Annotated in this window: 58 protein-coding genes, 1 pseudogene and 1 riboswitch (2 of these 60 only partly in view); of the genes and pseudogenes, 15 read left to right on the forward strand and 44 right to left on the reverse strand. The window is 65.3% G+C overall.

Features of this window, described 5'->3' with window-relative positions:
• From ACUXVA_RS23510 to ACUXVA_RS23525, 4 genes are all read right to left on the reverse strand, one after another.
• Positions 1-135 carry the 5' end (the start) of a beta-ketoacyl-ACP synthase III gene (locus tag ACUXVA_RS23510; protein WP_265083378.1) on the reverse strand. The gene continues 843 nt to the left of window position 1, outside the view, so the window shows 135 of its 978 coding nt (coding positions 1-135); it begins with the start codon at positions 133-135; its stop codon lies beyond the left edge, outside the window.
• Positions 132-1,190 carry a phosphate acyltransferase PlsX gene (gene plsX / locus ACUXVA_RS23515; RefSeq protein WP_265083377.1) on the reverse strand — a complete coding sequence of 353 codons (1,059 nt, stop codon included), beginning with the start codon at positions 1,188-1,190 and terminating at the stop codon, positions 132-134. Before plsX ends, ACUXVA_RS23510 begins: the two co-directional genes overlap by 4 nt.
• Positions 1,191-1,435: 245 nt before the next feature.
• Complete coding sequence (locus ACUXVA_RS23520) at positions 1,436-2,029, reverse strand: YceD family protein (RefSeq protein WP_265083376.1); 594 nt, start codon at positions 2,027-2,029, stop codon at positions 1,436-1,438.
• Complete coding sequence (locus tag ACUXVA_RS23525; protein ID WP_445488451.1) at positions 2,026-2,607, reverse strand: ubiquinol-cytochrome C chaperone family protein; 582 nt, start codon at positions 2,605-2,607, stop codon at positions 2,026-2,028. Before ACUXVA_RS23525 ends, ACUXVA_RS23520 begins: the two co-directional genes overlap by 4 nt.
• Positions 2,608-2,714: 107 nt before the next feature.
• Here ACUXVA_RS23525 and ACUXVA_RS23530 point away from each other — a divergent pair, with 107 nt between their 5' ends.
• Both ACUXVA_RS23530 and ACUXVA_RS23535 read left to right on the forward strand, forming a co-directional pair.
• On the forward strand, positions 2,715-3,200 hold the full coding sequence (locus ACUXVA_RS23530; protein WP_445488453.1) for an outer membrane protein assembly factor BamE: 486 nt from the start codon (positions 2,715-2,717) through the stop codon (positions 3,198-3,200).
• 174 nt (positions 3,201-3,374) lie between these two features.
• Positions 3,375-4,379 (forward strand): Bug family tripartite tricarboxylate transporter substrate binding protein, encoded by a 1,005-nt coding sequence (locus ACUXVA_RS23535; RefSeq protein WP_265083373.1) that lies wholly within the window; start codon positions 3,375-3,377, stop codon positions 4,377-4,379.
• A 24-nt stretch (positions 4,380-4,403) separates the two neighbouring features.
• Here ACUXVA_RS23535 and ACUXVA_RS23540 read toward each other — a convergent pair whose 3' ends face one another.
• The 12 genes from ACUXVA_RS23540 to glyA all read right to left on the reverse strand — a co-directional run bounded on the left by ACUXVA_RS23540 (position 4,404) and on the right by glyA (position 14,868).
• Positions 4,404-4,958 (reverse strand): hypothetical protein, encoded by a 555-nt coding sequence (locus ACUXVA_RS23540; RefSeq protein ID WP_265083372.1) that lies wholly within the window; start codon positions 4,956-4,958, stop codon positions 4,404-4,406.
• A gap of 60 nt (positions 4,959-5,018) precedes the next feature.
• A complete protein-coding gene (locus tag ACUXVA_RS23545; protein WP_265083371.1) occupies positions 5,019-5,240 on the reverse strand; it encodes a hypothetical protein in 222 nt (73 codons plus the stop codon).
• A gap of 56 nt (positions 5,241-5,296) precedes the next feature.
• Positions 5,297-5,719, reverse strand: coding sequence for a hypothetical protein (locus tag ACUXVA_RS23550; protein ID WP_445488456.1), 423 nt, complete (start codon positions 5,717-5,719; stop codon positions 5,297-5,299).
• Between the two features lie 112 nt (positions 5,720-5,831).
• Positions 5,832-6,452 carry a carboxymuconolactone decarboxylase family protein gene (locus ACUXVA_RS23555; RefSeq protein WP_265083369.1) on the reverse strand — a complete coding sequence of 207 codons (621 nt, stop codon included), beginning with the start codon at positions 6,450-6,452 and terminating at the stop codon, positions 5,832-5,834.
• 245 nt (positions 6,453-6,697) lie between these two features.
• Positions 6,698-8,818: a sodium-translocating pyrophosphatase gene (locus ACUXVA_RS23560; protein WP_445488459.1), complete on the reverse strand. Its 2,121-nt coding sequence runs from the start codon at positions 8,816-8,818 to the stop codon at positions 6,698-6,700.
• A 242-nt stretch (positions 8,819-9,060) separates the two neighbouring features.
• Positions 9,061-10,041, reverse strand: a complete 981-nt coding sequence (thiL, locus tag ACUXVA_RS23565; protein WP_445488461.1) for a thiamine-phosphate kinase — start codon at positions 10,039-10,041, stop codon at positions 9,061-9,063.
• 160 nt (positions 10,042-10,201) lie between these two features.
• A complete protein-coding gene (gene nusB, locus ACUXVA_RS23570; protein ID WP_265083366.1) occupies positions 10,202-10,702 on the reverse strand; it encodes a transcription antitermination factor NusB in 501 nt (166 codons plus the stop codon).
• A gap of 3 nt (positions 10,703-10,705) precedes the next feature.
• Positions 10,706-11,197, reverse strand: a complete 492-nt coding sequence (gene ribH / locus ACUXVA_RS23575; RefSeq protein ID WP_265083365.1) for a 6,7-dimethyl-8-ribityllumazine synthase — start codon at positions 11,195-11,197, stop codon at positions 10,706-10,708.
• A gap of 81 nt (positions 11,198-11,278) precedes the next feature.
• Positions 11,279-11,887: a riboflavin synthase gene (locus tag ACUXVA_RS23580; protein ID WP_445488464.1), complete on the reverse strand. Its 609-nt coding sequence runs from the start codon at positions 11,885-11,887 to the stop codon at positions 11,279-11,281.
• A complete protein-coding gene (ribD, locus tag ACUXVA_RS23585) occupies positions 11,887-13,041 on the reverse strand; it encodes a bifunctional diaminohydroxyphosphoribosylaminopyrimidine deaminase/5-amino-6-(5-phosphoribosylamino)uracil reductase RibD (protein WP_445488466.1) in 1,155 nt (384 codons plus the stop codon). Before ribD ends, ACUXVA_RS23580 begins: the two co-directional genes overlap by 1 nt.
• Entirely contained in the window at positions 13,038-13,532 is a 495-nt protein-coding gene (nrdR, locus tag ACUXVA_RS23590) for a transcriptional regulator NrdR (RefSeq protein WP_445488468.1), read from the reverse strand. The genes ribD and nrdR overlap by 4 nt, the downstream gene beginning before the upstream one ends.
• 34 nt (positions 13,533-13,566) lie before the next feature.
• Positions 13,567-14,868 (reverse strand): serine hydroxymethyltransferase, encoded by a 1,302-nt coding sequence (glyA, locus tag ACUXVA_RS23595; RefSeq protein ID WP_445488470.1) that lies wholly within the window; start codon positions 14,866-14,868, stop codon positions 13,567-13,569.
• Between the two features lie 180 nt (positions 14,869-15,048).
• Positions 15,049-15,155: riboswitch (SAM-I-IV-variant riboswitch) on the forward strand.
• A 51-nt stretch (positions 15,156-15,206) separates the two neighbouring features.
• On the opposite strand from glyA, the pseudogene ACUXVA_RS23600 reads away from it, so the two are divergent.
• Positions 15,207-16,251, forward strand: a pseudogene (locus ACUXVA_RS23600) (threonine aldolase family protein).
• Positions 16,252-16,289: 38 nt separating this feature from the next.
• Here the strand turns inward: ACUXVA_RS23600 and ACUXVA_RS23605 are convergent.
• A complete protein-coding gene (locus ACUXVA_RS23605) occupies positions 16,290-16,916 on the reverse strand; it encodes a glutathione S-transferase family protein (RefSeq protein WP_265083359.1) in 627 nt (208 codons plus the stop codon).
• Between the two features lie 1,107 nt (positions 16,917-18,023).
• Here ACUXVA_RS23605 and ACUXVA_RS23610 point away from each other — a divergent pair.
• Positions 18,024-18,953 (forward strand): IS110 family transposase, encoded by a 930-nt coding sequence (locus tag ACUXVA_RS23610; RefSeq protein WP_445488473.1) that lies wholly within the window; start codon positions 18,024-18,026, stop codon positions 18,951-18,953.
• 84 nt (positions 18,954-19,037) lie between these two features.
• Here the strand turns inward: ACUXVA_RS23610 and ACUXVA_RS23615 are convergent, their stop codons facing one another.
• From ACUXVA_RS23615 to ACUXVA_RS23635, 5 genes are all read right to left on the reverse strand, one after another.
• Positions 19,038-19,259: a hypothetical protein gene (locus ACUXVA_RS23615; protein ID WP_445488475.1), complete on the reverse strand. Its 222-nt coding sequence runs from the start codon at positions 19,257-19,259 to the stop codon at positions 19,038-19,040.
• A gap of 17 nt (positions 19,260-19,276) precedes the next feature.
• Complete coding sequence (locus ACUXVA_RS23620) at positions 19,277-19,504, reverse strand: hypothetical protein (RefSeq protein WP_265083356.1); 228 nt, start codon at positions 19,502-19,504, stop codon at positions 19,277-19,279.
• 141 nt (positions 19,505-19,645) lie between these two features.
• Complete coding sequence (locus tag ACUXVA_RS23625) at positions 19,646-20,014, reverse strand: hypothetical protein (RefSeq protein WP_265083355.1); 369 nt, start codon at positions 20,012-20,014, stop codon at positions 19,646-19,648.
• 311 nt (positions 20,015-20,325) lie between these two features.
• The gene (gene ldtR / locus ACUXVA_RS23630; protein WP_265083354.1) at positions 20,326-20,841 is read right to left on the reverse strand and encodes a transcriptional regulator LdtR; all 516 of its coding nucleotides are present in this window, start codon (positions 20,839-20,841) and stop codon (positions 20,326-20,328) included.
• 417 nt (positions 20,842-21,258) lie between these two features.
• On the reverse strand, positions 21,259-21,720 hold the full coding sequence (locus tag ACUXVA_RS23635; RefSeq protein WP_265083353.1) for a DUF6163 family protein: 462 nt from the start codon (positions 21,718-21,720) through the stop codon (positions 21,259-21,261).
• 176 nt (positions 21,721-21,896) lie between these two features.
• Between ACUXVA_RS23635 and hemB the strand changes: the two genes are divergently transcribed.
• The 3 genes from hemB (at position 21,897) to ACUXVA_RS23650 (ending at position 24,709) form a co-directional block, all read left to right on the forward strand.
• Entirely contained in the window at positions 21,897-22,952 is a 1,056-nt protein-coding gene (hemB, locus tag ACUXVA_RS23640) for a porphobilinogen synthase (protein ID WP_265083352.1), read from the forward strand.
• A gap of 343 nt (positions 22,953-23,295) precedes the next feature.
• Complete coding sequence (locus ACUXVA_RS23645) at positions 23,296-23,859, forward strand: RDD family protein (RefSeq protein ID WP_445488478.1); 564 nt, start codon at positions 23,296-23,298, stop codon at positions 23,857-23,859.
• A 76-nt stretch (positions 23,860-23,935) separates the two neighbouring features.
• Positions 23,936-24,709 (forward strand): arginyltransferase, encoded by a 774-nt coding sequence (locus ACUXVA_RS23650; RefSeq protein ID WP_445488480.1) that lies wholly within the window; start codon positions 23,936-23,938, stop codon positions 24,707-24,709.
• Between the two features lie 92 nt (positions 24,710-24,801).
• Here the strand turns inward: ACUXVA_RS23650 and ACUXVA_RS23655 are convergent, their stop codons facing one another.
• The gene (locus ACUXVA_RS23655; protein WP_445488482.1) at positions 24,802-26,190 is read right to left on the reverse strand and encodes an Nramp family divalent metal transporter; all 1,389 of its coding nucleotides are present in this window, start codon (positions 26,188-26,190) and stop codon (positions 24,802-24,804) included.
• 198 nt (positions 26,191-26,388) lie between these two features.
• On the opposite strand from ACUXVA_RS23655, the gene ACUXVA_RS23660 reads away from it, so the two are divergent.
• The gene (locus tag ACUXVA_RS23660) at positions 26,389-27,642 is read left to right on the forward strand and encodes an MFS transporter (protein WP_445493347.1); all 1,254 of its coding nucleotides are present in this window, start codon (positions 26,389-26,391) and stop codon (positions 27,640-27,642) included.
• A 111-nt stretch (positions 27,643-27,753) separates the two neighbouring features.
• On the opposite strand, the gene ACUXVA_RS23665 is transcribed toward ACUXVA_RS23660, so the two are convergent.
• Positions 27,754-28,011, reverse strand: coding sequence for a hypothetical protein (locus ACUXVA_RS23665; protein WP_265083347.1), 258 nt, complete (start codon positions 28,009-28,011; stop codon positions 27,754-27,756).
• Positions 28,012-28,096: 85 nt separating this feature from the next.
• Between ACUXVA_RS23665 and ACUXVA_RS23670 the strand changes: the two genes are divergently transcribed.
• On the forward strand, positions 28,097-28,282 hold the full coding sequence (locus ACUXVA_RS23670) for a DUF3072 domain-containing protein (RefSeq protein ID WP_265083346.1): 186 nt from the start codon (positions 28,097-28,099) through the stop codon (positions 28,280-28,282).
• Between the two features lie 78 nt (positions 28,283-28,360).
• On the opposite strand, the gene ACUXVA_RS23675 is transcribed toward ACUXVA_RS23670, so the two are convergent.
• From ACUXVA_RS23675 to ACUXVA_RS23710, 8 genes are all read right to left on the reverse strand, one after another.
• Positions 28,361-29,125, reverse strand: coding sequence for an amino acid ABC transporter ATP-binding protein (locus ACUXVA_RS23675; protein ID WP_445488484.1), 765 nt, complete (start codon positions 29,123-29,125; stop codon positions 28,361-28,363).
• Positions 29,122-29,790 carry an amino acid ABC transporter permease gene (locus ACUXVA_RS23680; protein ID WP_265083344.1) on the reverse strand — a complete coding sequence of 223 codons (669 nt, stop codon included), beginning with the start codon at positions 29,788-29,790 and terminating at the stop codon, positions 29,122-29,124. Before ACUXVA_RS23680 ends, ACUXVA_RS23675 begins: the two co-directional genes overlap by 4 nt.
• Before the next feature lie 15 nt (positions 29,791-29,805).
• Positions 29,806-30,561, reverse strand: a complete 756-nt coding sequence (locus tag ACUXVA_RS23685; protein WP_445488487.1) for a transporter substrate-binding domain-containing protein — start codon at positions 30,559-30,561, stop codon at positions 29,806-29,808.
• 140 nt (positions 30,562-30,701) lie between these two features.
• On the reverse strand, positions 30,702-31,961 hold the full coding sequence (locus tag ACUXVA_RS23690) for an adenylate/guanylate cyclase domain-containing protein (protein ID WP_445488489.1): 1,260 nt from the start codon (positions 31,959-31,961) through the stop codon (positions 30,702-30,704).
• A gap of 9 nt (positions 31,962-31,970) precedes the next feature.
• The gene (gene arsC, locus ACUXVA_RS23695; RefSeq protein WP_445488491.1) at positions 31,971-32,393 is read right to left on the reverse strand and encodes an arsenate reductase (glutaredoxin); all 423 of its coding nucleotides are present in this window, start codon (positions 32,391-32,393) and stop codon (positions 31,971-31,973) included.
• A complete protein-coding gene (arsB, locus tag ACUXVA_RS23700; protein WP_445488493.1) occupies positions 32,390-33,454 on the reverse strand; it encodes an ACR3 family arsenite efflux transporter in 1,065 nt (354 codons plus the stop codon). The genes arsC and arsB overlap by 4 nt, the downstream gene beginning before the upstream one ends.
• 3 nt (positions 33,455-33,457) lie before the next feature.
• Positions 33,458-33,985, reverse strand: a complete 528-nt coding sequence (locus tag ACUXVA_RS23705) for an arsenate reductase ArsC (RefSeq protein WP_265083339.1) — start codon at positions 33,983-33,985, stop codon at positions 33,458-33,460.
• Entirely contained in the window at positions 33,978-34,352 is a 375-nt protein-coding gene (locus tag ACUXVA_RS23710; protein ID WP_265083338.1) for an ArsR/SmtB family transcription factor, read from the reverse strand. The genes ACUXVA_RS23705 and ACUXVA_RS23710 overlap by 8 nt, the downstream gene beginning before the upstream one ends.
• Positions 34,353-34,462: 110 nt before the next feature.
• On the opposite strand from ACUXVA_RS23710, the gene ACUXVA_RS23715 reads away from it, so the two are divergent.
• The 3 genes from ACUXVA_RS23715 to ACUXVA_RS23725 are packed head-to-tail and all read left to right on the forward strand — an operon-like array spanning position 34,463 to position 37,365.
• On the forward strand, positions 34,463-34,786 hold the full coding sequence (locus ACUXVA_RS23715; protein WP_265083337.1) for an ArsR/SmtB family transcription factor: 324 nt from the start codon (positions 34,463-34,465) through the stop codon (positions 34,784-34,786).
• A 49-nt stretch (positions 34,787-34,835) separates the two neighbouring features.
• Positions 34,836-36,188, forward strand: a complete 1,353-nt coding sequence (locus ACUXVA_RS23720) for an NAD(P)-binding domain-containing protein (RefSeq protein ID WP_445488496.1) — start codon at positions 34,836-34,838, stop codon at positions 36,186-36,188.
• 16 nt (positions 36,189-36,204) lie between these two features.
• A complete protein-coding gene (locus ACUXVA_RS23725) occupies positions 36,205-37,365 on the forward strand; it encodes an MFS transporter (protein ID WP_265083336.1) in 1,161 nt (386 codons plus the stop codon).
• A 114-nt stretch (positions 37,366-37,479) separates the two neighbouring features.
• Here ACUXVA_RS23725 and ACUXVA_RS23730 read toward each other — a convergent pair whose 3' ends face one another.
• Positions 37,480-40,647: an efflux RND transporter permease subunit gene (locus ACUXVA_RS23730; RefSeq protein WP_445488499.1), complete on the reverse strand. Its 3,168-nt coding sequence runs from the start codon at positions 40,645-40,647 to the stop codon at positions 37,480-37,482.
• The gene (locus tag ACUXVA_RS23735; RefSeq protein ID WP_265083675.1) at positions 40,644-41,855 is read right to left on the reverse strand and encodes an efflux RND transporter periplasmic adaptor subunit; all 1,212 of its coding nucleotides are present in this window, start codon (positions 41,853-41,855) and stop codon (positions 40,644-40,646) included. The genes ACUXVA_RS23730 and ACUXVA_RS23735 overlap by 4 nt, the downstream gene beginning before the upstream one ends.
• A gap of 281 nt (positions 41,856-42,136) precedes the next feature.
• Here ACUXVA_RS23735 and ACUXVA_RS23740 point away from each other — a divergent pair, with 281 nt between their 5' ends.
• A complete protein-coding gene (locus tag ACUXVA_RS23740) occupies positions 42,137-43,438 on the forward strand; it encodes a hemolysin family protein (RefSeq protein ID WP_445488501.1) in 1,302 nt (433 codons plus the stop codon).
• A gap of 194 nt (positions 43,439-43,632) precedes the next feature.
• On the opposite strand, the gene parC is transcribed toward ACUXVA_RS23740, so the two are convergent.
• A complete protein-coding gene (parC, locus tag ACUXVA_RS23745; RefSeq protein WP_265083334.1) occupies positions 43,633-45,897 on the reverse strand; it encodes a DNA topoisomerase IV subunit A in 2,265 nt (754 codons plus the stop codon).
• Between the two features lie 261 nt (positions 45,898-46,158).
• Here parC and ACUXVA_RS23750 point away from each other — a divergent pair, with 261 nt between their 5' ends.
• Positions 46,159-46,437, forward strand: a complete 279-nt coding sequence (locus ACUXVA_RS23750) for a hypothetical protein (RefSeq protein ID WP_445488503.1) — start codon at positions 46,159-46,161, stop codon at positions 46,435-46,437.
• A 63-nt stretch (positions 46,438-46,500) separates the two neighbouring features.
• On the opposite strand, the gene recO is transcribed toward ACUXVA_RS23750, so the two are convergent.
• Both recO and ACUXVA_RS23760 read right to left on the reverse strand, forming a co-directional pair.
• Positions 46,501-47,256 carry a DNA repair protein RecO gene (recO, locus tag ACUXVA_RS23755; RefSeq protein ID WP_265083332.1) on the reverse strand — a complete coding sequence of 252 codons (756 nt, stop codon included), beginning with the start codon at positions 47,254-47,256 and terminating at the stop codon, positions 46,501-46,503.
• A gap of 65 nt (positions 47,257-47,321) precedes the next feature.
• On the reverse strand, positions 47,322-47,768 hold the full coding sequence (locus tag ACUXVA_RS23760) for a hypothetical protein (protein ID WP_445488505.1): 447 nt from the start codon (positions 47,766-47,768) through the stop codon (positions 47,322-47,324).
• Between the two features lie 373 nt (positions 47,769-48,141).
• Here ACUXVA_RS23760 and ACUXVA_RS23765 point away from each other — a divergent pair, with 373 nt between their 5' ends.
• Positions 48,142-50,082, forward strand: a complete 1,941-nt coding sequence (locus ACUXVA_RS23765; RefSeq protein ID WP_445488507.1) for an AI-2E family transporter — start codon at positions 48,142-48,144, stop codon at positions 50,080-50,082.
• Positions 50,083-50,314: 232 nt separating this feature from the next.
• Here the strand turns inward: ACUXVA_RS23765 and ACUXVA_RS23770 are convergent, their stop codons facing one another.
• The 7 genes from ACUXVA_RS23770 to ACUXVA_RS23800 form a co-directional block, all read right to left on the reverse strand.
• Positions 50,315-50,731 carry a hypothetical protein gene (locus tag ACUXVA_RS23770; RefSeq protein ID WP_265083329.1) on the reverse strand — a complete coding sequence of 139 codons (417 nt, stop codon included), beginning with the start codon at positions 50,729-50,731 and terminating at the stop codon, positions 50,315-50,317.
• Between the two features lie 9 nt (positions 50,732-50,740).
• Positions 50,741-51,694 (reverse strand): GTPase Era, encoded by a 954-nt coding sequence (era, locus tag ACUXVA_RS23775; RefSeq protein ID WP_265083674.1) that lies wholly within the window; start codon positions 51,692-51,694, stop codon positions 50,741-50,743.
• Positions 51,687-52,502, reverse strand: a complete 816-nt coding sequence (gene rnc / locus ACUXVA_RS23780; RefSeq protein ID WP_265083328.1) for a ribonuclease III — start codon at positions 52,500-52,502, stop codon at positions 51,687-51,689. The genes era and rnc overlap by 8 nt, the downstream gene beginning before the upstream one ends.
• On the reverse strand, positions 52,499-53,257 hold the full coding sequence (gene lepB / locus ACUXVA_RS23785) for a signal peptidase I (RefSeq protein WP_445488510.1): 759 nt from the start codon (positions 53,255-53,257) through the stop codon (positions 52,499-52,501). Before lepB ends, rnc begins: the two co-directional genes overlap by 4 nt.
• Positions 53,258-53,808: 551 nt before the next feature.
• Positions 53,809-54,009 (reverse strand): hypothetical protein, encoded by a 201-nt coding sequence (locus tag ACUXVA_RS23790; protein WP_265083326.1) that lies wholly within the window; start codon positions 54,007-54,009, stop codon positions 53,809-53,811.
• A 75-nt stretch (positions 54,010-54,084) separates the two neighbouring features.
• Positions 54,085-54,504 carry a holo-ACP synthase gene (acpS, locus tag ACUXVA_RS23795; protein WP_265083325.1) on the reverse strand — a complete coding sequence of 140 codons (420 nt, stop codon included), beginning with the start codon at positions 54,502-54,504 and terminating at the stop codon, positions 54,085-54,087.
• Positions 54,501-54,660: the 3' portion of a pyridoxine 5'-phosphate synthase gene (locus ACUXVA_RS23800; RefSeq protein ID WP_265083324.1), read on the reverse strand. The gene runs 605 nt beyond the window's last position; the window shows 160 of its 765 coding nt (coding positions 606-765); its start codon lies beyond the right edge, outside the window — the gene reads right to left on this strand; its stop codon occupies positions 54,501-54,503. The genes acpS and ACUXVA_RS23800 overlap by 4 nt, the downstream gene beginning before the upstream one ends.

Genomic DNA, 54,660 nt, shown 5'->3' on the forward strand with positions numbered 1-54,660 from the left:
GCGCTGCCGTATCCCGGTGCGCTGGACGATCCATTCGTCCGAGGTGTCGACTTGGGACGCCAGCTCGGCATTGGTCAGAATCCGCTCCGGCAGATAGGAGCCGCAGCCGAGCACGACCGAACGTAGTGTAGTCACGAGACAGCCTCCTGCGCGGGCGTCGAGGAAAGCGCGCTGCCGTCGCGGTTGAGCATCAGATTGATTTTGGTGAGAAGATCGTAGCGGACCATGTCATAGCCAACGTCGACCGCATAGGCAAAGCCGTCGGCATTGGTGCCGCCGTGGCTCTTCACGACGATGCCCCTGAGACCCAGGAACACGGCGCCGTTGGACTTGTTGGGATCGACCTTGTCGCGCACTGCCTTGAAGGCGTTCTTGGCGAACAGGTAGCCGATCCGGGAGCGCCAGGTCCGCGCCATGGCGTTGCGCAGATATTCGCTGAACTGCCGCGCCGTGCCTTCCGCGGCCTTCAGCGCGATATTGCCGCTAAAACCCTCGGTGACGATGACGTCGGCGGCGCCGCGACCGATACCGTCGCCCTCGACGAAGCCGATGAAGTTGAGCTGCGGCAGATCGGCGGCGCGCAGCAGTTCGGCGGCCTCCCTGATCTCGTCGCCGCCCTTGATTTCCTCGACACCGATATTGAGCAGCCCGACCGTGGGCCGTTCCAGGTCGAACAGCGCGCTGGCCATGGCGCTGCCCATCACCGCCATCGTCTTGAGGTGCTGGGCATCGCCGCCGATAGTCGCGCCGAGATCGAGCACCACCGAGTCGCCGCGCGTCGTCGGCCAGATCGCGGCCAGCGCCGGGCGCTCGATGCCGTCGAGCATGCGCAGGCAGAACCGCGCCATGGCCATCAGCGCACCGGTGTTGCCGGCGGAAATCGCCACGTCGGCGTCGCCCTTCTTGACCGCGTCGATGGCCTGCCACATGGACGACACCCGCCGGCCGCGACGCAGCGCCTGGCTTGGCTTGTCGTGCATGCTGACGGCGACGTCGGTGTGGATGACTTTCGACACCGCCTTCAGGGCGGGATGATTGGCCAGCTCGCGTTCGATCAGCGCGCTGTCGCCGAACAGCAGGAATTCGCTGTCGGGATGACGGGTGAGCGAAATCGCGGCGCCGGGGACGACAACCGATGCGCCGACATCGCCACCCATGGCGTCTAGCGCGATGCGAACCTTTTTCGGCATGAACGTCCCGGAAACCTGTCTCTTTGCGGCCGAGTGACGCGACCGCGGAGGAAACCCGCCGCGTTTGGCGACGAGCGGCGAAGTGCTTTATTCAATCCTGATCGGGCCGCGACAATAGCGTTTCCCGGCTCCGATACAACATCCCGGGCGGGCGGTTTTGCTGCGGCGGGCGCCCCGGCCGCTGGAATCAGCGCCCGTGTGCCCAATAAACCAGAGCGGCCGGCCCTGCCGCTATCCGGTTTAGCTCACGATTTCTCCTTGGGTTTCTTCGTTCCCGGGGCGGTTTGGGCCTCCTTCAGCGCTTTCAGGGCGGCGAACGGGTGATCGCTCGGGTCCGGCGGGATTTCCGGGACCTCGAACACCGCATCCGGCTTGCGCGGATAGGGGTTCAGCCCGAGATACAGCGCATCGGTGGCCAGCCGGCCGATATCGATGAAGCCGTGATCGATCGGTTCCGGCGGGTCCGGGGTCTCCTGGTCGCTCTCGATATCCTCGTCCACCGATTCGGCCAGTTCGCGAATCTGCGAGGGCGGCGCGAACATCAGGTCGATCGCCTCGTCGAAATCGCTCTCGATGGGATCCAGCGTCACCACGCAGCTCTGCCCGACCCTGCCCCAGACCCGGCCGACCACGTGGACCTGGCCGCTGCCCACCGGCGTCAGCACCAGCGACGCCTTGGCCGCCGATACGCCCAGCAGACCGCCCAGTTCGGCAATGGCGGCGCGTTCCGCCGGACTGGCCTCGATGTCGCGCTGCAGGCCGGTTTCCGGGATCTGCGCCACCGCCACCGGCAAGCTCCAGGGATTGGAGACATCCGTCATGCGATCGATTCTGGTCATTTCGTCATCATCTCCGTGGCGACCGGCGGCGGGAAGCGCCATGATCCGTTCGCAACTGTTGTTTCGTCGAGCGCGGCCAGGGCGGCCGTGGCCTCCGCCACATAGCCGGCGAGCCGCCGCGCCTGCGCGAGGTCTGTGCCATTATAGATATTCTTGTCCAGCGCCAGTGCCAGCGCCTCCGGCCCCTCCGCCAGTGCTCTATCATAAGCGGCGGCGCGGCCGTAGAAGGCCCGACCGAATTCCTGCATCTTCTTGGGCACCTTGAGGTCGCTGGTGCCGAGTTCACGCAAATTGTGGTCCATGTCGCTGCAAAACCGGTCGATCAGCCCCTGCGAAAGCAGCCCCTGCGATAGCGATTCCTGCGAGGCGCCGGAGGTCTCGATCTCCTTCAATTGCTGCAGCAACAACCACAGGTGCAGCAGCAACATGTCAAAACGCCCGTTAACCGTGTCCGCGACCCCAAGTTCCCGATAAAACCGGGGTTCTCGCGCCTGCGCCACGATCATGCCATAGATGGCCTCAATGGTCCCCCGCAACGGTGCCGGGGGTTTCCTGAAGTGATTGAACGGCCAGAGCATCTTGGGTTCCTCAGGCGGGCCCCCGAGGCGCGCGCATGTTGCAATCAGAGGTGCTGCCCGGTACGTCAACGCCTCGCGCGATGCAAGAGGATGAGGCCCATTCCGTCATGACAATTTCGAGCCAATCAGGCGTTCCGGCGCGCCCGCACCGCAGTTCGCGCGCCGGCCGGCGCAGCCTGCGCGCCGCGCTTGCCATCGCCGTGAGCGGCCTGGCACTGGCGGCCTGCACCTCCGAACAATTCCAGAAGGGCTACATCCTGCCCATCGGCGCGCTGGAGCAGATTCCCATCGGCGCCAGCCAGGATCAGGTGCTGATCGTGATGGGCACGCCGTCCACCGTGGCGACCCTGAGCGGCGAGGTGTTCTATTACATCTCGCAGCGCGCCGAGCGCCCGGTGGCCTTCATGCCGCAGAAGGTCACCGACCAGCGCGTCATCGCGATCTACTTCGACAAGGATCGCAAGGTGCAGCGGCTCGCCAATTACGGCCTGCAGGACGGCAAGATCTTCGACTTCATCAGCCGCACCACGCCGACCTCCGGCCAGGAAATGAGCTACCTGACCCCGCTGTTCAAGCTGATCAGCTTCCGGTAGTTCGCCGCATCAACGTTTGAAACGCAAACCCCGCGGCATGCCGCGGGGTTTTGCTTGTGCAGGTCCGCAGGGTGGCGCCTGCGTCAAAGCCTACCTTGCAGACGCAGCGGCGCGGCTTTACGATTTCTCCCAAGACCAAAAATCATCACGACAAGAACCTTCAGGGAAGAAACCATGACCAGCCTGATCACGCGCCGCGGCCTGCTGTCGGCAGCCGCCGCTTTGTCCGCCACCTCCGCTTTGCCCAAGACGAGCCGCGCCGCCGGCGAATGGCGCCCGACCGAAACCGTTCGCATCATCGTGCCGGCCGCCGCCGGCGGCTCCACCGACGTGATGGGCCGCATGCTGGCGGCGCATCTGCAGACGGCGTGGGGACAATCCGCGGTGGTGGAGAATCGCTCCGGCGGCGGCGGCACCATCGGCACCGCCGAGGTGGCGCGGCTGAAGGGCGACGGTCACACCATCCTGGTCGGCAATCCCGGCCCCAACGCCATCGCCTATAGCATCTTCAGGAACCTGCCCTACAAGGCCGAACAGCTGCAGCCGGTCAGCAACATGATCCGGATTCCCAACATCGTCTGCGCCCACCCCTCGGTGCCGATCAAGACCATTCCGGAGCTGATCGCCTATATCAAGGCCAACCCCGACAAGCTGAACTACAGTTCGTCGGGCGTCGGCCAGAGCCCGCACCTCACCGGCGCGTGGTGGCTGCAGCTCACCGGCCTGAAGATGCAGCACGTGCCGTTCCGCGGCGCCGGCCCGGCGTTGCAGGCGGCGCTGGCCGGCGACGTCCAGATCCTGTTCGACAATCTCTATCCGTCGCTGCCGCAGGTGCTCGACGGCAAGCTCATCGGCCTCGCGGTCACCACGCCCGAGCGCACCGCCCAGGCCCCGAACATCCCGGCCATGCGCGAGACCGCGCCGGAACTGGCCAGCTTCGATGTCTCGTCGTGGTTCGGCGTATTCTATCCGAAGGGCGCGCCGGCTGCGGCCGTCGATGCGCTGAACGCCGAGATCAAGGTGCTGTTGGCGCGCGCCGACACCCAGAAGACCATCACCGCCATGGGTGCCGTCTCGGACTACGGCACGCCGGCGCAGTTCTCAGGCTTCGTCGAGGCCGAGACGGCGAAGTTCAAAACCATCATCGACAAGGAAGGGTTGAAGATGGAGGTGCAGTGAGCCGCCGCCCGCACCTCGCATACATCATCCGGGCGCGATGCGGCTGCGTGCATAGGCATGAACCGCGTCGCGCTCCGCCACCGTCGCAAACACACGGCCGGGTATGCGCATTGCATACAGCGTGCCGCTCCAGAACAGCAACGCGCCATCTTCAACGCTGACCTCCGCGATCGCGGGCCAGCGCCATTCAGTCAGTGTCTGATGACCGCTGATCCTGACGCCGTCGGCATCGACGCACATCGACGCGGAGGGCCAGTCGCGCGCCGCGCTAGATGCCAATTGCTGCAGGGAGCGCGCATGCGTGAAGCTGAATGCCGACGACATGGCCTGAATTCCAAGCAGAAATGCCAGCGCGCAAAGCATGGCAACCGCCGCGCCATTGCCCTGACGGGTCATGACCGTGCTCATTGCGCCAAGAACGAGTGCGACCGGTACCGCAGCGAGAACTGCAACGAGATAGATCCGCTTTGACGTCGTCTGCCGTTGCTGCCGTCGCCCGATCTGGACGAACAGTTGCCGGTAATCCTCTGGCGTCAAATCGACCGAGTAGGAGAATCCTTCGTCGACAACGGAAGACATGGCGGTCCTTGCAGAATGTGCCGGAGCGGCTTTCGATGGAGGTGAGTGAGGCCGTCGCAGCTATGCCTTGAGCCAGTTCCAGACAACCAGAACGGCGGCGGCAAGGCCGACTGCAATCATCACCCGCGGCTGATACGGATCGGCGCGCGCATTGGTTTTCTGGTCGCCGCCGCAGCTCGGACAGGTCGCCGCGTCCTTCAGCAAGGTTGTTCCGCACCAGAAGCACTTGGCGGTTTCAAACGTCATCGTGACCTCGGCGACGGCGACATGTGTCGGATACACGTCAGTCGTCCTCGACCGAGCCTAGGTTCAAGAGAGCATCGCGTTCAGACGCGCCGCTACCGCTTCGCGCCGTACTTGGCTGCGAAATCACGGCTGGCGCGGGCCACGCAAACCGCGGCCTGGCCCTGATGCATGGAGCCCTGATTCTTCTCGGCGATCTGGCTGCATTTTTCGCGCGCCTTCTGATAGGCGGCCTTGACCGCCGGCGTGGCCCTGGCCTGGAACCGCGGTTCGCATTTGGACAGCACGATGGTCGACAGCGCGTTGTCGCCGGATGAGCCGAGCTGGCAGGTCTCGAAGATCTTGTAGGCGCCTTCACAGCTCCAGGCGGTGTCGAGCGCCTTGGTGACGGCGCCGACGAAGTCAGCGCCCTTTGCATCGCCGCCGACCGTGCACTGTTCGGCAGCGATTGCCGGCGCGCCGCCGGCCGCGATGGCCATCCAAAGCACCGCCGAGGCCGGAAAATGTCGCCTTGTCATCCCCTCGATCCCCTCTGATCCAAAAAACCCCGCGGTTCGACCGCAGGGTTTGGTTTGTCAGATTCATTATAGACCGCAGCATCAAAATCGCCAGCGACGGCGCTTGCCGCAGCTATTCCGGGAAGCGGGTCAGTTTCGGCACATCCGACGGCGCCTGGTAGCGCGCGACGTTCATCTGCATCGCCAGCAGTGTGTAATAGGCATTGATGCCGGTCAGATCGACGACGCCGCGCTTGCCGAACCGCTTGTCGGCGCGGGCAAAGGTGGCATCAGAGACCCGCTTGCTGGTGTGCAGCTCGGTGGAGAAATCATAGACGATCTCTTCATCCTCGCTCATGCCGGTGGGGCGGCGGCCATCGGCGATGGCATCGGCGATCTCCTTGCGGATGCCGGCCTTCAGCGCGATCGGATAATGGAACTGCCATTCGAAGTCCTGGGTCCACTGCCGCGCGGTGATCAGGATCACCAGTTCGCTGAGGGTGTTTCCCAGCGACGACCTGAAGCGCAGATAGTCGCCCATGGAACGCGCCTGGGTCATCACTTCCGGCGAATGCATCAGCGCCTCGAACGGGCCGAACACCGGAGTCTTGCGCGCGGCCAGGAAGTCGGCGGCGGCCTTCTTCTGGTCCTCGGTATATTGCGCCGGAGGGATCGTCGGCAGGCGCTGCTCGGCGGCTGCGACGGCGACATTGGAAAGCAGCGTGAAGGCAGCGATAGCGATAGCACGTTTCATCAGGGGTCCTTGACTGGTGGTTGGGAGCTTGCCGCGGTGGCCTGCGGCCGCACGCCGGCGTTGGGCGGGCCCCACGCAGTAGCGGCTTTGCTTTAGCGATTCCTGCGCAAGATGCGTCCAATTGAATCCGTTGGCGAACGGTGCGGCGCCACGCGGCTGCCAGGGTCCCGACCGCAGCGGCCGTGCGCCCACGAAAACCCCCGCGGCTCACACCGCGGGGGTTTTCGGTCCAGTCGGGAACGGGTCTAGTGCGCCAAGATCGCCAGCAACAGGAGCGCCACGATGTTAGTGATCTTGATCATCGGGTTGACCGCCGGGCCCGCGGTGTCCTTGTAGGGATCGCCGACGGTGTCGCCGGTCACCGCGGCCTTGTGGGCGTCGGAGCCCTTGCCGCCGAAGTGGCCGTCCTCGATGTACTTCTTGGCGTTGTCCCAGGCGCCGCCGCCCGAGGTCATGGAGATCGCCACGAACAGGCCGGTGACGATGACGCCGAGCAGCATGGCGCCGACCGCTGAGAACGCCGCCGACTTGCCGTCGGCGCCGCCGCCGGCGATGAAATAGATCACGAAGTACACCACCACCGGCGACAGCACCGGGAGCAGCGACGGGATGATCATTTCCTTGATCGCCGCCTTGGTCAGCAGGTCGACCGCGCGGCCGTAATCCGGCTTGTCGGAGCCCTGCATGATGCCCGGTTTTTCACGAAACTGCCGGCGCACTTCTTCCACGATCGCGGAAGCCGCACGGCCGACCGCGGTCATGCCCATGGCGCCGAACAGGTAGGGCAGCAGACCGCCGAACAGCAGGCCGACCACCACATAGGGGTTGTTCAGCGAGAAGTCCGGCAGCACGCCCTTGAAGTAGGGATACTTCGCGGCATTGGCGATGAAGAACTTGAGATCCTCATTATACGCCGCGAACAGCACCAGCGCACCGAGACCGGCGGAGCCGATGGCGTAGCCCTTGGTCACCGCCTTGGTGGTGTTGCCGACCGCGTCGAGCGCGTCGGTGGCCTTGCGCACTTCCTTGGGCAGGCCGGCCATTTCGGCAATGCCGCCGGCATTGTCGGTGACAGGACCGAAGGCATCGAGCGCCACGATCATGCCGGCCAGCGCCAGCATGGTGGTGGTGGCGATGGCGATGCCGAACAGGCCGGCCAGGCTGTAGGTCACCAGGATGCCGGCGATGATCACCAGCGCCGGACCGGCGGTGGATTCCATCGAGATGGCGAGGCCCTGGATGACGTTGGTGCCGTGGCCGGTGACCGACGACGCCGCGATCGACTTCACCGGACGATATTGCGTGCCGGTGTAGTATTCGGTGATCACGATGATCAGCGCCGTCACCACCAGTCCGGCGACGCCGCATTCGAACAGCGCGAGACCCGTGTACTTGACGCCAGCCAGCGGGCCGAAGCCCACCAGCCAGTAGATGACAGCCGCGACGCCGAACAGCGACAGCACGCCGGTGGCGATCAGGCCCTTGTACAGTGCGCCCATGATCGACTGCGAAGGACCCAGCTTGACGAAGAAGGTGCCGGCGATCGAGGTCAGGATGCAGATGCCGCCGATGGCGAGCGGCAAGGTCATCATGTTGACCAGCAACGGCGAGGTGGCGAAGAAGATCGCCGCCAGCACCATGGTGGCCACCGCGGTCACCGCATAGGTCTCGAACAGGTCGGCCGCCATGCCGGCGCAGTCGCCGACATTGTCGCCGACGTTGTCGGCGATGGTGGCGGGGTTGCGCGGATCGTCCTCGGGAATGCCGGCTTCGACCTTGCCGACGAGATCGCCGCCGACGTCCGCCCCCTTGGTGAAGATGCCGCCGCCGAGGCGGGCGAAGATCGAGATCAGCGAGGCGCCGAAGCCGAGCGCCACCAGCGCATCGACCACGGTGCGGCTGTTGGCGGCGAGGCCGAGGTAGTGGGTGAGATAGGCGAAGTAGATGGTGACGCCGAGCAGCGCCAGGCCAGCCACCAGCATGCCGGTGATGGCGCCGGCCTTGAAGGCCAGCTCAAGCCCACCGGCCAGCGACACGGTCGCCGCCTGCGCGGTGCGGACGTTGGCGCGCACCGACACGTTCATGCCGATGAAGCCCGCCGCGCCCGACAGCACCGAACCGATCACGAAACCGACCGCGACCAGCGCCCCCAGGAAGTAGTACAGCAGCACGAAGATCACCACGCCGACGATCGCGATCGTCATGTACTGGCGCTTCAGATAGGCCTGCGCGCCTTCGCGCACGGCCGCTGCGATTTCCTGCATCCGCGCGTTCCCGGCGTCCGCCTTCAACACCGATGCCGTCGCCCAGATCGCGTATACGATCGAAAGTGCCCCACAGAGCACGATCACCCACAATGCTGTCATGGAATGCCTCAGTCCTTCCTGCCCCGCGCCCGGTTGAGGACGCATAAAAAGGAGGCCTGCCCAGACGTGAGGACGGCCTCTCGTGACCGAAGCATGGCAAAATCGCCCCGGCCACGCAACGCTGCGAACGGCTAACACATGCCCTTTTTACCAACAGACGGCAGGCTAGCCGGCACGCGGCCGGAGACGTTTGATCCAGGACAATTGATCCGGCACAATGCCCCGGACCGCCGGCCGCGGCCTCAGAAGTGGCTGTAGGACAGCCGTGACAGGACGAGTTCGCGTCCCTGCGCATCGACCATGCGCAGCCCTGCCCCCGCCGAGATCGTCCCGATGGCCGAGACTGGCACGCCGGCACGCTGCGCCTCGTCTGTGAAGGCCATGAGACGACTCGGCGGAATCGTGCAGAGAATTTCGTAGTCGTCGCCGGCGGAGAGCAGCGTTTCCAGTTCCACGGTGCCGCGCTCGAGCAGCAGCCTGGCCGGCGTCGACAGCGGGATCTCCGCCGTGGAGATGCTTGCCGCGACCCCGGAGGCGGCCAGCAGCTTGGTCAGATCGCCGGCGAGGCCATCCGACACGTCCATCGCCGCGCGTGCATGGTCGCGCACGGCCTTGGCCAGCGCGTTGCGCGGCTGCGGAATCCGGTAGCGCGCGATCAGCCCGGCAGCGGCGGCCATGTCATGGGCCAGCGACGCCTTCACCGCGCCGCCCTTCAGCACGTCGAGGCCGAGCGCGGCGTCGCCGATGGTGCCCGTGACCACCACGAGGTCGCCGGGCATCGCGCCGCTGCGGCGGACCATGCGGCCTTCCGGCACACGGCCGAAGGCGGTGATGGAAATCATGATCGGTCCCGGCGTCGACACCGTATCGCCGCCGAGCAGCGGGCAGCCGAACAGCCGGGTATCCTCGCCGAGGCCGCGCGCGAATGCCTCGAGCCAGTCAGGATCCCGCTCGCGCAGCGCCAGCGTCAGTACGAAGCCGGCCGGAATCGCGCCCTTGGCGGCGAGATCAGACAGGTTAACGCGCAGGGCTTTGCGCGCGATGGTGTCGGCGGGATCGTCGGGCAGGAAGTGCACGCCCTCGACGATGGCGTCGGTATTGACCACCACATCCTCGCCGCGCGCCTGCAGCACCGCGGCATCGTCAGCGAGGCCGAAGGCACCCGGATCGGTGGCCAGCGGCTTGAAATAGGTCGCGATCAAAGTGTCTTCGCCGGATGACATTCGCTACCCGCTTCCAGAGCAAAACCAAACTCTAGCGTCATCCTGAGGCGCCGTCGCTCTTGCGACGGCCTCGAAGGATGAGCCGCAAGTGCCGGTGCCCGTGGCCGCATCCTTCGAGGCTCGCCCTTCGGGCGAGCACCTCAGGATGACGACGACTGAGTTACCCTCGCATCGAGTCGTCGGGCCGAAAATGTCTGGCGATCTGGTCGAGCACGGCGTTGACCATGCCGATCTCGTCACCCTCGACAAAGGCGTCCGCCACGTCGACATATTCGGAAACGATGACGCGCGCCGGAATGTCCTTGCGATGCTCCAGCTCGTAGGCCCCTGCCCGCAGCGTCGCGCGCAAGATCGCCTCGATGCGCGCCAGCGGCCAGCCCTTGGACAGCGCGTCGTCGATCAGCGGATCCAGCTTGTTCTGGTCGCGCAGCACGCCGGACACGACATCGCGGAAGAAGGCTTCCTCGGCCGGCAGATACTGGTCGCCCTCGACCTCCTTGCCGAGCCAGTGGCTTTCGAACTCCGCAAAAATGTCATTGATGCCGGCGCCGCCGATATCCATCTGGTACAGCGCCTGCACGGCCGCGAGCCGCGCCGTGCCGCGCTTGTTGGCCTTCTTCTCGGCGGGCTTCTTGATCGCGGCCTTCTTGATCTCTGCCATGTCTCAGCTCTTCGCCAGACGGCGTTTGATGCGCAGCATCGCCAGCGCCGCCCGCGCCGCGTCGCCACCCTTGTTCAGGTCGTCGGCGCGGGCGCGCGCCCAGGCCTGCTCGTCGTTGTTGACCGTGATGATGCCGTTGCCGAGCGGCAGGCGCCTGTTGACCGCGAGGTCCATCAGGCCGCGCGCCGACTCCATCGAGACGATCTCGAAATGGATGGTCTCGCCGCGCACCACGCAGCCCAGCGCGATGGCCGCGTCATAGGGCTCGTCGTGCTTCTCGGCGGCGTCCAGCGCGATGGCGATCGCGGCGGGAATTTCCAGCGCGCCGGGCACCGTGAGGACGGTGTGGCTGACGCCCGCGGCATTCAGCTCCAGCACCGCGCCGGCCAGCAGCGCATCCTGGATATCGTCGTAAAAGCGGGCTTCGACAATCAGCACACGGGCGCCGGAAATGTCGGTTTGGTCCTGCAACTGAGCGCGTCGCGCGTCTGCCATCGTATTCCGTCTCGAATTGATTGATTGCGCAGGGTTTTAGGCGTAGCGGCGGGATAAGCCAAGGGCCGAAGCGTCGGCGCGCTATTTCATTTCCGTCAGCCGCGCCGCGTAGCGCGCCATCTGGTCGACCTCGAGATTGACCTCGTGGCCCTCCTGCCAGTCGCCGATCGTCGTTACGGCGAGCGTATGCGGGATGATCAGCACCGAAAACTGGACGTCATCGACGGTATTCACGGTCAGCGACGCGCCATCCAGCGTCACCGAACCCTTGGTGGCGATGAATCGCGCCAGCTCGCGCGTGGTGCGCAGCGTGAAGCGCGCCATATCGGGCAGATTGTCGCGCGCCACAATGGTAGCGATGCCGTCGACATGGCCGGAGACAATGTGGCCGCCGAGCTCGTCGCCGATCTTCAGCGCACGCTCCAGGTTGAGGCGGGTGCCGGCCTTCCAGTTCTTTGCCGTGGTCAGGCCGAGCGTTTCGGCGCCGGCGTCGACCTCGAACCAGGTGCGGTTGCCGCTCACCCCGGAGCCCGTCACCGTCAGGCAGACGCCGTTGTGCGAGATCGAGGCACCATCCGCGATGCTGCTCCGATCGTAGTGGCTGAGCACGCGCAGCCGGTGCGGCTGGCCCTGCGCCACCGGCGTCAGGGTTTCGATCTCGCCGATGTCGGTGACAATGCCGGTAAACATTATGCGCGCTCAAAGATCGTCAGGGTGTCGTTTTCAATGGTTTCGCTAGCACGGACCTTCAATCCCGGCGACCCCGCGATTGCGGTCAGCGGCAATGCATCCAGCGCCGGGACGCCGCCCGCGCCGATCTCCTGCGCCCCGCGAAACAGCCAGACCTCGTCGACCAGGTCGGCGGCCACGAAGGACGACGCCACCTTCGCCCCGCCCTCGACCAAGAGCCGCGAGATCCCCTTGCCGGCCAGCGCCTTGAGCACCGCCGCGAGATCAAGCCCGGGCGGCGGCGCGGTGGTGGTCGGCACCCGCATCACCTGCGCGCCGGCGGCCTGCAGCAGCATGGCCGCGGGCGCCTCGGAGAGGCTCGAGGTCATCACCCACAGCGGCGTTTGTCGCGCCGAGTGTACCAATTTTGCCTTGCCCGGCAGCCGCAGCGCGCGGTCCAGTACCACCCGGATCGGCGACTGCCTGATCATCCCCGGCAACCGGCAGGTCAGTTCGGGATCGTCGGACAGCACGGTGCCGATGCCCACCAGCACCGCATCGCATTGCGCGCGCAGCAGGTGCACGCGAGAGTGCACCTTCTCGCCGGTCACCGGCACGGGCTTCCGTCCCGCCGCACCAATAAAACCGTCCGGCGACACCGCGAGTTTGAGGATCACATGGGGCCGGCCATCGCGGACGCGACGAAAATGCCCGGCATGGTCGCGCGCGGCTTCCTGGGCGCCGGTGCCGAGATCGACCCGGATGCCGGCGGCGCGCAGCCGCGCATGGCCCTGCCCGGCCACCTCGGGATTGGGGTCCTCCACGGCCGATACCACCCGGGCAATGCCGGCGGCGATCACCGCATCGGCACAGGGCGGCGACTTGCCGACATGCGAACACGGCTCCAGCGTCACATAGAGCGTGGCGCCGCGTGCGGCCTCACCGGCACGCCTGAGCGCCTCGACCTCGGCATGGGGCCGCCCGCCCGGCTGGGTCCAGCCGCGGCCGACAATGGCGCCGTCTTTGGCGATGACCGCGCCGACTGCGGGATTGGGAAAGGTATTGCCGAGCCCGCGTCGCCCGAGCGCCAGCGCCAGCGCCATGAAGCGCCGGTCGACGGCCTTCGCTTCACTGGATTTCTGGGCGTGCTGATCTTCCAGAATGCGGAAGATCACTTGCGCACCACCACCGGCTTGATGTCCTGCTTCAACTCGTCTTCGCCGGACAGTTCGCCGAGCACCGCCTCGAAATCCTTGGCCTCGCGAAAATTGCGGTACACCGAGGCGAAGCGCACATAAGCGACGTCATCGACGTGGCGCAGATGCTCCATCACGATCTCGCCGATGGCCTCCGAGGAAATCTCCGCCTCGCCGCCGCTTTCCAGCTCGCGCACGATGGCCGAGACCATGGTCTCGATCTTCTCCGGCTCCACCGGCCGCTTGCGCAGACTGATCTGCAGCGAGCGTACCAGCTTGTCGCGGTCGAACGGCACGCGGCGGCCGTTGCGCTTGATCACCGTCAGTTCGCGCAGCTGCACCCGCTCGAAGGTGGTGAAGCGGAAGTTGCAGGCCATGCAGACCCGACGCCTGCGAATGACTGCGGAATCTTCCGTGGGACGCGAGTCCTTAACCTGCGTATCGAGGCTGTTGCGGCTGGGACATCGCATTCCACAAGACCTTCAAAGCGACTGACGAAAGACCTTACTGATAAATCGGGAAACGGTCGGTCAGCGCCCTGACGCGTTCCTTGATCGCCGCCTCGACCAGCGGCGCGCTGCCGTCGCCGGACTGCGCCACCGCACTCAGCACTTCAGCGATCATTTCGCCGACCTGCTTGAATTCGGCGATGCCGAAGCCGCGCGTGGTGGCCGCGGGGGTGCCGAGGCGAATGCCCGAGGTGACCCACGGCTTTTCCGGATCGTAAGGCACGCCGTTCTTGTTGCAGGTGATGCCGGCGCGAACCAGCGCCTTCTCCGACACGTTGCCCTTGAGGCCCTTCGGGCGGAGATCGACCAGCATCAGATGGTTGTCGGTGCCGCCCGAGACAATGTCGTAGCCCTGCGCGCGCAGCGTTTCGGCCAGTGCCTTGGCGTTCTCGACGACGTTCTTGGCGTAGACCTTGAAGTCCGGCGCCAGCGCCTCCTTGAACGCCACCGCCTTGGCGGCGATCACGTGCATCAGCGGGCCGCCCTGCAGGCCCGGGAAGATCGCCGAGTTGAGCTTCTTGGCCAGCGCCTCGTCATTGGTGAGGATCAACCCGCCGCGCGGGCCGCGCAGCGACTTGTGGGTGGTGGTGGTGGTGACGTGCGCGTGGGGCACCGGCGAGGCGTGCTGGCCGCCGGCGACCAGGCCCGCGAAATGCGCCATGTCGACCAGCAGGTAGGCGCCGACGCTGTCGGCGATCTCGCGAAAACGCTTGAAGTCCCAGGCGCGCGAATAGGCCGAGCCGCCGGCGATGATCAGCTTCGGCTTGACCTCTTCCGCCTGCCTGGCCACCGCATCCATGTCGATGATCTGGTCTTCCTGGCGCACGGTATAGTGCGCCGGCTTGAACCACTTGCCGGACATGTTGACCGGCGAGCCGTGGGTCAGATGGCCGCCCGCGGCGAGATCGAGGCCCATGAAGGTGTCGCCCGGCTGCAGCAGCGCCAGGAACACCGCCTGGTTCATCTGACTGCCGGAGTTCGGCTGCACGTTCGCAAAAGCCGCGCCAAAGAGCTTCTTGGCGCGCTCGATCGCCAGGTTCTCGGCGACATCCACGAATTCGCAGCCGCCGTAATAGCGCGCGCCCGGATAGCCCTCGGCATATTTGTTGGTCATCACCGAGCCCTGCGCTTCCAGCACGGCGCGGCTGACGATGTTTTCCGAGGCGATCAGCTCGATCTCGTGGCGCTGGCGGCCCAGTTCGCCCTGGATCGCGGCGGCGATCTCCGGATCGGCGGATGTCAGCGACGCAGAGAAGAAGGAGTCGGGCGCGGAAGCGGAATGGGCCGAAGAGGTCATGGGCGAAATATCTCCACCGCCGCAGCCCTCGGTCGGGTGCGGGCAGTCACGTGTGGCGGGTCGAAGCGGCGCCGCCGAGATACCACATCTGGCGGATATGGCCAAGGTTTTGCGCATCCGATCAAGGTTTAGGCCGGTTTTCGGGCCCTTGCCTGCCCCCGGCCAAGCGGATATGCCATTGGCCAACATCAAGAGTTGAGCTGACGCTCAACGCCAACCTGCTCCCGGGCAAGGTGGCGTTCCCCCGCGGGGGAGATGTGGCCGATCCGGCAACCAACGGGATGCAGCCGCGCGTCAATCTCTCCTGGTGGAGACCGATCGACCCCAGCGAGGCCGCCGTGACCACACCCCCTGCCCAGCAATTCGCCAGCGACAACTATGCCGGAATCTGCCCCGAAGCCTGGTCGGCCATGGCCGAGGCCAATCAAGGTTCCGAGCCGGCCTATGGCAATGACGAGCTGGACCGCGAAGGCCTCCGACGCCTTCCGCGCGCTGTTCGAAAGTGATTGCGAGGTGTTCTTCGCCTTCAACGGCACCGCGGCCAATTCCATGGCCTTGGCGGCTTTGTGCCAGTCCTATCACAGCGTGATCTGCTCCGACGCCGCCCATGTGGAGACCGACGAATGCGGCGCGCCGGAATTCTTCTCCAACGGCTCCAAGCTGCTGGTCGCGCCATCGACCGATGGCAAGCTGACGCCGCAGGCGATCCGCGCCATCGCCACCAACCGCAACGACATCCACTTCCCCAAGCCGCGCGTCGTCACCATCACCCAGCCGACCGAGACCGGACAGGTCTACAGCGTGCATGAAATCGCCGCGATTTCGGCCACCTGCCGCGAACTCGGCCTCAGCCTGCACATGGACGGCGCGCGCTTCGCCAACGCCTGCGCCAGCCTCGGCTGCAGCCCGGCCGACACCAGTTGGCGCGCCGGCGTCGACGTGCTGTGTTTCGGCGGCACCAAGAACGGCATGGCCGTCGGCGAAGCCATCATCTTCTTCAACCGCAAGCTCGCGGAAGACTTCGACTATCGTTGCAAGCAGGCCGGCCGGCTGGCGTCGAAGATGCGCTTCCTGTCGGCGCCCTGGGTGCGCATGCTGGAGAGCGGCGCCTGGTTGCGCAACGCCGCCCATGGCAATGCCTGCGCGAAGCTGCTGGCGGACGGCGTTGCCGGCCTCCCCGGCGTCGCATTGATGTTTCCCGCGCAGGCCAATGCGGTGTTCCTGACAATGCCGGCGGCTGCCATGGACGCGCTGCGTGCGCGCGGCTGGCAGTTTTATACCTTCATCGGCGGCGGCGCGCGTTTCATGTTCGCCTGGGACGCGGATCGCACCCGCGTGCAGGCGTTGGTGGATGATATCAGGGCGATCGCCGCGACGCCGTAGTGTTTCGCCTCACCCGCTTGCGGGGCGAGGGAAGAAACCTACTTCGCCAGCCGATACGCCCCGCCCTTGTCGACGCTGCGCAGGAACGCCGGGCGCGCATGCATGCGCCCGATCCAGCCTGCCAGATCCGGATAGGGTCCGAGCCGATCGAAGCTGCCGGCGACCTCGGCGACGAAGCTCATCATGATGTCGGCCCCCGTCAGGCTGTCGCCGACGAAGAACGCCCGCCTCTGCAACGCGCGATCGACATAGCCAAGATGGCGGGCGATTTCGCTGTCGATGCGCGGCTGCAGCGGCGCTGCCGCCTCCTTCAGCCTGCCGACATAGAGTTGCAGCATCAGCGGCAGCATCGCCGAACCCTCGGCATAATGCAGCCATTCCAGGTAGGATTCGTAGTCGGCGCTGCCTTCGGCCGGCCGCATCGCACCCTTGCCGTAGGTACGGATGATGTAGTCGACGATGGCACCGGATTCCGCCAGCACCACGTCGCCGTCGACGATGACCGGCGACTTGCCGAGCGGATGCACCAGTTCCAGCTCCGGCGGCGCCAGCCGCGTCTCGGCATTGCGCTGATAGCGCTTCAGCTCATAGGGCGCGCCAATTTCCTCCAGCAGCCACAGAATGCGCTGCGAGCGGGAGTCGTTGAGGTGGTGCAGTGTGAGCATGCGGTTTCCCCGGTGGTTGATGGGTGACGGTGTAGCACAGATGAACGAGCAGCAACCCGCGCGCGATCGCGCTGCGCATGCCGGATGCACTGTTGCTCTCCGTTTCCCGGGCGCGCTGCAGCACCGGGACCCAGCTTGCTTGATGGCAACAAGCTGTGCCGGATCTGCGGCGCACCACGCCGCGCAAGCGCGGCGCAGTGCACCGCGTCCGGGGAACGGAACGGCAGCGACAGGCGCGCAGAGAAAATAATCCGCGATTCCTCTTGACGGCTTCCATCTAAGATTATAATCCATTGCATCCTGCCCCACCGAGAGGGGCGTATCGCGATCGTCAGGTTCGCGGGGCGGGGTGCGGTGGACGCGGCAGCGTCAGGCGCGGAATTCGGTTCAGGGCTCGCCAGAATGGCCAGTGAGAACCGGAGGAAGCGCAGACGACAGCGCTGGCGCGGACGGCGAAGGCGTGTGGTCCTGGTGCCCCGCGTGAGCACCAAGCCCGGTGGAGAGTCCGCGGCAACCCGTCCGTGGAACACCCTCAACCGGAAGCGACGGCGACGAAAAACCGTGTCGGCCGCCGGGGAGAGCACGCAATAAGCCGTTAACACCACTGCGCGCGGAACGCCGGATCAGTCCGGTGTGACCGTGGCAAGTCTTGTGCGCTTACTACACTTTGCGCACAAGCCCATGGGTGCATCGGGCACCCGGCGTTCCGCGCGCCCTCTCGATTGCGAGAGGGACGGAATGCAGCACAGCCCGGACGCGCAAGCGTCGCGGGACTGCGATCGCACGGCTGTTTGACAATTGAATCCGAAATTCGAAACCGCGCGTCGCACGGATGCGGACTTCGCGTGTCCCTGACGCGCTGCAGCGCAGGCGATGCGCAGCATCGCCGCCACGCTGCTGCGCAGATCCGGGACCCACCTTGCTTGGTCCACAAGCTGGGCCCCTGTGTAGTCGGGATCTGTCATGATGGGTGCGGGCGGGATGCCGTTGGGCCCCTGGTCATGAAGACCGTGATCCGGCTTGGCACCCGCCCGCGCTACATTACCCACACCTGAACAGTTGATCGAGGCCGTTCGCCGCGGACCTCGCAGCACAGGGACAGGCATCATGATCATACATCCTGGCTTCGTTGGAATCGATATCTCCAAGGACTTTCTTGACGTCTTCGACAGCAACATCGGCACGGTGCGCCGCATCGACAACCTCCCCGAGGCGGTCAACGCCTTGATCGCGGGGTGGGCCGGCAGCGATGTATTCGTGCTGTTCGAGGCCACCGGCCACTACGACAAGGCGCTGCGCCGGGCCTTGAGCGCGGCCGGCATCGCTTTCGCGCGGGTCAACCCCGCCCGCGCCCGGGATTTCGCCCGCTCCATCGGCTTGCTCGCCAAGACCGACGCAATCGACGCGCGGATGCTGGCGGCGATGGCCCAATGCCTGCGGCCCGGCGCCGACGGCACCACCGACCCGGCGCGGGAGCAGCTTGCCGACCTGCACAAGCGCCGCGATCAGCTCGTCGCCTGCCGCAAGCAGGAGCGCACCCGCCTTGCCGCAACCGGCGCCGACCTGCTGGACGAGCTGATGCAGCATATCGCCTGGCTCGATCAGGCTATCCAGCGCATCGATCGGCGGAGCGCCACCCTGATTGCCGGGCAGCAGGGCCTGCACGCCGCACAACGCCTGATGCGCTCGGTGCCGGGCATCGGCCCGGTTTGCGCCGCCACGCTGTTGGCACTGATGCCGGAACTCGGCTCCCGCTCGCCAAAGGCCATCGCCGCTTTGGCTGGACTGGCGCCCTTCAATGTCGATAGCGGCAAGTTCCGCGGTGCCCGCAAGATCCACGGCGGCAGGCGCCGGGTCCGCGAAGCCCTCTACATGGCGGCCGTCTCCGTCACTCGAACCAAATCCCGGTTCGCAGCAGCCTATCGTGCCCTGAGAGACGCGGGCAAACCCGCCAAAATCGCCCTGATCGCCGTCGCTCGCAAGCTGCTCGTCACCCTCAATGCGGTGCTTCGTGATCAAGCGCCCTTTCACGCTTGATCACGAAAATTACAGTTGCCGGATCTGCGGAGCACCACGCCGCCAATTGGCGGCGCAGTGCACCGCGTCCGGGGAACGACTGAGTTACAGCCCGGAGAATCCAGCCTTGGCCGGATCGTTGCTGCCGTCGAGTTCGCGCAGATAGGTCAGGCCATAGACGGTCAGGCGATGCGGATCCTTCTCGCCGCCTTCGAACAGCGTGGTGATGTAGTCGGTCACCTTGCCGCGCGCCTCTTCGCTGGCGGCCTGGCTGCGGTTCACCATCAGGTCATAGGTCTTCATGATGCGATCGATGGCGGTATGCATGGAATCCTCTCGCGACATCAGATGACGATCAGGGCAGCTTCAAATCTGGCAATGGCCTTGTTAGCCAGCCGAATCTTGTTGCTGTCGCCGCGCTGGAACAGCTCGACGATGATCTGCAGCAGCACATTGTTGGTCACATGATTGTCGGGCATGGCGCCCGTCTTGCGCAGATAGTTTGCGGCGATGGCATAGGCATCGCCGACCGCCTCGACATTCCTGACCTGCAACCCGCGTTCGACCAACATGGCTTGATCCCCTTGGTTGGAACAACAAGCGCGCAGCCGCAAAAATGTTCCATGGGGGAAACCCGTTTCGGCGCGACGGGGGCCGAAATTGCCACGCTCCAAACATCGGGGCGTTGGCTGGGTGCCGGAAAACGGTGTCGCTCACGCCTTTACGCTTCGCGTCACTTGATCTGGCAGCCACGAGCACAGTGCTGCTGGAATTGCCCCCATCAGCCCGAAGTTCACGTACTCGCCTTTTTGGCCGAAGCCGTAGCGCGCGGACAGGATGGTCAGGATGGCGGCTACCCCCATGGTCGCAACAAGGCGGAGATATAGCGGCCCTGCCGAAAATGCCCAGTCGATTGCCGCCGTCAACCAGGCGGGCACCACTGCAACCGTGTACGCCCACGCCAACATCCAGATCAGCATCCCCACTTCCATGAGGTCGCGGGTCGACATCGCGTCAGGGGCAATAAAAACGAGAAGAGCGAGCGGAGGAAAGAGCACCGTGAAAACAAGAAATCGCCCCATCCAATCGGCTCCCAAATCTCTGGGTCGGTTTTGCCGATGTTTTCGTTCAATCGCGCGCCGCGCCAACCGGATGATGAGTTCTCCTGATCGCGACGCTTCGCCAGCGTCTCGATCGACATACCGTCAAAACAAATCGGCCCTCCCTTGCGGGAAGACCGATCTGACCGGAGGGCAATCCGGTTTTTCCTGGAAGCTGACTTGAAGCGTGCGGCAAGGCGATCAGGGTGACGCGTGACCGGCCTTGTTGGCCGGGACATCTGGCGAGGGTGCATTCCCCGCCGACGCGCCTTGGCGTCACCCTTCTGAAGGTCTCAAAGACGATACAGGATCTGGTCGGTCCAGAAACGCTCGAGGCGGTGCAGCGACTTGTTGAGGGTGGCGAACTCCTCGTTGGAGATGCCGCCGACCTGCTCCACCGTCTTGACGTGCTTCTGATACAGCGCGTCGACAATGTGGCGGATCTCCTGGCCCTGCGCGGTGAGGCGGATGCGCACCGAGCGGCGATCGACGCGCGAGCGCTGATGATCGAGGAAGCCGAGCTCGACGAGCTTCTTCAGATTGTAGGAGACGTTGGAGCCGAGATAGTAGCCGCGGGTGCGCAGCTCGCCGGCGGTCAGTTCCTTGTCGCCGATGTTGTACAGCAACAGCGCCTGGACCGAATTGATATCAGCGCGACCGCGACGGTCGAACTCGTCCTTGATGACGTCGAGCAGGCGGCGATGCAGCCGCTCAACCAGCGTAAGAGCTTCCAGGTAGAGCGGCTGCACCGGTGCTTGACCTGGTGCACGTTCGACGGTTTCCACGGCCGATGCGGCGGCTTTCATCATGACACAACCCCTGTTGTCGTTTTTATCGACTTATTTCGACGAAACTTGTGTCTCGTCTGATAGGCCCAACTTAAGAGGCGCGATTGAAGAACCGCTTAAATAAGACAATAAAGAGATCATGAATTTAAGACAGTGAATCGCACATTAAGCCCGCGAATAAAGGGCTTTTTGAACGTTTCGTTGACGATGCGAAAGCGATGTTCACGCTTCGTCTGGCACACGTGTCGCATAAGGAAACAGCATCGTTCAAATTCGAAACGTTCGCGTAACACAGATGACCGCGGCGTTAGGGTGACTCAAAGGTTACCGCCGGAACGCACGAAAAAAATCCGAAAATTTTATGCAAACGCCACGCGATCGATCCGATGCGTGGCGTTGGAATTTTTGCGGTGGCGAATTTGCTGCGACGGCGCGGCGCTATGGCGGCCGTTCCCGCGCCGCCATCCAGGCCAGCGCCAGATAGGCGGCCAGCAGCACGCCCTCGCCGCCGACCAGGATCAGGTTGCCGCCATAGATGACGGGAAACATCAGCTCGATCACAGCCATGGACACCACGGCGGTGAGCCAGACCACCGCGCCCCACGGCGTGGCGAGCCACAGGCCGACGGCGGCCACCAGTTCGATGACGGCGAAATAGACCGTGGCGGTCTGCCAGGCCATCGCCTGATTCTCGAACGCCTCGTCCTCGGTGCCGACGAAACCGGTGACCTGGGCCCAGTGATAGAGTCCCTTGGCCATGGACAGCACCGCCATCACGCGCAGGAACAGCACCAGCCGCCGGGTCCAGACGCTGTCGTCCGACCTTTCCCGTTCCGACGAGATCGCGGCCACCGACATGGCGTTGTCCCGCGACGACTCACGCGGCGCGATCTCAGACATGCGGGTCGGATCTCATGGTGCGGAACTGGGGTCGGAGTTGATTCATGAGGGCTTTCTTGGGCCTTTGGGCCCGCAAAATCAATCGCCGAGGCCCTCAGGTCCGCGGTGACGAAACAGTGCGGGGGTGCTAGACTTAGAAAGGGTCAAATCTGCTCAGGCTTCGGGAGAGACGGTAAATGGCGATCAAGTTCGGACGGCCCATCGAGATGCGCGATCCCTCCCCGCGCCCTGTCCCCGCCCCGCCTTTGGACCTCGTGACCCGCCCGCGCCGCAACCGCAAGTCGGAATGGGCGCGCCGGCTGGTGCGCGAGAACGTGGTCACCACCGACGACCTGATCTGGCCGCTGTTCGTGGTCGACGGCGACAACAAACGTCTGCCGGTGGCCTCGATGCCCGGCGTCGAACGACTCAGCGTCGATCAGGCGGTGCGCGACGCCGAACGCGCCATGAAGCTGAACATCCCGTGCATCGCGCTGTTTCCCTATACCGACCCGTCGCTGCGCGACGAGGTCGGCTCGGAAGCCTGCAACGCCGACAATCTGGTTTGCCAGTCGGTGCGCGCCATCAAGAAGGAGTTCCCCGATCTCGGCGTGCTCTGCGACGTGGCCCTCGATCCCTTCACCAGCCATGGCCATGACGGGTTGATCCGCGACGGCAAGATCCTCAACGACGAGACTGTGGCCGTGCTGGTGCGCCAGGCGCTGGTGCAGGCCGAGGCCGGCTGCGACATCATCGCCCCGTCCGACATGATGGACGGACGCGTCAGCGCGATCCGCGAAGGCCTCGACGATGCCGGCCTGCTCGACGTGCAGATCATGGCCTATGCCGCGAAATACGCCTCTGCCTTCTACGGCCCGTTCCGCGACGCCATCGGCTCGGCCAAGACGCTGACCGGCGACAAGCGCACCTACCAGATGGATTCGGCCAATTCCGACGAGGCGCTGCGCGAGGTCGAGCTGGATCTCGCCGAGGGCGCCGACATGGTGATGGTCAAGCCGGGCATGCCCTATCTCGACATCATCCGCCGGGTGAAGGACAGCTTCGCTGTGCCGACCTTCGCCTACCAGGTGTCCGGCGAGTACGCGATGATCATGGCTGCCGCCAACAATGGCTGGATCGACGGCGACCGCGCCATCATGGAAAGCCTGCTCGGCTTCAAGCGCGCCGGCGCCGACGGCGTCCTGACCTACTTCGCGCCGACGGCAGCCGAGAAGCTGCGCGAGCAGCGCTGATCGGTAGTCCGCTTGCTTCCTTCCCCTCTCCCCCAGCAAAGCGAAGCTTTGCGCAGCGGGAGAGGGTGCGTAGCGGCCTTCGGCCGCCGTTCTAAGATCGACGCCGATGCATAGCATCGGCTATGGCGAAGCGAAGGCGGGAGAGGGAAAGCCGCGAACTCCGAAAGCCCCCTCTCCCGGCCGCGCTGACGCGCGTCCACCCTCTCCCGCCTGCGCAGCTGCGCTGCTTGTGGGAGAGGGGAAGAAGCCCCCTATCCACTCTGTAACGATTCCGGAGTCTTGCGCTCGCGTTCGGTGATATCCATGTGCTGCAACGGTGACGATGCAGTCGAGGGGATATGTCATGTCTGACAACGGTTCGGGATACAGCGGTTCGACCACCGGCACGACCTGGCGCAGCGGCGGACCGACGCAGCCGCCGGCCTTCGATCCGTGGCGGCAGCCCGAACTGTTTCGCGGCGTGCTGACGCGGCGGGTGTTCGCCTTCCTGATCGACCTCGTGGTGATCTCGATCCCGGTGATTCTCGCGGTGATCTTCATCGCGGTGTTCGGCCTCGTCACCCTCGGCCTCGGCTGGGGACTGTTCTGGCTGGTCTCGCCGGCCACGGTGATCTGGCCGATCCTGTATTACGGCATGTCGCTCGGCGGGCCGCATTCGGCCACCGTCGGCATGCGGATGATGGACCTGCAAATGCGGACCTTTTCCGGCACGCCCAGCTATTTCGTGCTGGGCTGCGCCCATGCCGTGCTGTTCTGGGCTTCGGTGTCGTTCCTGACCCCGCTGGTTCTGATCGTCGGCCTGCTCAACGGCCGCCGCCGGCTGCTGCACGACCTGGTGCTGGGAACCGTGGTGATCAACCGCGCGGCTCAGCCCCGGATGGCGCAACCCGCCGGCCGGAGCTATTGACCGTGCGGACACGGATTGACGATCGGGCGCCGCAGCGCAATGCTGGCGTGAACTGCTTCGGAGACTGACGCAACCCGTGACCCAGCACTCGCGCGACACTCCGCAATTCTACCTGACGGCGCCGTCGCCCTGCCCCTATCTGCCGGGACGGCACGAGCGCAAGGTGTTCACGCATCTGGTCGGCGAAAAGGCCGGCGACCTCAACGACCTCCTCACCCATGGCGGCTTCCGGCGCAGCCAGTCGATCGCCTACCGCCCGGCCTGCGACCAGTGCCGCGCCTGCGTCTCTGTGCGCGTCATCGCCAACGAATTCCGTCCATCGCGCAACTTCAAGAAGGTGATGGCGCGCAACGCCGACATCATCGGCGAGCAGCGCAACGCGGTGCCAACCTCGGAACAGTATTCGGTGTTTCGCGCCTATCTCGACCAGCGCCATCGTCACGGCGGCATGGCCGACATGACCGTGCTGGACTACGCCATGATGGTGGAGGACAGCCATGTCGAGACCCGCATCATCGAGTATCGCCGGCGCGGCCCGGACAGCGGCATCACCGGCCGCGGCGAGGACCTGATCGCGGTGGCGCTGACCGATGTGCTCGGCGACGGGCTATCGATGGTCTATTCGTTCTTCGAGCCTGCCGAAGAGAGCCGTTCGCTCGGCACCTTCATGATCCTCGACCACATCGCCCGCGCCCGCCGTCTCGGCCTGCCCTATGTGTATCTGGGCTACTGGATCGAAGGCTCCAAGAAGATGGACTACAAGGGCCGCTATCTGCCGCAGCAGCGCCTGGCGCCCTCCGGATGGCTACGCATCGACGCCGGCGACAGCGTGAGCGAGCCGCAAGATTGATCCGTAGGGTGGGTTAGGCGCCCTTGCGCCGTAACCCACCATCTGGCGACCGACGATGGGCGGCGGGCTACGCGCTAAGCCACCCTACGGCCCTAGCCCGTCACGAAATCCACCACCAGCTTGATGTTCAGCGCGATGATGATGGCCGCAGTGAGTGCTGCCAGAGCCGTGATCCAGCGCGGCGCGACGAAGGGACCCATCTTGCTTTTGCTCGCGGTGAACAGCACCAGCGGCACCACGGCGAACGGCAGTTGCAGGCTCAGCACCACCTGACTGAGGATCAGCAATTGCCCGGAGGCCTTCTCGCCGTACCACAGCGTGACAATCACCGCCGGCACGATCGCGATCATTCGCGTGATCATGCGGCGCAGCCACGGCGCGACGCGCAGATTGATAAAGCCCTCCATGACGATCTGGCCGGCCAGCGTCGCGGTGATGGTCGAGTTCAACCCGCAGCACAGCAGCGCAATGGCGAACAGCGTCGGCGCCAGCGACGAGCCGAGCAGCGGCGCCAGGAAGGCATGCGCCTGGTCGAGTTCGGCAACGTCGTGCTGGCCGGTCTTGTGGAAGGTCGCCGCGGCGAGGATCAGGATCGAGGCGTTGATGGTCAAAGCCAGGCACAGCGCAATGGTGGAATCGATTGTCGAAAGCTTAATCGCTTCCTTTTTCTCGGGAACGCTGTCGCCATAGCCGCGGGTCTGCACCAGGCCGGAATGCAGATAGAGATTATGCGGCATCACCGTCGCGCCCAGAATCCCGAGCGCCAGATACAGCATCTCGCGGTTGTGGAAAATCTCGGTGGTCGGCGCAAAGCCGCGGATCACTTCGCCCCAGTTCGGATCGGCCATGGCGATCTGCACGGCGAAACAGGCCGCGATGACGCCGAGCAAGGTAACCACGAAGGCCTCGATCCAGCGAAAGCCGAACGCCTGCAGTGCCAGGATCAGGAACACATCGGCGGCGGTGATGATGACGCCAATCTCGAGCGGAATGCCGAACAGAAGGTTGAGTCCGATGGCGGTGCCGATCACCTCGGCAAGGTCGGTTGCGGTGATCGCAATCTCCGCCGACAGCCAGAGCGCCCACGACACCGCGCGCGGATAGGCGTCGCGGCAGGCCTGCGCCAGGTCGCGTCCGGCGCCGACGCCGAGCCGCGAACACAGCGACTGCAGTACGATGGCCATCAGGTTCGACAGCAGCGCCACGGTCAGCAGCGCGTAGCCGAACTTCGAACCGCCGGCCAGCGAGGTCGCCCAGTTGCCGGGATCCATGTAGCCGACCGCGACCAGGTAGCCCGGCCCAAGAAACGCCAGCAGCTTGCGCCAGAACGAGCCGTTCTTGATGGTGCGGATCGAGCCGAACATGCCGAGCAGCGAGGGATCGCCGCGCTCGCTGCGCCAGCCGCCGGGGCTGCCGACCACGGCTTCTGTCAGGGCGACGGACAACGGTTCGGTGGCGGAACTCGGTGATTTTGCATCCATCTTCAAAACATGGCGGAAAATTCCCTTTATTGCAACTCATTTGCAAGTGCATCTGGCATGCGCAAAGAAGCTGGCACGAGCGGCCGCCCCGATTGCCACGCCCGGGGGCGGGAGCGCGGGCCCGCATTCGGAAAGCGGGTGGCCCGCCATCAGGTCCAGGACGATGGTGCCGAGCAACCTTCGAGGACTCATCCATGACTGCCATCGACGCCGAGCAGCCGCCTCGACACCTTCAACCGCCTCGCCTGGTCCAACCTTGCCGCCCAGTCGGCGGAGCAGATCGCGCTTGCCGCGGCGCCGATCGTGGCGGTGCTGCTGCTCGGTGTCGGCGAAGGCCAGACCGGACTGCTGCAGACCGCGTTGACCCTGCCCTTCGTGTTGTTCGCGATTCCGGCCGGGCTGCTGGCCGATCGTTGGTCGCGGCGCGCCTTGATGGCGGGCGCAGAAGCGCTGCGCGCGGTGGCGCTGCTGGGCATCCTCGTGCTGATCTGGATCGGCGGGCTGACGCTTTCATCGCTGGCGTTGCTGTGCTTCATCGCGGTGTGCGGCACCGTGGTCTACAGCGTCGCGGCGCCCTCGCTGGTGCCGTCGCTGGTGCCGCCGGCGCTGCTGCCTGCTGCCAACACGCGGATCGAACTGGCGCGCACCATCGCCTTTGCCAGCGGACCGGCGCTGGGCGGCATGCTGGTGGGATGGCTCGGCGCGGCGGCGGCATTCGGATTTGCGGTCGCCTTGTCGACCATCGCCGTGGTGCTGCTGGCCGGCATTCATGAACCCCCGCGCACGCAGGTCGTGCGACGACATCCTGTGCATGACATCAAGCTCGGGCTGCAATTCGTGTTTCAGCATCCGCTGCTGAAGCCGGTCTTCGTCACGCAGCCGATCTTCGGCGCGGCGGCGTTCATGATCATCGCGGTGTTCGTGCCCTATGCCATCAGGCATCTTCATCTAAGCGCAACGGGCGTGGGCGCGGTGTTGGCGATGTATGGCGGCGGCATGGTGGTCGGCGCCCTGCTGGCAACGCGGGTGATGCGCCGGTTGCCGTTCGGCACGGTGATCGCGCTGGGACCGGTCACCGGCTTCGTCGCCTCGCTGGTGATGGCGCTGACGGTGTGGTGGCCATGGCCGTGGCTGGCCGCGCTGAGCTTCTTCCTGCTCGGCGTAGGGCCGATCCTGTGGGTGATTTCGACCACGACGCTGCGGCAGTCGGTGACGCCGCCGAGCTTGCTCGGCCGGGTCTCGGCCATCAACATCCTGAGCTATGGCGCGCGGCCGATCGGCACAGGGATCGCCGCGGTGGTCGGCGGCCTCTACGGCGCGGAGTTCTGTCTGTACCTGGCGGTGGCGATCTTCGGCTGGCAGGCGGTGGTGATCCTGACCTCGCCCGCGGTGGCGCTGGAACGCCAGCCGGACATGGTCGGCGAGCCCGCCGCGGCGTTGCGGAGTCGTTGAGGCAAACCGGCGGCGAAACCGTGGCGACCGCAGCGCTGTGGCACCTCCTGCCACACCCCGTTGCAAACGCACGCAAATCGCGATCGAACCGGTTTTAACGCCTTCGCCCGATCAGCGCTGCACCGTCTTGCCGCCGATGTAGCGGTTGATCTGTTTCAGCCGGACGTCGGGACACAGCTCGGCGCCGCCCATGGCGTCCCTGATGCGGATCAGGCCGATCAGGTTGCGGCGCATCCCCATCAGCACGAGCGAGGCCTCCGAACAGTCCTCGCCGCGGTCGACCTGGCCGCGGATTCGATCCTCAAGCTCCAGCATGTCAGCCCGCAGAACCCTGATTTTCCGGCGGATTTCGTTCAGCCTGTTGTCCATGGCGAGTCCCCCTTGACGTGAAGGCCAATAAAGAACAAATAGAGAACGTAAATGCAAGTCAGAAATTCAAATTTCGGAGGTTGCGATGTCCTACGATCGACTGCCCGACCGGATCTCAGCGCCCATGACCAGGGGCCAGGCCACCACCCTGCGCACGCTGGCGCTCGAGGCCTATCAGCCGAAACTGTTCGAGGAGCAATTGACCCGGCAGGAAGCGGCGCGGCGGATCGATACGCTGAAGCGCGAGATCGAGCTGGCGAACTCGTTCTGATCACGGCTATCCGTTGAAGCGTGACCTGGGATGGTAAGCTTCATCGGCAGACCGTGGCTCGCCGGGGCGCGCGATGCGCTAGCGCGACAAGACCGCCTGCAGGAAGGCACGGGTGCGCGGCTGGGATGGCGCGGAGAATATCTGTGACGGCGGCCCGGACTCGACGATCGCGCCACCGTCCATCACCACCACCACATCGGCGACTTCCCTGGCAAAGCCCATCTCGTGGGTGACCACCACCATGGTCATGCCTTCCTTCGCCAGCAGCTTCATGACCTGCAGAACTTCACCGACCAGTTCCGGGTCCAGCGCCGAGGTCGGCTCGTCGAACAGCATGACGCGCGGCGCCATCGCCAGCGCCCGGGCAATGGCCACGCGCTGCTTCTGGCCGCCCGACAGGCTGGCGGGCATCGCAGCAGCCTTGTGGGAAAGGCCGACCTTGTCGAGCAGCGCCAGCGCCGCCGCTTCGGCAGCGGCCTTGGGCGTCTTGCGCACCATCCGCATGCCGACCGTGATGTTGTGCAGTACCGACAGATGCGGAAACAGGTTGAAGGACTGGAAGACCATGCCGACTTCAGTGCGCAATTCATTGAGCGAACGCTCGTCCAGAATGGCGCCGTTGTCGACCAGACGGTGGCCGCAGATCTCGACAGTGCCGCCGTCGGCCTGTTCGAGGCCGTTGCAGCACCGCAAAAACGTGCTCTTGCCGGAGCCGCTGGGCCCGATCACCACCACGACCTGTCGCGGCATGATGTCGATGTCGATGCCGTCAAGCACCACATGGCTGCCGAAGGATTTGGTCAGCCCGCGAATCCGGACGATCGGTTGCGACGCATCGCTCATTGCATCATGCCTCCGGCGCGCAGGCGACGCTCGATGCGCTGCAGGACGAAATTGATCGCCTGGGTCAGCACCAGATACAGCATCGCGATGGCGAGATAGACTTCCAGCGAGCGGTACGACACGCTGATGATCTTCTGGCCTTCGTGCATGAGGTCGTCGATGGTCAGCAGCGACACCAGCGCCGAGTTCTTGATCAGCGCGATGAATTCGTTGCCGAGCGGCGGGATCATCCGCACCAGGGCCTGCGGCAGGATGATCGCGCGCATCGCCTGCCCCGACGACATGCCGACCGAACGTGCGGCTTCCATCTGGCCGCGGTCCACCGACTGGATCGCACCGCGGACGATTTCTGACACGTAGGCCGCGGAATACAGCCCAAGCCCCAGCACGCCGCAGGCATAGGCTGGCAGCATGATGTGGAACACCGGCAGGCCGAAGAATAGCAGGAACAACTGCACCAGCAGCGGCGTGCCGCGGAAGAACGTCAGGTAAGCGGTGCAGAAGGCGTAGACGGCGCGGCGTTGCGGGTTAAGCCGGCCGATGCCGAGCAGCAGTCCGAGCAGGCAGCTCAGCACCAGAGCAGCCGCGGTGACTTCCACCGTCACCAGCGTGCCGTAGGCCAGGTCTTTCCAGCCCGCAAAGACCGGCGAGAAGTCGAGCTCCATTTTACGATGCGCCCGTTATGGCGTCGTCGCGGGAAACCATTTTTGCACGATCGCTGCAAAGCTGCCGTCGGCCTTGATCCTGGCCAGCGCGGCATTCATGGCCGTCTTCAGCTCAGGATCGTCCTTGCGCACGGCGATGCCGTAGGCTTCGGTGGTCAGTTGCTGATCGAGCACGCGGAAGCCCGGGCGGGTACGGGCCAGCTGGAAGGCGGCGGGCTTGCCGGTGACGGCACCGTCAGCGCGGCCGATGCCGACCAGATCGAACATCTCCTGGTTCTTCTCGACCTCGACGCGGTTGATCAGCGGGTAGGTGTCGCGGAGATAGCTGACCGACTTGGTACCGACCTGCACCGTCACCTTCTTGCCGTTCAGGTCCTCAATCTTCTTCGCTGGCGAGTCGCTCTTCACCAGCACCGACAGGCCGCCGGCGAAATAGGATTCGGTGAAATCGACGACCTTGCTGCGCTCGTCGGTAATATAGATGGCGGAGATCGCCACATCGAAACGTCGGGCGATCAGTCCGGGGATCAGGCCCTTGAAATCGATGTCGGTCCATTCGACCTGGCGTCCCATGGCCTTGGCCAGCGCATTCATCACGTCGATATCGAAGCCGACACGGGCACCGTTCTCGCTGAACTCCATCGGGGGAAACGTTGCATCGGTTGCAACCTTGAGCGCTGCCGGCGCTTGCGCCGCGACCATGCCGGGCTGCAGGACGATGGCCGCGGCCAGCGCGAGGCATGTGAGGAAGAGCGATCGAACCGGCTTCATCTGAACTCCTGTGGGACTGGTTTTTCGACCATAGGGGATGTGACCGATGGCGAGAAGAACAGATTGTTAGGCAGTACGTGACCTGAAACTGTGCGCAGGATGATCCCTCTCCGGCTTGCGGGAGAGGGGAAGATCAGCGGTCACCCCGCCAGATAGCGCTCGTACTTTCCCGCCGCCGCCGCATCCGTCGCGATGTCGGGGTCCAGCGTGTAGAGATGCTGCGCGCCGCCAATGCCGCGCAGCGCGAAGCGACCGGTGGAGACCAGATGATTGCGGCCGGCGGCGTCGAGGCCCTTCTGGAAGGCTTCCGAGGCCAGCAGCGGGCGGTCCACCGAACTGCACATGGAGGCGATGCGGCTGACCTCGTTCACCGCCGGTCCCACCACGGTGAAGTCGAGCCGCTCGTCGCTGCCGATATTGCCGTAGAACACCTCGCCGACATGCAGGCCGACATAGGCCGTGGTCACCGGCCGGCCCTCGGCCTCGCGCCTGGCGTTGAGCGCGATCATGTTGCTGCGAAAGCGGTGCTCGGCGCGCAGCGCGCGGTGCCGCGCCGCGACGATGTCCTCGCCGGTGAACATGGCGAGCACGCCGTCCCCCATCAGCTTCAGCACGTCGCCGCCGGCCTCGTGGATCGCCTCGATGGAGGCTTCGGCATAATCGTTGAGAAACGGGATGATCTCGTCGGGGCCGATCTTCTCGCTGATCCCTGTGGAGCCGCGCAGATCGGAGAACCACAGCACCGCATTGATCCAATCGCTGACGCCGCGCGTGATGCGACCGCGCAACACCTGCTCGGCGGCGTCGCGGCCGAGATAGACGCGGCCCAGCGTGCGGGAGATGGCGACCTGCGCGGCCATCTTGATGGCCAGGCCGAGCGCCGGCACCAGGTCGCGCAGCGCCGCCAGTTCGAACGGCGCAAAGCCATCGTCGCGGCGCGTCGCCCAGTAGGAGTACAGGCAGTCCATCTGCCCCATGGTGCCGGCCTCGCCGAAGCGGTGCACCATGGCAATGCAATGCCTGTGGCCGGCCTTGGCGAGGTCGCCCATGATGGAAAAGCCGCGCGCCTCGATATCGGCGACGCAGATCTCGATCTCGTCGAGGCCGTGCTCCAGCATGTGGAAGAAGGCCGAGCGGCGCCAGTTGTCGGCCGCCTCGCCGGCGCTGGTGGAGCCGTATTCGAAAAAGTCGGTCTCGTTGGTGGCGGCGTCGTTCCAGCGGAAGCCGCGGCCTTCGAAGATCGGGTGCAGCGTGTCGATGAAGACGAGGCCGCGCGACAGGTCGATGCCGCCGGCGCGCGCGCGCTCGCAAAAGCCGCGGATCAACTCGTTCTCGGGAAGGCCGGTCAGGCCCTGCCCGACCAGCCAGTTCATCAGTTCAAGGCGTTGCGTCGCTTCCATCCGGACAATCTAGCCGGTGCGCTCGTCTCCGCCAACTGCCTGCACGATCTCGCCGTCTTCCTTGACGAAGGTCGCGGCGGGCGCATCGAGCAGTTCCAGCACCAGTTCCGACGGACGGCACAGTTTCGTGCCCTTCGGCGTCTCGACGATCGGCCGGTTGATCAGGATCGGATGCGCCAGCATGGCGTCGAGCAGCGCGTCTCCGCCAAGCGCGGGATCGTCGAGGCCGAGTTCTGCGTAGGGCGTGCCCTTTTCACGCAGCAGCGCACGCGGCGTAATGCCCATCGCCGCGATCAGTTGCGTGAGCCGCACGCGGTCCGGCGGAGTCTTGAGATATTCGATCACCACGGGTTCCTCGCCGCTGGCGCGGATCATCGCCAGCGTGTTGCGCGAGGTGCCGCAGGCCGGGTTGTGATAGATGGTGACGGTCATGCCTGGGCTTCCTTCTCGATGACGGGCGCAGCGGCCTGCCCGGCGCCGGCTTCATACCAGCCGCGCGACGCCTTGACGATCTTCACCACCGACAGCATCACCGGCACCTCGACCAGCACGCCGACCACGGTAGCCAGCGCGGCGCCGGAGTTGAGGCCGAACAGGCTGATGGCGGCGGCCACCGCCAGTTCGAAGAAGTTGCTGGCGCCGATCAGTGCGGCCGGTGCAGCGACGCACCAGGCGACGCCAAAATAGCGGCTGAGCACGTAAGCGAGCCCGGCGTTGAAATAGACCTGGATCAGGATCGGCACCGCGAGGATCACGATCACCATGGGCTGCGCCAGGATCTGCTCGCCCTGGAAGCCGAACAGCAGCACCAAAGTCGCCAGCAGCGCCGCCAGCGACGCCGGCGCCAGCCGCTGCATGGTGCGCTCGAAGGCGCGCGGCCCGGCTTGCAGCAGCGCCCGCCGCCACAGTTGCGCGATCACCACGGGCACCACGATGTACAGCACCACCGACAGCAGCAGCGTCGCCCAGGGCACCGCGATGGAAGCAACGCCAAGCAGCAGCCCCACCAAAGGCGCGAACAGGAACACCATCAGCACGTCGTTCAATGCGACCTGGCTCAGGGTGTAATGCGGCTCGCCCTCGACCAGGTTGGACCATACGAACACCATCGCCGTGCACGGCGCCGCCGCGAGCAGGATCAACCCGGCGATGTAGGACGGCCCCTGCCCGGCCGGGAGCACCGACGCGAAGACGTGGCCGATGAAGAAGGTGCCGAGCAGCGCCATGGAGAACGGCTTCACGGCCCAGTTGATGAACAGCGTGACGCCGACGCCGCGCCAGTGCTTCTTGACCTCGCCGAGCGCGCCGAAATCGATCTTCAGCAGCATCGGGATGATCATCAGCCAGATCAGGATCGCGACGGGCATGTTGACCTTCGCCACCTCGGCGCCCGCCACCACGGCGAACGCGCCGGGCATCAGATGGCCGAGCGCGATGCCGACCACGATGCACAGAGCGACCCACAGGGTCAGGTAGCGTTCAAAGATGTTCATGGCTCAGGCGACCTCGGGACGCGAGTTGGTGGCGCCGTCGCTGCGGCCGATGTCGCGCAGTTTGGTGCCGAGCGACAGCTGGTCGATGGCTGCAAGGGGCAGCGCGGTGAACAGCGCGATGCGGTTCTTCATGTAGCGGAACGCGGCGACGAAGGCGGCTTCCTTCTGCAGATCGGTGCCGGTCGCGGCAGCGGGATCCTCGATGCCCCAATGCGCGGTGATCGGCTGGCCCGGCCAGACCGGGCAGCTCTCGCCGGCAGCGTTGTCACAGACCGTGAATACGAAATCCATCACCGGCGCGTCGGGCTGGGCGAACTCCAGCCAGCTCTTCGAGCGCAGGCCATCGGTCGGATAGCGGAAGCTGTCGAGCACCTTGAGGGCGAAGGGATTGACCTTTCCGCCCGGCCGGCTGCCGGCGGAGAAGGCGCGAAAACGGCCGCGGCCGTCCTTGCGCAGGATCGACTCCGCGAGAATCGAACGGGCGCTGTTGCCGGTGCACAGGAACAGCACGTTGTAGATCCGGTCAGGCATCGGCCTTCTCCTTGGCTCGCTTCTTCTTCGGGGGCGGACAGCACGGCGTCAGGCTGGCAATCAGCGGCGCGCAGATCTCGGCGCGGCCGCCGCAGCAATCCTGCAGCAGGAACAGCGCTACGGCCTGGAACGCCGCGAGATTGGCGCGGTAGATGATGGAGCGGCTCTTCCGCTCGGCGGTGACCAGCCCGGCGCGCGACAGGATCGCCAGATGCGACGACATGGTGTTCTGCGGAACGGCGACGAGCCGCGCCAGTTCGCCGGCGGCGATGCCGTCGGGCTCGTGCTGCACGAGCCGGCGAAACACGTCGAGCCGCGTATCCTGCGCCAGCGCGCCCAAAGCAAGGATGGCCTGTTCTGATTCCATATATCCAGATTTATCGATACAATGACGTTTGTCAAGCGCCTGCCCCTCACTATTTCGATCATTCTGGAAATACGGTTGACGACCGTGCGACTCCGTGAGAGTTTGCCGGCATGAAACTCGATGATGCAGCCGCTCAGCTCGAAGCCTTGGGCAATCCGACGCGATTGAAGATCTATCGCGCGCTGGTGCGCGCCGGGCACCCCGGGCTGGCGGTGGGACGGCTGCAGGAAAAACTGAAGGTCGCCCCGTCCACCCTGTCGCACCACATCAAGGCGCTGGTCGTCGCAGGACTGGTCACCCAAAAGCGGGAGTCCACGACGCTGGTGTGCCACGCCAGCTACGACATCATGCACGGCCTGGTGAATTTCCTGGTCTCGGAATGCTGCGCCGATATTGCTGAACCAAGCCGCAAGGATTCCAAGAGCGCGGCGTGATCTTTCGTGACTTTTATTTCGATATTTCCAGTTTAATGGGAGGACGATCATGAGCGAAGCCACCAAGACAGTCGCCATCATCGGCGCGGGACCGGTCGGCCTCGCCGCCGCAGCGCATGTGCTGGAGCGCGGCATGGTACCCGTCGTGCTCGAGGCCGGCCCGGAGATCGGCCACGCCATCAGACAATGGAGTCATGTCCAGCTGTTCTCGCCGTGGCAGTACAACATCGACGCCGCCGCCGCGCGCCTGCTCGCGCCGACCGGCTGGAATTCGCCGGAGCCCTCGATCTATCCGACCGGCGGCGAACTGCTCGAAGGCTACCTTGAGCCGCTCGCAACCCGAACAGTGCTGAAGGATCATATCCGCACCTCGAGCCGGGTCACCGGTATCAGCCGTGTCGGCTTCGACAAATTGAAGACCGGCGGCCGCGAGGCCGCGCCATTCGAGCTGCGCTATCAGAATGGCCAGGGACCAACCTCGGTGCTGGCCGACGCGGTGATCGATGCGTCCGGCACCTGGCAGTCACCCAATCCGGCAGGCGCCAACGGCCTTACGGCCATCGGCGAAAGCGAAGCCGCCGACCGCATCGCCTACGGGATGCCCGACGTGCTGGGGCAAGACCGCGCACGCTATGCCCGCAAGACGGTGGCGGTGCTGGGCGCCGGACATTCGGCTGTGGGCACGCTGACCGATCTCGCACGGCTGCGGCAGGATGCGCCGGGCACCGAACCGGTGTGGTTGCTGCGCGGCGCGGATCCGGAAAAAGCTTTTGGCGGCGGCGCCAATGACAAGCTTGCCGCCCGCGGCGAACTCGGCTCCGCCTTCGCTGCCCTCGTTGCCGCCAGCGCCATCGCCGTCGAAACCGAATTCCGGGTGACGCAGATCGATCGCGACGGCAGTCGACTGCGCATCGCCGCGGGCGGACGCCATGTGATTGTCGACGAGTTGATCGTGGCCACCGGCTTCCGGCCACAGCTCGATTTCCTCAGCGAATTGCGTATCCGACTCGATCCCGCGATCGAATGCCCGATAGCGCTGGCGCCGCTGATCGATCCCAACGAACACAGCTGCGGCACCGTGCGGCCGCATGGCGCAGCCGAGTTGCAACAGGACGAGCCCGGCCTCTACATCGCCGGCATGAAATCATATGGCCGCGCGCCGACCTTCCTGATGATCACCGGCTACGAACAGGTGCGCTCCATCGCCGCCGCCATCGCCGGCGACCACGCGGCGGCGGCACGGGTCGAACTGGTGCTGCCGGAAACCGGCGTGTGCAGCCGCGGCGCGGCGGCCGGCGCCGAGCCATGCTGTGGCGCGACAGCAGCCTTCGCGGTTAGCGCTTGCTGCGGCCCTTCGACGGCGGCACAACAACCAAAAGAAGCAGGCTGCGGGTGCCCTTGACCATGATCTCTCCACGATGAGCCCGCGCCAACTTCCCCTCATCCTGGCGCTGGGCACCTCCCAGACGCTGGCCTGGGCCTCGAGCTACTATCTCCCGGCCATCCTCGCCGATCCGATCGCCCACGATCTCGGCATTTCCAGCAACTGGATGTTCGCGGCGTTCTCGGCATCGCTGGTGATCTCGGCGCTGCTCGGGCCCCGGGTCGGCCGGCAGATCGACCAGTTCGGCGGCCGGCAGGTGCTGTCGGCCTCCAACATCATTCTCGCGGCGGGGCTGGCGGTGCTGGGCCTGGCCGGATCGATCCCGGTGCTGATCGCGGCGTGGCTGTTGCTCGGCGCCGGCATGGGGCTCGGGCTGTACGACGCCGCCTTCGCCGCGCTCGGCCGCATCTATGGCGACCAGGCGCGGCGCTCGATCACCGGCATCACCCTGCTGGCCGGCTTCGCCAGCACCGTCGGCTGGCCGCTGACCGCGTGGGGGCTCTCGACCATCGGCTGGCGCGAGACCTGCTTTGCATGGGCGGCGGCGCATATCCTGATCGGGCTGCCGCTCAACCTGATCTTCCTGCCTCCGGTCAAGGGTGCGAAGGCCGCAGCCGTGGTTGCGATCAAACCGCACCTGCCGATCGACCGCACCATGGTGCTGCTGGCCTTCACCTTCGCCGCGGCATGGAGCGTCACCGGCGCCATGGCCGCGCATCTGCCGCGCATCATGGAGGCCGCCGGCGCATCGAGCGTGCAGGCGATCACCGCCGGCGCGCTGATCGGACCGGCGCAGGTGCTGGCGCGGATTCTCGAGGCCGGCTTTCTCAGCCGCTTCCATCCGCTGCTGTCGACGCGGCTGGCCTGCATGACGCATCCGGTCGGCGTCGCCATCCTGATGCTGGCCGGCGGCGGCGCGGCCGGGGTGTTCGCGGTGTTTCATGGCGCCGGCAACGGCATCCTGACCATCGCGCGCGGCACGCTGCCGCTGGCGATCTTCGGGCCGGAGAACTACGGCTACCGCCTCGGCCTGCTCGGCGCCCCCGCGCGGATGGCGCAGGCGGCAGCGCCGCTGGCATTCGGCCTGCTGATCGACGTGATCGGCAGCCGCGTGCTGCTGGTGTCGTCGGCGCTCAGCCTGTCGGCGCTGCTGGCGCTGTGTTTGCTGAAGGGGAAGCGGCACGGACACTTGTAGGGTGGGCAAAGTTCTCGGGCGCGAAGCGGACGAGAACGTGCCCACCATGCCCCACGACGGTGGGCACGGCGCAAGAGCGCCTTTGCCCACCCTACGACTACGACAGCGTCAGCGTCAGATATTCGCGCCCTGCTCCTTGTCGCCGATGACAACCGAGCCCGGGAACAGCCGCCGGATCAGAATGTAAAACACCGGCGTGAACACCAGGCCGAACAAGGTGACGCCGATCATGCCGAAGAATACGGCGACGCCGACCGCCTGACGCATCTCCGAGCCGGAGCCCGACGAGATCACCAGCGGCAGCACGCCGAGGATGAAGGCGAAGGACGTCATCAGGATCGGCCGGATGCGCAGCCGGCAGGCCTCGATCACGGCTTCCAGCTGCGGCCTGCCCTCCTGCTCGATGTCGCGGGCGAATTCGACGATCAGGATGGCGTTCTTGGCCGCGAGCCCGACCAGCACGACGAAGCCGATCTGGGTCAGGATGTTGATGTCCTGCCCCATGATGCGGACGCCGATGGTCGCCGCCAACAGGCACATGGGCACGATCAGCAGCACCGCGAAGGGCAGCGACCACGAGCCGTATTGCGCCGCCAGCACCAGGAACACGAACAGCACGCAGATCGGAAACACGTAGAGCCCGGAATTGCCGCCGGTCGCCTGCTGGTACGACAGGTCGGTCCATTCGAAGGTGAAGCCGCTCGGCAGCGTCTCGTCGGCGAGCTTCTTCATGGTCGCCAGCGCCGTCGCCGAGGACACGCCGGGCAGCGTATCGCCCTGGAGTTCGGCCGCCGGATAGAGATTGTAGCGCGCCACGCGATCCGGCCCGGCGGTATCCTTGAAATTCAGCACGCTGCCGAGCAGCACCATGTTGCCATCGGTGTTGCGGGTCTGCAGCCGCGCCAGATCGGACGTCTCCTTGCGGAACGGCAGGTCGGCCTGCGCGGTGACGTGATAGGTGCGGCCGAGGATGTTGAAGTCGTTGACATAGGCCGAGCCGAAATAGGTCTCGATCGCGTCGGTGATATTCTGCACGGGCACGTTGAGCATCTGCGCGCGCTGCCGATCGACCTCGACGAACACCTGCGGGGTGTTGGCGGTAAACGGCGAGAACACCGCGGTAAGCCCCGGCGCCTTGCGCGCGGCGTTGACCAGTTCGTCGGTGGCGGCCGCCAGGAATTCGGCGCCCCTGCCCTGACTGTCCAGGATGCGCATGGCGAAGCCACCGCCGGTGCCTATGCCCGGCACGGCCGGGGGCGGCACCACGATCACCACCGCGCCTTCGATGGCCGCCAGCCTCTTGCGCAATTCGGCCGTGATGCCGGTGGCGGTCAGGCCATGCCTGGCGCGCTCTTCGGCGTCGTCGAACACCGGAAACAGAGCGGCGGCGTTGCTGGCCTGCGTGCGCGTCGCGCCGTTGAATCCGGCGAAGGACGGCACCCGGACCACGCCGGGCACGCCGAGTGCGATGCGCTCGATCTCACGGACGATCTCGGTGGTCCGCGTCAGCGAGGATGCGCCGGGCAATTGCACGACAACGATGACATAGCCGCGATCCTGCGCCGGGATGAAGCCCTGCGGCGTCGAATAGACCAGCCAGCCGGCGGACCCGATCAGCACGGCATAGATCAGCAACATCACCGCCGAATGCCTGATGACCCAGCCGGCCGCCGTGCCGTAGCCGTGCGACAGCCGGTCGAAGCCACGGTTGAATGCACCGGTGAAGGCGCCCCAGCCGCGCGCCACCACGTTCCAGCTGGCCGGTGCGGCCTTCTCGTGATGCGCCTGCAGGATCAGCGAGGCCAAAGCCGGCGACAGTGTCAGCGAACAGAAGCAGGAGATCGCCGTCGCCACCGCAATGGTGATGGCGAACTGCTGGAAGAACTGCCCGGATATGCCGCCGATGAAAGCGGTCGGCACGAACACCGCGCACAGCACCAGAGCGATCGAGACCAGTGCGCCGCCGACCTCCTCCATGGTGCGTAAGGCCGCGTCACGCCGCGATTTGCCTTCAGAGAGATGCCGCTCGACATTCTCCACCACCACGATGGCGTCGTCGACGACGATGCCGACCGCCAGGACGAGGCCGAACAAAGTGAGATTGTTGATGGAGAAGCCCAACGCCGCCATCACGGCGAAGGTGCCCACCAGCGAGACCGGAATGGCGATGATCGGGATGATCGCGGGACGCCAGCCCTGCAGGAAGACGAGTACGACGACCACCACCAGCGCCATCGCCTCGTAGATCGTCTTGATCAGTTCGGAGACCGACTGCGCGATGAACTCGGTCGGGTTGTAGCCGATATTGTAATCGAGCCCCTTCGGGAAATCCCGCTTCAGCCGCGCCATCGTGTCGGACACCGCTTTCGCGGTACCCAGCGCGTTGGAGCCTGGCCGCTGCGACACCGCAAGGCCGATCGCGGGCTTCTTCAGCAGGAAGCTGTTGGTGGTGTAGGCCAGCGCACCCAGCTCGATGCGGGCGACGTCGCGCAGCCGCGTGGTGCGGCCGTCGGCGCCGGCCTTGATGACGATGTTCTCGAATTCCTTGGCGTCCTTGAGCCGGCCGGTAAAGGTCAGGTTCGGCGCGAATGCGCGGTCGGAGATCGGCGGTTCGGCGATCTGGCCGCCGGCAATCTGCAGGTTCTGCGCGCGCACGGCGGCAATCACCTCGCCCGCGGTCAGGCCGAGGGTGGCGATCTTGTCGGGGTCGAACCACAGCCGCATCGAATAATCGCGCGCGCCAAAGATCGTGATGTCGCCGACGCCGTCGAGCCGCAGCGGCTGGTCGCGCACCTGACGCAGCGCATAGTTGGAAATGTAGAGCTGGTCGTAGGTGTCGTCCGGCGACAGCATGAACACGACCATCAAGAGGTCCGGGCTGTTCTTGCGGGTGACGACGCCGACCCGCTGCACCTCTTCCGGCAGCCGCGGCTGCGCGATGGCGACGCGGTTCTGTACCAGCACCTGCGCCTTGTCGAGGTCGGTGCCGAGCTTGAAGGTGACGGTGATGTTGAGCTGGCCGTTCGAGGTGGCCTGGCTGTACATGTACAGCATGTCCTCGACGCCGTTGATCTCCTGTTCGATCGGCGTCGCCACGGTGTCCGACACGGTCTGGGCGGACGCGCCGGGATATTGCGTGGTGATGACCACCGTCGGCGGCGCCACCTGCGGATATTCCGCAACCGGCAATGTCGTGTAGGCCAGCGCGCCGACAATCAGCAGCACGATCGACAGCACCATCGCCAAGATGGGCCGGTTGATGGAGAGGCTGCCGAGATTCATGGCTTGGCGCCAGCGGCTGGCGCAGAGGTCGGCGCTGCTTGAGGCGCCGGCGCAGCCTGCGCCTTCGGCGTCACCTTGGCGCCGATCCGTGCCCGCTGCAGGCCATCGACAATGACCCGGTCGTCGGGCTTCAGCCCCTCGCGGATCACCCGCAGCCCGCTATCCAGCGGCCCGAGCACCACCGGCCGCGCTTCCACGGTATCGTCGGGCTTCACCACCATCACGATCTTGCGCGACTGGTCGGTGGCAACGGCGGCGTCCGGAATCAGCAGCGCCTCGTATTCGCCTGACGCGATCACGCGCACGCGGGCGAACTGGCCGGGCAGGATCGACTGATCCTGATTGTCGACGATGGCGCGGCCCCGCAGCGTGCCGGTGCCGACATCGAGCCGGTTGTCGAGGAAGTCCATCTTGCCCTTGTGCGACGGCTTGGTCTCGCCCACCAGCGTGATCTCGACCGGATTGGGCGTGTCGCGCGAACTCGGCCGCCTGCCTTCGAACCACAGCCGGCTGTTGCGCAGATAGGTCGCCTCGTCCATGTCGAAATAGACATAGATCGGCGTGATCGAAACGATCGAGGTCAGCAAGGTCGCGCCGCTCTCGCTGCCTTGCACGAGGTTGCCGACCGAGACGAGATGGCGGCTGACGCGGCCATCGATCGGCGCCACCACTTTGGTGTATTCGACATTGAGTTGGGCCTGCTTCAGCGATCCTTCTGCCTGCAGCGTCGCGGCTTCCGCCGCGGCGAGCGCCTGGGCACGCTGGTCGACGATGTTTTCGGAGATCGCCTGGGTCTTGATCAGCGTGGTGGCACGCTCGAGTTCGCGCTGCGCCAGCACCACCTTGGCCTTGGCATCGTCGAGCGCGCCCTGCGCCGTTTCAGCCGCCGCCTGATACTGCCGCGGATCGATCTCGTAGAGCAGATCGCCGGTCTTCACGACCGCACCGTCGGTGAAGGCGACCTTGGTGACGAAGCCGGTGACGCGGGCTCGGACCTGCACCTGCTCGATGGCGTCGAAGCGACCGGTGAACTCATCCCAGTCGGTGGTGACTTTTTTGGTGGGGTTTGCGACCGTCACCGCCGGCGGCGGCGGTGCCGCGGCTTCTTCCTTCTTGCCGCAGCCCGCCAGCAGCAAGAGCGCCAGCACGGCAACCGCCCCCGCGTGGCGCGGCCGACACGCGGCAGCGTTGAGGCCGCGGGATAGAATTCGCTGCTTGCTCAAGACAAATCTCCGTGGCCGACCGACGACAGGACGGATGTCGATCATCATACATAAATGCGATCTATCAAGCGAAAACAGTATGCACGCATTCGATGTCGACAACGCAACATGCGCGATCACGAAATGTTGCCTCGACTTGGACCGCCAGGCGCGACCGGCCATCCCGCCGGACCGTTTCGCGGCGGCCGCGTCCCGCGGACGCAAACCTGTCCCCGGGGGCCCAAATTGAGCTATGCTGGGATGTCATCACCGAAGAAGGATAAAGCGTGTTATCTGTCGAACTCGGGATCGTTGCGGTCCTGATCGTGGTCAATGGCCTGCTCTCGATGTCCGAGCTGGCCATCGTCTCGTCCCGCCCGGCCCGGCTCGCCGCCCTGGTGGAAAAAGGCGTCCGCGGCTCACGCCGCGCGCTGGCGCTGGCCTCCGATCCCGGCAAGTTCCTGTCCACCGTACAGATCGGCATCACCCTGATCGGGGTGCTCTCCGGCGCATTCTCCGGCGCCACGCTGGGATTGCGGCTGACGGATTTGCTGCTGGAACTCGGCGTATCCAAGGGCGCGGCCGATGCGCTCGGCGTCGGCATCGTGGTGTCGGTGATCACCTATGCGTCGCTGATCGTCGGCGAGCTGGTGCCGAAACAGATCGCGCTGCGCGATCCGGAAGCGGTGGCGGTGCGCGTCGCGCCGGCCATGGTGCTGCTGGCGAAAGTGTCGCTGCCTCTGGTCTGGCTGCTGGATCGGTCCGGCAAGGCGCTGCTGTGGCTGCTCGGCCAGCGCGGCGACGCCGGCGAAAAGGTCAGCGAGGACGAGATCCGCAGTCTGGTCACCGAGGCCGAGAATGCCGGCGTGCTGGAACCCGGCGAGAAGGAAATGATTGCCGGCGTGATGCGGCTCGGCGATCTCGCGGTCGGCGCGGTGATGACGCCGCGCCACGAAGTGGCGATGATCGACCTCGCCGATCCCGTCGAGGAGATCTACGCCGAACTCGCCGGCAGCAACCATTCGCGCTTCGCGGTGTTCGACGGCAATCGCGATTCCGCTGTTGGCATCATCCAGGCCAAGGACATGCTCGACGTCTATCTGTCCGGTGCGACGCCGGACCTGCGCAAACTGGTGGTCGAGGCGCCGGTGATCCCCGACTCGGTCGACGCCCGAGACGTGGTCGCGATCCTCAGGGACTCGCCGGTGCATATCGGTCTGGTGCACGATGAGTACGGCGTATTCCAGGGGGTGGTCACATCAGCCGATATCCTGGAATCGATCGTCGGCGCGTTTCACACCGAGGACGGCCCGGCCGAACCGGCGTTCCACAAGCGCGACGACGGCTCCTACCTGATAGCGGGATGGATGCCGGCGGTGGAGTTCGCGGCGCTGCTGCATATCGAGCTGCCGCTGCAGCAGCGGCCGTACCAGACCTTCGCGGGATTTCTGCTGCAGGAGTTCGGCCGGATTCCGGAGGAAGGCGACCACATCGTCGCCTATGGCTGGCGCTTCGAAGTGATGGACCTCGACGGCCGCCGCATCGACAAGGTGCTGGCGAGCAAGGTCGAGGAGATGGCGCTGGGGTAGTTCCGCCTTAGCCCAGCGCGTGCCCAGCACTCACTTGTCGTCCCCGCGAAAGCGGGGACCCAGTACACGCGAACGACGGTGCGTAAGCTCCGGCGCCGAAGTTACTGGATCGCCCGGTCCTGGCGCGCAATTGCGCGCAGGCCGGGCGACGACAGGGGAGAGGGCTGAAGCGCCATTGCGCTTCACGACGTCCGCTACGCGATCACCTTGCCGAACTTGTTCGACTTCGGAAAACCCTTCGGCGGCAGGCGGCCGGCGTCGGCGCGGTTGCCGCGCCATTCGGCCAGTTCCTTGATGGTCGCGCTGAATTCGCGGCCGGCGCCGTCGCGCCAGGTCAGGCCTGCCTTGGCGGTGAAGGTGACGATATCGCTCAATCCGCCGTCCTTGTACTTCTGCAGCCGCACTCCGCGACCGCGCGCCATTTCCGGCACCTGGTCGAGCGGGAAGATGAGCATCTTCCGGTTGTCGCCGATGACCGCGACGCTGTCGTTGCCGTCCTCGACCACGGTCAGCGTCTTCGCCTCGTTGGGCATCTCGACATTGAGGATCTGCTTGCCCTTGCGGGTGTTGCCGACGCAGTCGTCCTCGTTGACCACAAAGCCCTGGCCGTCGTGGCTGGCGACCAGGAACTTGCGGCCGCCCTTGTGGACGAACAGCGCGACAATGGCGGCGTCGCCTTCCATGTCGATGAACATGCGGATCGGCTCGCCGTGGCCGCGGCCGCCCGGCAGCTTGGAGACGTCGAGCGCGTAGAAGCGGCCGTTGGTGGCCAGCAGCATCAGCTTCGACGTGGTCTCGGCGAAGAACGCCTGGCCGAGCTTGTCGTCGGTCTTGAACACCAGGCCCGACGTGTCCTCGACATGGCCCTTCAGCGTGCGCACCCAGCCCTTGTCGGAGATGATCACCGTGACCGGCTCGCGCTCCACCAGCGATTCCTCGAGTGCTGCGAGGTCGTGCTCCGGCGCATCCGCGAAGGTGGTGCGGCGCTTGCCGAGCGCCGTCTTCGGCCCGAACATGTCGCGCACCCTGCGCACCTGCTCGCCGACCTTGGCCCACTGCTCGGCCTCGGACTTCAGGATCGCGTTGATGCCCTTGAGCTCGTCGCGAAGCTTCTTGTCCTCGGTGCGGATCTCGAATTCTTCCAGCTTGCGCAGGCTGCGCAGCCGCATGTTGAGGATCGCTTCGGCCTGGATGTCGGTGAGCGAAAACGCCTTCATCAGCACCGGCTTGGGCTCATCCTCGGTGCGGATGATCTTGATCACCTTGTCGATGTTCAGATAGGCGATCAGGTAGCCGCCGAGCACTTCGAGGCGATGCTCGATCTGCGTCTTGCGGTAGTTGGAGCGGCGCAGCAGCACGTCGCGCAGATGGTCGAGCCATTCGCGCAGCACTTCGGCCAGGCCGAGCACCTTGGGGATGCGGCCCTTGACCAGCACGTTGAGGTTCAGCGGGATCTTGCTTTCCAGCTCGGTCAGCCGGAACAGCGATTCCATCACCAGCTCGGGATCGACATTGCGCGACTTCGGCTCGATGACGACGCGGATATCCTCGGCGGATTCGTCTCTGATATCGCCGACCAGCGGCAGCTTCTTGTCGTTGAGCAGTTCGGCGATCTTCTCGATCAGTCGCGACTTCTGCACCAGCCAGGGAATCTCGGTGACCACCACGACCCAGGCGCCGCGGGCGCCCTCCTCCTGGTGCCACTTGGCACGGGTGCGGAACGAGCCGCGCCCAGTCATGTAGGCTTCGGCGATGCTTTCCTTGGAATCGATGATGATGCCGCCGGTCGGGAAGTCCGGACCCTTGACCCAGCGCAGCAGCGCCTTGGACTTGGCGTCGGGCTTCTCGATCAGGTGCAGCGCGGCGTCGCAGAGTTCCGCGGCGTTGTGCGGCGGGATGGCGGTGGCCATGCCGACGGCGATGCCCTGCGAGCCGTTGGCCAAGAGGTTCGGGAAGCCGCCGGGCAGCACGCTCGGCTCTTTCGACTGGCCGTCGTAGTTCGGGCGCAGCTCGACGGCGTCCTCGTCGATGCCCTCCAGCAACAGCCGCGCCACATCGGTCATGCGGGCTTCGGTGTAGCGGTAGGCGGCGGCGCTATCGCCGTCGATATTGCCGAAATTGCCCTGGCCGTCGACCAGCGGGTAGCGCGACGAGAAATCCTGCGCCAGGCGCACCAGCGCGTCATAGATCGACTGGTCGCCATGCGGATGGAACGAACCCATCACGTCGCCAACGATTTTTGCCGATTTCTTGAACGGAGTGCCGGGATCGAGCCGCAGCAGCCGCATGCCGTACAGGATACGCCGATGCACCGGCTTCAACCCGTCGCGGGCGTCCGGCAATGCGCGGTGCATGATCGTGGAAAGCGCATAAGCGAGATAGCGCTCCTCGAGCGCGTCCCGCAGCTGCACTTCGTGAATTTCAGCCGGTTCTACCGGCGGAATCAGTCGTTTTCCCATGGCGGGGGATTAGCCTCTGGCGCCGAATTCGACAAGAAACGAATCGGCATTGTTGTGGCGCGGCAGCCGTGTGGCGTGGCAAGATATTGATAAAGCTGCCACTTTCTTCGGCCTCCCCCTGAATTTGACGGGAAGATGCCGCTGACGGCATCCGTGACATGGGCGTCTCCAACTCGGCGCGACCGATGGCAAGTTGCTTCCCCGGATACCTCATCCTAGATTGACGGCGCCAAGGTGTCCTCGCGCTCCCGGAGCTGAACGATGACCAGCAGTGATGTCCGGCTCGTCGCCGTGCCGCTGATCGCAGCGGGGGTGGTTTCTGCGCTGGCCTGGAGCGCGGCGCTGCTGGCCATTCGCCGGAACATCAAGCGTCAGGATCGCCGTCAGCTTGCCAAGCCCGTGCCGGTGCAGGCGTCCCGGAACGACGTGACCGACGCCGAGATCGCGCAAGCCCTGACCCAGCTCAGCATTGCCATTGCCAGGCACGTCAACCGCGGTGCCTTCAAGAACCAACCGGCGACACGACAATCCGGCTCCTGATCTGGGGTTGATGGAAGCGACCCACCGCGCACGGCACCGAGCCGAACGTCGTGAAGTAAAGCCCTACTCCGCCGCAAGCCGCGCCAAGTGCCTGGTCACCGCATTGATAAACCCCTCCCGCGCGTCCGAGTGGCCCTGCCCGCGCGGCTCCAGCACGTTGCGCAGCAGGAAGCGGCCGGTGAGGTCGAAGCCGTCCTGCAGGTCGCGGTCGGACCACGAGTTCTGCCGATCGGCGTCGCCGCCGTCGCGCAGGAACGGCGGCAGCCGCATCAGCCGGTCGCGCCACGGCTCGCCGGCCGACCGCGACACTGCGCCGCCGGACTTTGGCGAGACATAGATCAGGTCGGTGGTGGCGCCTGTGGCGGCGCAATTGTCGAGGTCGAGGCCGAAGCCGAGTTCTGCCAGCATAGCCAGCTCGAACCGCACCACATGCAGTGCGGCCTCGCTGACATCGTCGAAATCGTTCAGCGTGCGGTCCAGCATCTCGTAGAGGTCTTCATGCGGGTCGCGCTCCGGCAGCAGCCGCGCCAGCGCCGCCAGATGGGTCACGCCATAGGTGGCATGGCTGGAGGCCAGCACGGTGGCGGCGCGCATCTGCAGGCCCTCGATCTGGTAATAGCCGAGATGTTCATCGAGACGCGCGCGCCAGGTCGCATTGACGGTATTGCCGGGCTGCAGCACCGGCCGCATCCGCGTGCCCGCCCCGCCCCTGACAAGGCCGAGATGCCGGCCGTGGCCGCGGGTCAGCAGTTCGACAATGGCACTGCTCTCGCCATGCCGCCGCACCCCCAGGATGATGCCTTCGTCGGTCCATTCCATGAACTGGACGTTATATGATTTTCACCATGACTTCTGCATCCGGGGGTGAAACCGAAAGCCATTTTTCAAGCGCGGATATCGACCGAAGCCGTAGTTCCCTGAAGTCGCAGCAAGGCGTCCAGAGTCTGGCCAAGGGCTTCGACATTGCGACGGTCCCCCCTCGATTGCGCACCCGTTATGCCTGCCCGCAAGGTCGCGAAAGCATCAATCGGCTGATTGTCCATGCGGTTGGCTTCGTCGGCTGATGCGCTGCCGCTGCCGGCCCATCGCGACGCCGGTGGTGACATCATGCCAAGCAGTGGGCCGGACTCGTCGAGGGTCATCTTGCCGCTGCGGATCAGATCGTTGACCGTGCTGCGCATCTGAGCCGGCGACATGCTGGAGAAATCGTAAGTGGAAATGCCGGCCCCGGCATCGGCGACCGCGGCACTGGATGCGCTCTCTGCCTTCTGAGACCGGTTCGCGCCCGGCGCCGCGTAGGACGAGGTGACCGACGTACCTGTAATCTGCATTCAAATTCCCTGACTTGAAAACTTCATCGAGGGCATCTCAGCAATTGTCGTACCAGACGTCGTGACTGAAAATGCGGGCGTTTTCCACGAGCCCGTGCTTGTGACCATGGGGAAAATTCTTCGCAGGCGGCAAAAATTACCACCGAGCATCAGCAACGATGGCGCTGGAATCGCCGTGCCTGCGCACCGCAAGAATGATGCTGCGTCGTCCACCCCATGGCGGCCATCTACCGGAATTTGGCATACTGGATGGTCGCGTCGGTGCAGCCGTAGTGAGCGGAGCAGCAACGTCGGAGCGGAACGTTTGCCCGGCGCAGCGGTTGCAGTTAAGGCTCGCAGCCAGGTCCATTGCCGGACCCGACCGGACATTCCATTGACAGACATAGCACCGATCCGTCTCCCCAAGCCGCCGGGAACGGCACTGATCAACATGGCAGTAGCGGCCCTGATCGTGACCGGCCTGTATTTCGGCCGCGAGATCCTGGTGCCCGTGGCGCTGGCGGTGCTGTTCAGCTTCGTGCTGGCGCCGTTCGTAATCCGGCTGCAGTCATGGCGGGTGCCGCGAACGGTTTCCGTGCTGGTCACCGTGTTCATCGGCTTTTCCGTGATGTTCAGCCTGGGCGGCCTGATGGTGTCGCAGGCCAACCGGCTCGCCCAGGAATTGCCGGGCTACCAGCAGACGCTGCGCGACAAGATCCAGGGGCTGCGCGGCTTCGCCACCGGCGGCTCCGGCACGCTGGAGCGGGCCTCGCGCGTGCTGCGTGAGCTCGACAGCGAACTGCAGAACCCGGCCGCAGGGCGAAGCGCCATCGACGGGTTGCGCCGGCAGCCGCTGGACAAGCCGATCCCGGTGGAAATCCGCCAGCCCGATCCGGGCACCCTGACCACGCTGGTGGCAATCATCCAGCCGCTGATCCAGCCGCTCACCACCACCGGCATCGTGGTCATCTTCGTGATCTTCATCCTTCTGCAGCGCCAGGACCTGCGCAACCGTTTCATCCGCCTCGCCGGCTCCCATGACATGCAGCGTACCACCGCTGCGCTCGACGACGCCGGCCAGCGGCTGTCACGGCTGTTCCTCAACCAGATGATCGTCAACGCCAGCTTCGGCCTCTTGATCGGCATCGGGCTCACCTTCATCGGTGTGCCGAGCGCGCCGCTGTGGGGGCTGGTCGCCGCCATCCTGCGCTTCGTGCCCTATGTCGGCTCGGCGATCTCGGCGGTGTTTCCGCTGATCCTTGCCGCCGCCGTCGGCTCCGGCTGGGGCATGCTGCTGATGACCGTGGCGTTGTTCGCGTCGCTGCAGGTGATCGCCAGCCAGGTGGTGGAGCCCCTCGTCTATGGCCGCAGCTCCGGCCTGTCGCCGGTGGCCATCGTGCTGTCGGCGTCGTTCTGGACCTGGCTGTGGGGGCCGATCGGGCTGGTGCTGGCGACGCCGCTCACCGTCTGCCTGGTGGTGGTCGGCCGCCATGTCGACCGGCTGCAGTTCTTCGACGTGCTGCTCGGCAACCAGCCGGCGCTGACGCCACCGCAACTGGTCTATCAACGCATGCTGGCCGGCGACCCCATCGAGGCGTCGCAGCAGGCGCAGACCTATCTCGAGGACGCGCCCCTGGAGACCTACTACGACAGCATCCTGCTGAAAGGGCTGCGTCTCGCCGAGGCCGACGTGCGCCTCGGCCGCCTGCACGCCGACCGGCTCGAGCGCATTCTCGCCACGGTCAGCGAAGTCGTCGACGACCTCGAGACCCACGAAGACCGTGTCCCCGAAGAGATTGAAGTCGTCGATGCGCGCTCCGAGCTGGCGCGGCTCGACGGCATCGTTCCCGTCGAGGATCCCGCGCCCTTGCTCGCGCAGTGGCAGGCGCCCGGCGCGGTGCTGTGCATCCCTGGCGCCGGCAAGCTCGACGAGGCGGCGGCGCTGGTGCTGGCGCAACTGCTGAAACGCCGCGGCATCGGCGCCACCGCCGAGACCGCCGACGCGCTGTCGATCTCGCGGTTCTTCTCCCTCGATGTCTCGCAGACCCAGGCATTCTGCATCTGCTACGTCGGGCAGCCCTCGGATGCCATGGTGCATTATGCGGTGCGTCGCCTGGTGAAGAAGAGCAAGGGCAGCCGCATCGTGGTCGCCATGCTCGGCGGCACCCGCGACGCCCCGCTGTCGTCGACGCGCGACGTCACCCCCGCCGCCGGCAACTTCAGCCATGTGGTTGATACGGTGTCGGAACTGGCAGCCGGACGATCGTCCTCCGCCGCCCTGACGGCGCTGGCCGCCGGCGTCGACGCGGCGCTGGAGCGTGCCGGGAAAGTGTAGTCCGCCTTGTGCAGATTCGTAGGGTGGGCAAAGGCGCGCTTGCGCCGTGCCCACCGTTCAAATCCATCGCCGCCGATGGTGGGCACGCATCGGCCGCGCTACGCGCGGCCCGATCGCTTTGCCCACCCTACACTCTACACGCCAAGCGCGGGGGCGGATTTACGACCCGCGATCCGCCGCTTCAACGATCACGCCGTAAAGCGGGTTACGCTTCGCTAACCCGCCCTACTCCTCACGCGTTGAACCAGTTGGCGGCGTCGCCAGTGAATGCAAAGTACAGTCCGCCGGCGGTCAGTGCGCAGGACACGATCTCGATGGCGCTGTCGAGCTGCAGCCCGCTGATGCCGAGGATCTGCAGCAGCGACAGTACCGAGAACACCAGTGATGCCACCAGCACCCAGCGCGGCCAGCTCTTGCGGCCGTGAGCGGCGTGATGCACCAGAAACACGAACAGCAGCAGCAGACAGGCCGCAACGATGTTCGCCGCCATGATCGTGGTCTCGGTCATGTCAGCATCGGGCGTGCGGTCCTGAAACGCGATCGACAGCGCATCCAGCGTCAGCGATGCGTACAGCAGGACTTCGAAGTAGAAGACGTTCTTCGGAACGTTCTTCGAATTGTTGTTGGAACCGTTGTTGGCAACCGACATGGGCGCTGGCTAGTCCTTGGGGAATTCGAGGCCCATTTCGCGGTAGCGATTGGGATCGTCGCCCCAGTTCTCGCGCACCTTGACGAACAGGAACAGATGCACGGGCACGCCGGTGATCTCGGCGATCTCCTTGCGGGCATCGGCGCCGATCGACTTGATGGTGGCGCCGCCCTTGCCGAGCACGATCTTGCGCTGGCTTTCGCGCTCGACGAAAATGGTCTGCTCGATGCGGATCGACTTGTCCTTGCGCTCGGTCCAGGTGTCGGTCTCCACCGTGGACTGATACGGCAGCTCCTGGTGCAACTGGCGGAAGATCTTTTCGCGGGTGATTTCGGCCGCGAGATGCCGCATCGGCGCATCCGACATCTGGTCTTCGGGATAGTGATAGGGACCGGGCGGCACCGCAGCCGCCAGCGTGCGGCGGAGATCGTCGACGCCGTCGCCGGTCATCGCCGAGATCATGAACGTCTCTTCGAACTTCATCCGCTCGTTGGCGGCGGCCGCCAGCTTCAGCAGCTTTTCCTTGGAGACGATGTCGACCTTGTTGATCACCAGATACTTCGGGTGATTGACCTTCTCGAGCTGGCTGAAGATCGCCTCAGCCTCCTCGTCGATGCCCTCTCGGGCGTCGAGCAGGATGCAGACCAGGTCAGCGTCATGAGCCCCGCTCCAGGCGGTCTTGACCATGGCGCGGTCGAGCCGGCGCTTCGGCAGGAAGATGCCGGGGGTATCGACCAGGATGATCTGCGCGTGGTTCTCGATCACGATGCCGCGGATCAGCGCGCGCGTGGTCTGCACTTTGCGCGAGACTATGGTGACCTTGGATCCGACAAGCGCGTTGACCAGCGTGGATTTTCCGACATTCGGCGCGCCGATCAGGGCGACGAAGCCGCAGCGCGTCTCCGCATCGGGAACGTCGGGCGTCGGGGCGGGATCGATATCGTCGTTCACAGGGTCATCCATCATTGTTGTCGCTGCTGACGCCTTCGCGCGCCAGCATGGCGGACGCGGCGAGCTTCTCGGCCGCGCGCTTGCTGCCGCCGACGCCTTCCGCGGGCGCCAGGCCCGGCAGGTCGACGGCGACACGGAATTGCGGATCGTGATGCGGGCCGGAGCGCTCGACCTCGCGATAGACCGGCGTCGGCAGTCCCTTGCCCTGGGCCCACTCCTGCAGCACGGTCTTGGAATCGCGCAACGGGCGCGCCGGCTTGCGCATGCGCTCCAGCCAGTTGCGCTGCACGAAACTGTCCGCGGCGGGGTAACCGCCATCGAGGAAGATGGCGCCGATCACCGCCTCGCAGATATCGCCGAGCACCGACTTGCGAAGCCGCGCGCCGGCGCCCGCCCCGACCGCGCCGAGCTTGATGCCGTCGAGCAGGTCAAGCGTGCGCGCCACGTCGGCGCAGGCTTCCTTGCGCACCAGTTCGGCTAGCCGCTTCGACAGTTCGCCCTCGTCCGCTTGCGGAAAGGCGCGGTACAGCATGTCGGACACCACCAGACCGAGCACGTGGTCGCCGAGGAATTCGAGGCGCTGGTAGCTGTCCGCGCGGCTACGCTGCGACTTCAGCGCCGACACATGGGTGAAGGCGGTGGCCAGCAGCAGCGGGTCCTTGAATGTGTAGCCGATCCGCGTCTCGATCTGCGCCGCGGCAGCCTTCATGGCGGCATTCTTGCGCTTCTTGCGCACGGCAGCCGTCTCCGTGCCGGCGTCAGGCAAGGTCAGGTCGTCGGCACTCGAGGGGGACGCGAGGTTGGCGGAGTCGTCTTTCATCGCACAATGGAAAAGATGCGACCCCAGCGAACGGCGGTCGGCCAGCGCCAGATCTGCCAGGCATGTTCGCCCTCGGCGATCGAGAAGAAAATCATCTGCGCGCGCCCGACGATGTTCTCGAACGGCACGTAGCCCACCGCGGACAGCACGCGGCTGTCGGTGGAGTTGTCGCGGTTGTCGCCCATCATGAAGAAGTTGCCGGGCGGCACGGTGTAGACGTTGGTGTTGTCGTAGAAGCCGTTGTCGACGCAATCGAGCGACTCGTAGGTGACACCGTTAGGCAGCGTCTCCTTCCAGCGCTTGACCCGCGCGGTGGCGTCGGAGCCGCAGGGATCCTCACCGACGAAATCCGACAGGCGCTCGCGCTGCACCGGCTTCTCATTGATGTAGAGCAGCCCTTCCTTCATCTGGATGCGGTCGCCCGGCAGCCCGATCACGCGCTTGATGTAATCGGTGCTGTCATCCTTCGGCAGCCGGAACACCACGACGTCGCCGCGCGCCGGCTCCGAGCCGAAGATGCGGCCGGAGAAGATCGGCGGCGACAGCGGGATCGAATAGTGGCTGTAGCCATAGGAATATTTCGACACGAACAGGTAGTCGCCCACCAGCAGGGTGGCCTTCATCGAGCCCGACGGGATGTTGAACGGCTGGAACAGGAAGGTCCGGATCACCAGCGCGATCAACAGCGCATTGATGACGACGCGGATGGTTTCGCCGACGCCGCTTTCAGTCTTGGTTCCGGATGTCACGCTCATCGCTTTCCCGATTCCCGCATTGCCGCGCGGATTGTGGTGATCTCACGCAAACATGGCGCCGCGATGAGATGAGGCATTGATTCTGATGTTTAGAGCGAATTGCGGCGCAAACCCAGAGGGTCAGGCCACGTTCGGTCCTGCTGAAGGCAGATGCCGGCTTTTAACGGGTTGTTTGCCGTGCCGCAATCAACGGAACCGTTATTGGGGCAGGAAAGATCAGCGAATTGGTTGGAAAGATGGAGGAAATTTAAGTCGGCGCACCATTTGCGGCGCCTCGGCATCATCCCCTGCTACCCGACATCTGCCAGTTACGCTGCCGGCCGCTCGGCCATTTCCTTCAGGGCATCGGCGATGAACTTCTCGTTCGCCACCCGTGCGGCTTCCTGGATATGGGGGGAAGCGCTTCAGACTGCGAACGGCGGTAAGCCGCGCGGTTGAAGTGCAATCCGATGGCCACATAAACCAGAACAAAGGCCGCCCCGATGACGGGAGCGAACAGGCCATAAAGTTGATAACCGTTCATTCCTGGATCCCTCCAAGGATGGCCAACGCTAAAAATGTAAGCACCCACTAACGAGGATGCAAACCAACGACCCTGCCAGGATCGATGAAACGTCCGTAACCACCGGCAAAATCCCGTAGAAAAACGCCAGAACGGGACCGATTACACCGGCCGAAAGCATCGCAACCGCAATCGCATTGGCAAATCCTGCCATCAGCTTAAGCCGCTCATTGAAGACGACTTTTTTCATCGGCTCGGCTGCGATGCTTTGAACGGCCAGCGCAGTTTGGCACGTTAAAGTTGCAACCTCAACTCGCAGGCCAGCTCAGCCTTTGCTCGCCTGCTCCGCCGAGATGATCACAAACGCCTGCGCCAGCGGCCAGTCGTCGGTGATGGTGAGGTCTATCCGGGCCTCCATGCCCGCCGGGGTCAGCTTCTGCAGCCGGGCCAGCGCCCCACCGGTCAAAAGCATCGACGGCCGGCCGCCCGGCAGGTTGACCACCCCCATGTCGCGCCACCAGACGCCCTGGCGGATGCCGGTGCCGAGCGCCTTCGAACAAGCCTCCTTGGCGGCGAAGCGCTTGGCGTAGGTGGCGACCACCATCTTCTCGTTCTTGGAGCGGCGCTCGGCCTTGGCGCGCTCGGCGTCGGTGAAGATGCGATCGAGAAAGCGCTCGCCATGCCGCTCGATCACCTTGGCGACGCGGGTGATGTCGATCAGGTCGGAGCCGATGCCGATGATCATGCGGCGCCCGCGAGGTGCTTGCGGCCCCGGTCCATCGCCGCGCGCATGGCGCGGACGGTGGCGCCGAGGCCGACGAACAGCGCCTCCCCCATCATGAAATAGCCGATGTTGAGTTCGGCGATCTCCGGCAGCGCCGAGATGGTCTCGGCGGTGGCG

Source organism: Rhodopseudomonas sp. RCAM05734 (assembly GCF_052658035.1).

Excerpts from the sequence above, each read along its gene's own strand:
- ACUXVA_RS23555 (WP_265083369.1), bottom strand. The coding sequence starts at position 6,452 with ATGAAACGTGCTATCGCTATCGCTGCCTTCACGCTGCTTTCCAATGTC.
- nrdR (WP_445488468.1), bottom strand. The coding sequence starts at position 13,532 with ATGCGATGTCCCAGCCGCAACAGCCTCGATACGCAGGTTAAGGACTCG.
- ACUXVA_RS23580 (WP_445488464.1), bottom strand. The coding sequence starts at position 11,887 with ATGTTTACCGGCATTGTCACCGACATCGGCGAGATCGAAACCCTGACG.
- ACUXVA_RS23620 (WP_265083356.1), bottom strand. The coding sequence starts at position 19,504 with ATGTTGGTCGAACGCGGGTTGCAGGTCAGGAATGTCGAGGCGGTCGGC.
- thiL (WP_445488461.1), bottom strand. The coding sequence starts at position 10,041 with ATGTCATCCGGCGAAGACACTTTGATCGCGACCTATTTCAAGCCGCTG.
- ACUXVA_RS23770 (WP_265083329.1), bottom strand. The coding sequence starts at position 50,731 with ATGTCGGTTGCCAACAACGGTTCCAACAACAATTCGAAGAACGTTCCG.
- ACUXVA_RS23550 (WP_445488456.1), bottom strand. The coding sequence starts at position 5,719 with ATGACAAGGCGACATTTTCCGGCCTCGGCGGTGCTTTGGATGGCCATC.
- ACUXVA_RS23675 (WP_445488484.1), bottom strand. The coding sequence starts at position 29,125 with ATGAGCGATGCGTCGCAACCGATCGTCCGGATTCGCGGGCTGACCAAA.
- ACUXVA_RS23560 (WP_445488459.1), bottom strand. The coding sequence starts at position 8,818 with ATGACAGCATTGTGGGTGATCGTGCTCTGTGGGGCACTTTCGATCGTA.
- ACUXVA_RS23750 (WP_445488503.1), top strand. The coding sequence starts at position 46,159 with ATGACCAGCAGTGATGTCCGGCTCGTCGCCGTGCCGCTGATCGCAGCG.
- ACUXVA_RS23530 (WP_445488453.1), top strand. The coding sequence starts at position 2,715 with ATGACAATTTCGAGCCAATCAGGCGTTCCGGCGCGCCCGCACCGCAGT.
- ACUXVA_RS23645 (WP_445488478.1), top strand. The coding sequence starts at position 23,296 with ATGTCTGACAACGGTTCGGGATACAGCGGTTCGACCACCGGCACGACC.
- ACUXVA_RS23705 (WP_265083339.1), bottom strand. The coding sequence starts at position 33,985 with ATGCCTGACCGGATCTACAACGTGCTGTTCCTGTGCACCGGCAACAGC.
- glyA (WP_445488470.1), bottom strand. The coding sequence starts at position 14,868 with ATGACCTCTTCGGCCCATTCCGCTTCCGCGCCCGACTCCTTCTTCTCT.
- ACUXVA_RS23670 (WP_265083346.1), top strand. The coding sequence starts at position 28,097 with ATGTCCTACGATCGACTGCCCGACCGGATCTCAGCGCCCATGACCAGG.
- ACUXVA_RS23665 (WP_265083347.1), bottom strand. The coding sequence starts at position 28,011 with ATGGACAACAGGCTGAACGAAATCCGCCGGAAAATCAGGGTTCTGCGG.
- recO (WP_265083332.1), bottom strand. The coding sequence starts at position 47,256 with ATGGAATGGACCGACGAAGGCATCATCCTGGGGGTGCGGCGGCATGGC.
- plsX (WP_265083377.1), bottom strand. The coding sequence starts at position 1,190 with ATGCCGAAAAAGGTTCGCATCGCGCTAGACGCCATGGGTGGCGATGTC.
- ACUXVA_RS23605 (WP_265083359.1), bottom strand. The coding sequence starts at position 16,916 with ATGCTCACACTGCACCACCTCAACGACTCCCGCTCGCAGCGCATTCTG.
- ACUXVA_RS23715 (WP_265083337.1), top strand. The coding sequence starts at position 34,463 with ATGAAACTCGATGATGCAGCCGCTCAGCTCGAAGCCTTGGGCAATCCG.
- ACUXVA_RS23790 (WP_265083326.1), bottom strand. The coding sequence starts at position 54,009 with ATGAAAAAAGTCGTCTTCAATGAGCGGCTTAAGCTGATGGCAGGATTT.
- ACUXVA_RS23535 (WP_265083373.1), top strand. The coding sequence starts at position 3,375 with ATGACCAGCCTGATCACGCGCCGCGGCCTGCTGTCGGCAGCCGCCGCT.
- lepB (WP_445488510.1), bottom strand. The coding sequence starts at position 53,257 with ATGAGCGTGACATCCGGAACCAAGACTGAAAGCGGCGTCGGCGAAACC.
- ACUXVA_RS23520 (WP_265083376.1), bottom strand. The coding sequence starts at position 2,029 with ATGACCAGAATCGATCGCATGACGGATGTCTCCAATCCCTGGAGCTTG.
- acpS (WP_265083325.1), bottom strand. The coding sequence starts at position 54,504 with ATGATCATCGGCATCGGCTCCGACCTGATCGACATCACCCGCGTCGCC.
- ACUXVA_RS23680 (WP_265083344.1), bottom strand. The coding sequence starts at position 29,790 with ATGGAGCTCGACTTCTCGCCGGTCTTTGCGGGCTGGAAAGACCTGGCC.
- ACUXVA_RS23540 (WP_265083372.1), bottom strand. The coding sequence starts at position 4,958 with ATGTCTTCCGTTGTCGACGAAGGATTCTCCTACTCGGTCGATTTGACG.
- ldtR (WP_265083354.1), bottom strand. The coding sequence starts at position 20,841 with ATGATGAAAGCCGCCGCATCGGCCGTGGAAACCGTCGAACGTGCACCA.
- ribH (WP_265083365.1), bottom strand. The coding sequence starts at position 11,197 with ATGGCAGACGCGCGACGCGCTCAGTTGCAGGACCAAACCGACATTTCC.
- ACUXVA_RS23685 (WP_445488487.1), bottom strand. The coding sequence starts at position 30,561 with ATGAAGCCGGTTCGATCGCTCTTCCTCACATGCCTCGCGCTGGCCGCG.
- ACUXVA_RS23525 (WP_445488451.1), bottom strand. The coding sequence starts at position 2,607 with ATGCTCTGGCCGTTCAATCACTTCAGGAAACCCCCGGCACCGTTGCGG.
- rnc (WP_265083328.1), bottom strand. The coding sequence starts at position 52,502 with ATGAAAGACGACTCCGCCAACCTCGCGTCCCCCTCGAGTGCCGACGAC.
- ACUXVA_RS23625 (WP_265083355.1), bottom strand. The coding sequence starts at position 20,014 with ATGGGGCGATTTCTTGTTTTCACGGTGCTCTTTCCTCCGCTCGCTCTT.
- nusB (WP_265083366.1), bottom strand. The coding sequence starts at position 10,702 with ATGGCAGAGATCAAGAAGGCCGCGATCAAGAAGCCCGCCGAGAAGAAG.
- ACUXVA_RS23730 (WP_445488499.1), bottom strand. The coding sequence starts at position 40,647 with ATGAATCTCGGCAGCCTCTCCATCAACCGGCCCATCTTGGCGATGGTG.
- ACUXVA_RS23760 (WP_445488505.1), bottom strand. The coding sequence starts at position 47,768 with ATGCAGATTACAGGTACGTCGGTCACCTCGTCCTACGCGGCGCCGGGC.
- era (WP_265083674.1), bottom strand. The coding sequence starts at position 51,694 with ATGGATGACCCTGTGAACGACGATATCGATCCCGCCCCGACGCCCGAC.
- arsB (WP_445488493.1), bottom strand. The coding sequence starts at position 33,454 with ATGAACATCTTTGAACGCTACCTGACCCTGTGGGTCGCTCTGTGCATC.
- arsC (WP_445488491.1), bottom strand. The coding sequence starts at position 32,393 with ATGACCGTCACCATCTATCACAACCCGGCCTGCGGCACCTCGCGCAAC.
- ACUXVA_RS23610 (WP_445488473.1), top strand. The coding sequence starts at position 18,024 with ATGATCATACATCCTGGCTTCGTTGGAATCGATATCTCCAAGGACTTT.
- ACUXVA_RS23655 (WP_445488482.1), bottom strand. The coding sequence starts at position 26,190 with ATGGATGCAAAATCACCGAGTTCCGCCACCGAACCGTTGTCCGTCGCC.
- ACUXVA_RS23635 (WP_265083353.1), bottom strand. The coding sequence starts at position 21,720 with ATGTCTGAGATCGCGCCGCGTGAGTCGTCGCGGGACAACGCCATGTCG.
- parC (WP_265083334.1), bottom strand. The coding sequence starts at position 45,897 with ATGGGAAAACGACTGATTCCGCCGGTAGAACCGGCTGAAATTCACGAA.
- hemB (WP_265083352.1), top strand. The coding sequence starts at position 21,897 with ATGGCGATCAAGTTCGGACGGCCCATCGAGATGCGCGATCCCTCCCCG.
- ACUXVA_RS23710 (WP_265083338.1), bottom strand. The coding sequence starts at position 34,352 with ATGGAATCAGAACAGGCCATCCTTGCTTTGGGCGCGCTGGCGCAGGAT.
- ACUXVA_RS23725 (WP_265083336.1), top strand. The coding sequence starts at position 36,205 with ATGAGCCCGCGCCAACTTCCCCTCATCCTGGCGCTGGGCACCTCCCAG.
- ACUXVA_RS23690 (WP_445488489.1), bottom strand. The coding sequence starts at position 31,961 with ATGGAAGCGACGCAACGCCTTGAACTGATGAACTGGCTGGTCGGGCAG.
- ACUXVA_RS23720 (WP_445488496.1), top strand. The coding sequence starts at position 34,836 with ATGAGCGAAGCCACCAAGACAGTCGCCATCATCGGCGCGGGACCGGTC.
- ACUXVA_RS23615 (WP_445488475.1), bottom strand. The coding sequence starts at position 19,259 with ATGCATACCGCCATCGATCGCATCATGAAGACCTATGACCTGATGGTG.